The 57671-nt window shown below is 41.9% G+C and carries 54 protein-coding genes (1 of these 54 running past the window's edge); 43 read left to right on the top strand and 11 right to left on the bottom strand.

Annotated features, from left to right (window positions below; all coding sequences use genetic code 11):
• Together GGE08_RS13245 and GGE08_RS13240 are read right to left on the bottom strand one after the other, a co-directional pair.
• Nucleotides 1-442 carry the 5' portion of a RagB/SusD family nutrient uptake outer membrane protein gene (locus GGE08_RS13245; RefSeq protein WP_179385370.1) on the bottom strand. It extends 893 nt beyond the left edge of the window, so only the first 442 of its 1335 coding nucleotides appear in the window; it begins with the start codon at nt 440-442; its stop codon lies beyond the left edge, outside the window.
• A 12-nt stretch (nt 443-454) separates the two neighbouring features.
• On the bottom strand, nt 455-3403 hold the full coding sequence (locus GGE08_RS13240) for a SusC/RagA family TonB-linked outer membrane protein (protein WP_306456996.1): 2949 nt from the start codon (nt 3401-3403) through the stop codon (nt 455-457).
• A 238-nt stretch (nt 3404-3641) separates the two neighbouring features.
• On the opposite strand from GGE08_RS13240, the gene GGE08_RS13235 reads away from it, so the two are divergent.
• From GGE08_RS13235 to GGE08_RS13100, 27 genes are all read left to right on the top strand, one after another.
• Entirely contained in the window at nt 3642-4391 is a 750-nt protein-coding gene (locus tag GGE08_RS13235; RefSeq protein ID WP_179385369.1) for a DeoR/GlpR family DNA-binding transcription regulator, read from the top strand.
• A 598-nt stretch (nt 4392-4989) separates the two neighbouring features.
• Nucleotides 4990-6075: a helix-turn-helix domain-containing protein gene (locus GGE08_RS16130; RefSeq protein WP_257024035.1), complete on the top strand. Its 1086-nt coding sequence runs from the start codon at nt 4990-4992 to the stop codon at nt 6073-6075.
• Between the two features lie 397 nt (nt 6076-6472).
• Nucleotides 6473-6925: a PDZ domain-containing protein gene (locus GGE08_RS13220; RefSeq protein ID WP_179385366.1), complete on the top strand. Its 453-nt coding sequence runs from the start codon at nt 6473-6475 to the stop codon at nt 6923-6925.
• Nucleotides 6922-7842 (top strand): alpha/beta hydrolase family protein, encoded by a 921-nt coding sequence (locus tag GGE08_RS13215; RefSeq protein ID WP_179385365.1) that lies wholly within the window; start codon nt 6922-6924, stop codon nt 7840-7842. Before GGE08_RS13220 ends, GGE08_RS13215 begins: the two co-directional genes overlap by 4 nt.
• Before the next feature lie 97 nt (nt 7843-7939).
• Nucleotides 7940-8491, top strand: coding sequence for a hypothetical protein (locus tag GGE08_RS13210; protein ID WP_179385364.1), 552 nt, complete (start codon nt 7940-7942; stop codon nt 8489-8491).
• A 77-nt stretch (nt 8492-8568) separates the two neighbouring features.
• The gene (locus tag GGE08_RS13205; RefSeq protein WP_179385363.1) at nt 8569-10203 is read left to right on the top strand and encodes a hypothetical protein; all 1635 of its coding nucleotides are present in this window, start codon (nt 8569-8571) and stop codon (nt 10201-10203) included.
• 183 nt (nt 10204-10386) lie between these two features.
• The gene (locus GGE08_RS13200; protein WP_179385362.1) at nt 10387-11484 is read left to right on the top strand and encodes a DUF2911 domain-containing protein; all 1098 of its coding nucleotides are present in this window, start codon (nt 10387-10389) and stop codon (nt 11482-11484) included.
• A 193-nt stretch (nt 11485-11677) separates the two neighbouring features.
• Nucleotides 11678-12958 carry a DUF885 domain-containing protein gene (locus tag GGE08_RS13195; protein WP_179385361.1) on the top strand — a complete coding sequence of 427 codons (1281 nt, stop codon included), beginning with the start codon at nt 11678-11680 and terminating at the stop codon, nt 12956-12958.
• Between the two features lie 590 nt (nt 12959-13548).
• Entirely contained in the window at nt 13549-14088 is a 540-nt protein-coding gene (locus GGE08_RS13190) for an RNA polymerase sigma factor (RefSeq protein ID WP_257024034.1), read from the top strand.
• Nucleotides 14088-14642 (top strand): hypothetical protein, encoded by a 555-nt coding sequence (locus GGE08_RS13185; RefSeq protein WP_179385359.1) that lies wholly within the window; start codon nt 14088-14090, stop codon nt 14640-14642. The genes GGE08_RS13190 and GGE08_RS13185 overlap by 1 nt, the downstream gene beginning before the upstream one ends.
• The gene (locus GGE08_RS13180) at nt 14623-15708 is read left to right on the top strand and encodes a hypothetical protein (RefSeq protein WP_179385358.1); all 1086 of its coding nucleotides are present in this window, start codon (nt 14623-14625) and stop codon (nt 15706-15708) included. Before GGE08_RS13185 ends, GGE08_RS13180 begins: the two co-directional genes overlap by 20 nt.
• 102 nt (nt 15709-15810) lie before the next feature.
• A complete protein-coding gene (locus tag GGE08_RS13175; RefSeq protein WP_179385357.1) occupies nt 15811-16467 on the top strand; it encodes a hypothetical protein in 657 nt (218 codons plus the stop codon).
• A gap of 4 nt (nt 16468-16471) precedes the next feature.
• Complete coding sequence (locus GGE08_RS13170) at nt 16472-16690, top strand: hypothetical protein (protein WP_179385356.1); 219 nt, start codon at nt 16472-16474, stop codon at nt 16688-16690.
• Nucleotides 16691-16695: 5 nt separating this feature from the next.
• Nucleotides 16696-17424, top strand: a complete 729-nt coding sequence (locus GGE08_RS13165) for a head GIN domain-containing protein (protein WP_179385355.1) — start codon at nt 16696-16698, stop codon at nt 17422-17424.
• Between the two features lie 201 nt (nt 17425-17625).
• Nucleotides 17626-19164 (top strand): hypothetical protein, encoded by a 1539-nt coding sequence (locus GGE08_RS13160; protein ID WP_179385354.1) that lies wholly within the window; start codon nt 17626-17628, stop codon nt 19162-19164.
• 312 nt (nt 19165-19476) lie between these two features.
• Nucleotides 19477-20562, top strand: a complete 1086-nt coding sequence (locus GGE08_RS13155) for an AraC family transcriptional regulator (RefSeq protein WP_179385353.1) — start codon at nt 19477-19479, stop codon at nt 20560-20562.
• 518 nt (nt 20563-21080) lie between these two features.
• Nucleotides 21081-24203, top strand: a complete 3123-nt coding sequence (locus tag GGE08_RS13150) for a SusC/RagA family TonB-linked outer membrane protein (RefSeq protein WP_179385352.1) — start codon at nt 21081-21083, stop codon at nt 24201-24203.
• A 12-nt stretch (nt 24204-24215) separates the two neighbouring features.
• Nucleotides 24216-25880 carry a RagB/SusD family nutrient uptake outer membrane protein gene (locus GGE08_RS13145; RefSeq protein ID WP_179385351.1) on the top strand — a complete coding sequence of 555 codons (1665 nt, stop codon included), beginning with the start codon at nt 24216-24218 and terminating at the stop codon, nt 25878-25880.
• A gap of 468 nt (nt 25881-26348) precedes the next feature.
• Nucleotides 26349-26831, top strand: coding sequence for a hypothetical protein (locus GGE08_RS13140; protein WP_179385350.1), 483 nt, complete (start codon nt 26349-26351; stop codon nt 26829-26831).
• Nucleotides 26828-27523, top strand: a complete 696-nt coding sequence (locus tag GGE08_RS13135; protein ID WP_179385349.1) for a serine protease — start codon at nt 26828-26830, stop codon at nt 27521-27523. Before GGE08_RS13140 ends, GGE08_RS13135 begins: the two co-directional genes overlap by 4 nt.
• Nucleotides 27524-27680: 157 nt before the next feature.
• A complete protein-coding gene (locus GGE08_RS13130) occupies nt 27681-28343 on the top strand; it encodes a DUF2306 domain-containing protein (RefSeq protein ID WP_257024033.1) in 663 nt (220 codons plus the stop codon).
• Nucleotides 28344-28371: 28 nt separating this feature from the next.
• Complete coding sequence (locus tag GGE08_RS13125) at nt 28372-28899, top strand: DinB family protein (protein ID WP_179385347.1); 528 nt, start codon at nt 28372-28374, stop codon at nt 28897-28899.
• Nucleotides 28900-28930: 31 nt separating this feature from the next.
• Nucleotides 28931-30085 (top strand): hypothetical protein, encoded by a 1155-nt coding sequence (locus tag GGE08_RS13120; RefSeq protein ID WP_179385346.1) that lies wholly within the window; start codon nt 28931-28933, stop codon nt 30083-30085.
• A 168-nt stretch (nt 30086-30253) separates the two neighbouring features.
• Nucleotides 30254-31234, top strand: a complete 981-nt coding sequence (locus tag GGE08_RS13115; RefSeq protein WP_179385345.1) for a S41 family peptidase — start codon at nt 30254-30256, stop codon at nt 31232-31234.
• Between the two features lie 228 nt (nt 31235-31462).
• Complete coding sequence (locus tag GGE08_RS13110) at nt 31463-32590, top strand: helix-turn-helix domain-containing protein (RefSeq protein WP_179385344.1); 1128 nt, start codon at nt 31463-31465, stop codon at nt 32588-32590.
• 85 nt (nt 32591-32675) lie between these two features.
• Nucleotides 32676-33929, top strand: a complete 1254-nt coding sequence (locus GGE08_RS13105; RefSeq protein WP_179385343.1) for a hypothetical protein — start codon at nt 32676-32678, stop codon at nt 33927-33929.
• Nucleotides 33930-33933: 4 nt separating this feature from the next.
• Nucleotides 33934-35019, top strand: a complete 1086-nt coding sequence (locus tag GGE08_RS13100) for a serine hydrolase domain-containing protein (RefSeq protein ID WP_179385342.1) — start codon at nt 33934-33936, stop codon at nt 35017-35019.
• Nucleotides 35020-35078: 59 nt separating this feature from the next.
• On the opposite strand, the gene GGE08_RS13095 is transcribed toward GGE08_RS13100, so the two are convergent.
• Nucleotides 35079-35264, bottom strand: coding sequence for a hypothetical protein (locus tag GGE08_RS13095; protein WP_179385341.1), 186 nt, complete (start codon nt 35262-35264; stop codon nt 35079-35081).
• A 330-nt stretch (nt 35265-35594) separates the two neighbouring features.
• Here GGE08_RS13095 and GGE08_RS13090 point away from each other — a divergent pair, with 330 nt between their 5' ends.
• The gene (locus GGE08_RS13090) at nt 35595-36779 is read left to right on the top strand and encodes an aspartyl protease family protein (RefSeq protein WP_179385340.1); all 1185 of its coding nucleotides are present in this window, start codon (nt 35595-35597) and stop codon (nt 36777-36779) included.
• Nucleotides 36780-36978: 199 nt separating this feature from the next.
• Here the strand turns inward: GGE08_RS13090 and GGE08_RS13085 are convergent, their stop codons facing one another.
• The 4 genes from GGE08_RS13085 to GGE08_RS13070 form a co-directional block, all read right to left on the bottom strand.
• A complete protein-coding gene (locus GGE08_RS13085; RefSeq protein ID WP_179385339.1) occupies nt 36979-38676 on the bottom strand; it encodes a TPR end-of-group domain-containing protein in 1698 nt (565 codons plus the stop codon).
• A 229-nt stretch (nt 38677-38905) separates the two neighbouring features.
• Nucleotides 38906-40387, bottom strand: coding sequence for a hypothetical protein (locus GGE08_RS13080; protein ID WP_179385338.1), 1482 nt, complete (start codon nt 40385-40387; stop codon nt 38906-38908).
• Nucleotides 40388-40745: 358 nt separating this feature from the next.
• A complete protein-coding gene (locus tag GGE08_RS13075; protein ID WP_179385337.1) occupies nt 40746-41054 on the bottom strand; it encodes a hypothetical protein in 309 nt (102 codons plus the stop codon).
• An 81-nt stretch (nt 41055-41135) separates the two neighbouring features.
• The gene (locus GGE08_RS13070) at nt 41136-41384 is read right to left on the bottom strand and encodes a hypothetical protein (protein ID WP_179385336.1); all 249 of its coding nucleotides are present in this window, start codon (nt 41382-41384) and stop codon (nt 41136-41138) included.
• 125 nt (nt 41385-41509) lie between these two features.
• On the opposite strand from GGE08_RS13070, the gene GGE08_RS13065 reads away from it, so the two are divergent.
• From GGE08_RS13065 to GGE08_RS13025, 9 genes are all read left to right on the top strand, one after another.
• Nucleotides 41510-41857: a single-stranded DNA-binding protein gene (locus GGE08_RS13065; RefSeq protein WP_179385335.1), complete on the top strand. Its 348-nt coding sequence runs from the start codon at nt 41510-41512 to the stop codon at nt 41855-41857.
• A 67-nt stretch (nt 41858-41924) separates the two neighbouring features.
• Nucleotides 41925-42374 (top strand): JAB domain-containing protein, encoded by a 450-nt coding sequence (locus GGE08_RS13060; RefSeq protein WP_179385334.1) that lies wholly within the window; start codon nt 41925-41927, stop codon nt 42372-42374.
• A 394-nt stretch (nt 42375-42768) separates the two neighbouring features.
• Entirely contained in the window at nt 42769-42972 is a 204-nt protein-coding gene (locus GGE08_RS13055; protein WP_179385333.1) for a hypothetical protein, read from the top strand.
• Between the two features lie 24 nt (nt 42973-42996).
• Nucleotides 42997-43584 (top strand): BfmA/BtgA family mobilization protein, encoded by a 588-nt coding sequence (locus GGE08_RS13050; protein WP_179385332.1) that lies wholly within the window; start codon nt 42997-42999, stop codon nt 43582-43584.
• A 2-nt stretch (nt 43585-43586) separates the two neighbouring features.
• A complete protein-coding gene (gene mobB / locus GGE08_RS13045; protein WP_179385331.1) occupies nt 43587-44606 on the top strand; it encodes a MobB family relaxase in 1020 nt (339 codons plus the stop codon).
• Between the two features lie 11 nt (nt 44607-44617).
• Nucleotides 44618-46201, top strand: a complete 1584-nt coding sequence (locus GGE08_RS13040; protein ID WP_179385330.1) for a type IV secretory system conjugative DNA transfer family protein — start codon at nt 44618-44620, stop codon at nt 46199-46201.
• A gap of 361 nt (nt 46202-46562) precedes the next feature.
• A complete protein-coding gene (locus GGE08_RS13035) occupies nt 46563-46829 on the top strand; it encodes a hypothetical protein (protein WP_179385329.1) in 267 nt (88 codons plus the stop codon).
• Nucleotides 46830-46856: 27 nt separating this feature from the next.
• A complete protein-coding gene (locus GGE08_RS13030) occupies nt 46857-47027 on the top strand; it encodes a hypothetical protein (RefSeq protein ID WP_179385328.1) in 171 nt (56 codons plus the stop codon).
• Between the two features lie 34 nt (nt 47028-47061).
• Nucleotides 47062-47604, top strand: coding sequence for a DUF1643 domain-containing protein (locus tag GGE08_RS13025; protein ID WP_179385327.1), 543 nt, complete (start codon nt 47062-47064; stop codon nt 47602-47604).
• Nucleotides 47605-47696: 92 nt separating this feature from the next.
• On the opposite strand, the gene GGE08_RS13020 is transcribed toward GGE08_RS13025, so the two are convergent.
• Complete coding sequence (locus GGE08_RS13020) at nt 47697-48428, bottom strand: hypothetical protein (RefSeq protein WP_179385326.1); 732 nt, start codon at nt 48426-48428, stop codon at nt 47697-47699.
• A 382-nt stretch (nt 48429-48810) separates the two neighbouring features.
• Here GGE08_RS13020 and GGE08_RS13015 point away from each other — a divergent pair, with 382 nt between their 5' ends.
• The 6 genes from GGE08_RS13015 (at nt 48811) to GGE08_RS12990 (ending at nt 54003) form a co-directional block, all read left to right on the top strand.
• Nucleotides 48811-48987, top strand: a complete 177-nt coding sequence (locus tag GGE08_RS13015) for a hypothetical protein (protein WP_166250160.1) — start codon at nt 48811-48813, stop codon at nt 48985-48987.
• Nucleotides 48988-49058: 71 nt separating this feature from the next.
• A complete protein-coding gene (locus tag GGE08_RS13010; protein WP_179385325.1) occupies nt 49059-51002 on the top strand; it encodes a hypothetical protein in 1944 nt (647 codons plus the stop codon).
• Between the two features lie 14 nt (nt 51003-51016).
• Nucleotides 51017-51682: a response regulator transcription factor gene (locus tag GGE08_RS13005; protein ID WP_179385324.1), complete on the top strand. Its 666-nt coding sequence runs from the start codon at nt 51017-51019 to the stop codon at nt 51680-51682.
• A 97-nt stretch (nt 51683-51779) separates the two neighbouring features.
• Nucleotides 51780-52589, top strand: a complete 810-nt coding sequence (locus tag GGE08_RS13000) for a hypothetical protein (RefSeq protein WP_257024032.1) — start codon at nt 51780-51782, stop codon at nt 52587-52589.
• Nucleotides 52590-52736: 147 nt separating this feature from the next.
• Nucleotides 52737-53786: a type I restriction endonuclease gene (locus GGE08_RS12995; RefSeq protein WP_179385323.1), complete on the top strand. Its 1050-nt coding sequence runs from the start codon at nt 52737-52739 to the stop codon at nt 53784-53786.
• Nucleotides 53776-54003, top strand: coding sequence for a hypothetical protein (locus GGE08_RS12990; protein ID WP_179385322.1), 228 nt, complete (start codon nt 53776-53778; stop codon nt 54001-54003). The genes GGE08_RS12995 and GGE08_RS12990 overlap by 11 nt, the downstream gene beginning before the upstream one ends.
• A gap of 8 nt (nt 54004-54011) precedes the next feature.
• On the opposite strand, the gene GGE08_RS12985 is transcribed toward GGE08_RS12990, so the two are convergent.
• The 3 genes from GGE08_RS12985 to GGE08_RS12975 all read right to left on the bottom strand — a co-directional run bounded on the left by GGE08_RS12985 (nt 54012) and on the right by GGE08_RS12975 (nt 57221).
• Nucleotides 54012-54824 carry an endonuclease/exonuclease/phosphatase family protein gene (locus tag GGE08_RS12985; protein ID WP_179385321.1) on the bottom strand — a complete coding sequence of 271 codons (813 nt, stop codon included), beginning with the start codon at nt 54822-54824 and terminating at the stop codon, nt 54012-54014.
• Between the two features lie 256 nt (nt 54825-55080).
• Complete coding sequence (locus GGE08_RS12980) at nt 55081-55581, bottom strand: hypothetical protein (RefSeq protein WP_179385320.1); 501 nt, start codon at nt 55579-55581, stop codon at nt 55081-55083.
• Complete coding sequence (locus GGE08_RS12975) at nt 55578-57221, bottom strand: hypothetical protein (RefSeq protein WP_179385319.1); 1644 nt, start codon at nt 57219-57221, stop codon at nt 55578-55580. Before GGE08_RS12975 ends, GGE08_RS12980 begins: the two co-directional genes overlap by 4 nt.
• Nucleotides 57222-57671: the final 450 nt, after the last annotated feature.

Raw genomic sequence — 57671 nt, 5'->3', positions numbered from 1 at the left:
TGCCAATGGCCAAAGCCTTGAACAGTTTGGCATGCGCTATAAGGCCGCTCTGTGTTCCTGCCTCCAGTTCAATGGTTCCTGCATTGGCCTCGATATCCTCGGCTATCTTTATGATGCGCAGCATGGAAGACCATAAGCCCTGCACATTGGAATTGAAATTGGGCAAGCTTGTCCCGCCATCCTCAAGTTCGATCATATTCTGGAAGGTGGTCGTAATACCGCCTTCCCGCGTTGTTATCGCAGGGGTTTCCACGGCCCATCGTACCCCCGTGGTCGAGTACAACTGTTGTAGTCCGACGGATGCGGCGAGAATACCTTCACGGGATGAAAAGGTTTCATCTACCGTCGCGGCATTGGGATTGTCGAAATCGGTCTCACAAGAAGCCAATAGTACTATTGACATCAGTGTTAATACGGTGCTGTATATGTTATGTTTTTTCATCGTTGTGCTTTTTTAGAAGTTGACATTTATACCTATTTGATATGTGCGCGGGATAGGTACCCCGGCAAAATCAAATCCTCTAACTCCATTGCTCTGTCCGGCAGAGTTGATTTCAGGGTCCCAACCACTGTAGTCATCCCAAGAAATCAAGTTCCTGCCCACTAGACTGATCTTCAAATTATCGACCCCTTTGAACGGTTCCCTTAGATTATAGCTTAGGGCCAATTCCCGAAGCTTTACAAAGGAACCATCCTCGACAAATTCCTCGAAAATACCTGCCTGTGCACCTCCGAAACCTTTAGGTCGGTTACCCAATAATTCCTGGCCTACATTGAACCCGCCTCCAAAGATGACATTGTCCAACAATCTTCTGTTCCAGTTGAAGACATCGAATCCTTGAACGGCATCGAACTGGACCCTAAAGGAAAAGTCCTTATAGGTAAATTCATTGATCAGGGAACCGAACCATTCCGGGTTGGGATCACCGATCACTTTCGATGTGGAACCATCTTCCGTTACCCCCGTAAAGGGATATCCATTTTCATCCAAGGAAATACTTCCATCGGGATCGCGAGCATAGAACTGTCTGTAGAATACACCCAATGGTTCACCTTCGATGACAAAGTTGGTCGAGAAACTGCCCGCGAGCGCAAACTGCCCTCCACCGGCGACATTGGTAACCGTATTCTCATTCTTGGAGTAGGTGGCGGTAATGTCCCACGAAAAATCCTCTGATTTTATGGGCGAACCTTTTAAAAGGATTTCCAGACCCTTGTTTTCCAAGTTGCCCACATTTTCTATTCGGGAAGCGAAACCGGTCGATGGGGCAAGCTCCCTGGGCAATAATAGGTCCGTGACATCCTGCTTATAATAGGTCGCTTCGATACCCAGTCTATTGTTCAAGAACCCGGCGTCAAAACCAAACTCTATTTCCTCTTGCCGCTCCGGGGCTATATTCAAATCCCCCTGTTGGGTACTTGGAATCAAACTTGGGGAGCCGTTGATGGCAGCTGGATTGAGCAAGGTAAAGCGCTGAAATGCCGTAAGTGCGGTAAGGTTTCCCGCCTGTCCCCAGGAGGCCCTTACTTTAAATGTGCTAAAGGCATCCCCAAAGGTATCTTCCCAGAAGTCTTCCTCGGAAAGGATATAGGACAGACTCGCTTTGGCATAGAGCTGGTTACGCTCGTCCTCGCCAAAAGTAGAGGCACCATCCTGCCGTAACGCTCCGTTGATATAGAGTTTATCCTTATAGCCAAAAGATTGTTGGATAAAGGCACCCCAATACGATATCTGTGATCTGCCCTCTCCTTGGGCCAAGATGCTGCCGCTTTCCGCGGTTTCCACGATGGGCGGAAGTCCGTCGGCGCTGATGCCTATACGGTCAAACTCCTCATACTGCCATGAACCGCCCAAGGTAGTTGTTGATGTGATCGCTTCGTTGATATTGGTTTTATAGGACAGGTTCAGATCACTGTTATATTGAAAATTGTTGATGTCCGATCTTCTGGCAAATCCGTTCCCGTTCGGTGATGTATTGTTGATGGGGATAAATGCCGTAGCGGATTGATTGAAATAATCCAATCCCAAGGTATAGTTGGCGGAAAGCTTCTCGGTGATTTTGGCGTCCAATCCGATACTCGTGATGAAACGGTTGACCTTTTGTCCGAAATCAAAGCGGTTGACCGCCTCCAGTGGGTTGGTCCGTGGAACTAAATTGGAGGTCACGGGGTAAACACCGGATTCATTGGGAAAGGGGTTGATCGAGTTATCGCTGAACACAAAGCCCGTAATGGCCCCGTAAGCCGCATTGATACCGCCGTTGGGAATATCGCTACTTACACTTCGCACGTAATTCAGACCTGCATTTACGGTCAGCCAATCAAAGGCCTTCTGGGTCAAATTGGCCTTAAAGCCGATACGCCGAAAATCCGTGTTCTCTATGATTCCCTCGTTGTCCAAATGGGATGCGGAAAGAAAATAAGAGGTCTTCTCATTGCCCCCATTCATGGAAATATAGTTTTCAACACCGAATCCCGTGCCAAAAAATTCATCCTGATAGTTGTATCGGGTTGCGGGAACTGTCTCCAGGTTATTCCTATCGAACGGATCGACCCATGATAGCGGGACCGTGTTATAATCTATTTCTTTACGAAGTTCATTGACCCTTACATTCGTGGAAAAACTGAACCTTGGTTCCCCGGATCTTCCCTTTTTGGTAAATATTTGTACCACACCATTACTGGCCCTAGAGCCATAAACGGCTGCCGCAGCGGCACCTTTTATGATTTCGATACGCTCGATATCGTTTGGGTTCAAGTCGGCCAATCTGTTCTGTGCATTACCTCCTAGGTCGATCAACTGGTTACTTGAATTGCTAATAATGATTCCATCCACAATATACAAGGGGTCTGAACTTCCCAGAACTGTGCTGGGGCCCCGCAAGCGAATGCTTATCCCTCCAGCAGGATCACCGGAGTTTTGTTGGACCAAGGCACCGGTGACTTTTCCGGATATGGCCTGATCTACGGCAGTGGCACCATTATTCACCAAATCCTCCGACTTGACCGAAGAAATGGAATTCCCCAATGTTCGTTTGTTCACTCCTACCGTAGAACCGGTGACGACGACTTCGTCCAAGCTCAAAAGGTCTTCTTGAAGCATGACGTCCGTTACTATGTTCCCTTCCGAACCTATGGTAATCGGTACCGTTTTGGTGGTATACCCTAGATAGCTTACTTGTAATTGATAGCTTCCGCTGGCCACATTTCCATTGAACGAGTACTTACCGTCAAAGTCGGTTACTCCCCCTATGGTAGTATTCTTGATAAATACGGATGCACCTGGAATCGGTGCCCCATCGCTACTATCGCTAACCGTGCCGCTAAAGGTATAATCCGATGTTTGTGCAAATGCGAAAGCGCTTGCGAACAGCATCAGAAAACAGGTCAGTCTAGATAGCATCTTGTTGTGGTTTAAACTTCGTTTTTCCATTTTACACTGAGTTAATTAATTGATTTCGAGAATTAATGTCATTTTTTGAAAGTTGTACGTTTCCATAAAAGTAACCAAAAAACAATAACTTGCAATATTTTGCAGTTTTATTTTGCAATATCTCGAAATTATAAATTAATTTTCAGTTATATGGCAAAATCCTGCTACATTTAATGCGAATAGTACCAAACCAACCCATACCAACACCATGCTCAAGGAAGAAAGACACCAATTGATATTGAATGAAGTAGCTTTACATAACCGGGTCTTATTGGCCGATATCGCTGAGGTTCTCAATGTTTCGGTCGACACGGTCAGAAGGGACGTGATACAACTGGATACCGAAAAAAAGTTAAAAAAGGTGCACGGTGGAGCCGTTTCCCTGGCTTATGCCAATAATACCGGGGAACAGACCAAGGTTTACGCTATCGAAAAGAAAAGGATCATTGCAAAGAAAGCAGTGCAATTATTGCGCAATGGCAATATCATCATCATCCATGGGGGAACGACCTGTCTGGAATTTGCCAGGAACATTCCCGAAAAAATGAGCCTAACCTGTTTTACATTGAGCTTGCCCATTGCCATAGAATTATGCAAAAAGCCAAAGCTAGAGGTGATTTTCTTGGGGGGCACCATAGCGAAAGAGTCGCAAATTGCATCCGGTGGACAGGCCATCCACAATTTGTCCAAGATTAATGCCGATTACGGTTTTATCGGAACAGGATATGTCGATGCGAATTATGGGCTAACGGAATTTGATTGGGAAAGCGTCCAGGTCAAAAACGCGGTTATACAGGCTTCGAAAAGTACGGTGCTCCTTACCATATCGGAAAAGCTGAACTCCAAGAACCGATATAAAACTTGTGAGATGAGCGATATAACTACGATGATTACGGAATTGGAGCCCACCGCGGACATCTTGGAAGACTTTAGAAATACTGGTGTTGATGTAGTTTGATTAATGGTCTATTGTATGATGAAAGGCTGGAGCTTGGGATTATCGGTTTATATGATTCCATTTGTGCATGTTTCTCAACATTTACGGTATTTAGCTATATCCATGACTTGTTCAAAATAAATACTTTTAAGAATTGGATGTTAGAGGTGGATATGAATATCGTTATTAAGTCGCTATTGATTGTAATGGTCATACCGGGTTCCTTGATGTGTTGGAGATTGTATTCCCTTTTAAGAAAAAGAGATTGATAGCTATTTATATGCTTAGTGTGGTCCTTATAGCTGGTAATCAATTTTATCCTATGATGATTCCTTTGACATCTTTCATTTTTCAACATTTTTATTGGCCTTTTTCGGTGTCCCTTGATTTATTTTCATACAATCTCCCAATTTAAAACCAATAATTTTAAAAAAGGTGTTTACCAACATTTTTTGACCAGTATACTATTCTTGTGTTTTATCATATTTGGATTTTCAAATGTTAATTTCAATTGAAGAACTGCTCAATTTAGGACATTGCATCAAGTTTTAGGAAAAAATTATTAAACAGTTTATTGTAATTTTTCTAAAATAGCACCTCTTAAAGTACTTTTGTCCTCATGGAGATCATACAGCTTATTGCCGCTTTTAATTTTTTGATGGCCACCAGTTTTATATGGTACAACAGACGTAAGCTGGACCCTGCAATCTATGTGTTTTCCTTTTTTTTATTGGGAAAGGGCATCACTTCCCTTAGCAATGGGATGATTACAGGCGAGGTCTTTCCGGAAAATGTATATATATATGGTTCGGGCATACTTTTGAACTCATTTTTGTTTTTTTATGCTCCCTTCCTTTACTTCTTCTCCGTGCATATCGCGAAAGGCGAGGTTCCCTTTAAAAAGTATGGAATTCACTTCGTTCCTTTCATCCTGTTTTCATTGCTCAGTATCGCTGTCGTTTTCTACTTGTTTGTGGATCCTTCCAGTGATGCTTTTGAGAGAATGGTCTATTTCAGGAACACCTTTGAACGTTTGTATTTTCTTCAGGTAATCGGTTATACCTTTGCAGGACTATGGGTACTTAAACAGTACAAGGCTACTTCCAAAAAAAGTAGGGAGGTCTCCAAATGGGTAAAGGTCATATTGACCGTTTTTATGCTGGTGTGGTTGTTGTTTTTGGTAAGTTCGACAGCGCCTTCATACCCTGTGATCGCCAATTTCAGTCTTTTTTTGGGCATGCTTTTGTTGATTGTTTTGGCCAATATTACGCTCTTCATGCTATTTTCCAATCCTGAGTATTTTTATAATACTTTGGTTCCCAAAGTGGTTAAAAGTTATTCCAGCGATGCCGTTACCAGGAAAAAATACGATGATCTGTGCCGTATGGTGCAAAAAAGGGAACTGTACAAAATTCCTGATTTGAAAATAGGGGACTTGTCCGATGCCATTGGGGAATCCGCCCGGAACACCTCGACCATTATCAATACCTATTACGAGGGTAATTACTATGATTTTATAAATGCCTACCGCATCGAGGAGGCAAAGAATCTTTTGGAGAATACCGATGAGGATGTAACCATATTATCGATATTGTACGAAGCGGGATTCAATAGTAAATCCGTTTTTAATACGGTATTCAAGAATATAGTGGGTGAAACACCCTCGTCGTATCGAAAGACCCACCTAGCGGCCAAATATGGGTGAATCCCCTTCTTTTGTTTTACTTGGATCAATAGCTTAATCAAGGGTGACTTTTATGATTTTGTAAAGCATTCTAGAACAGGAGCAGCAAAATCATAGTGGAAAAACGGTGGAGACTGCATGACCACTTTAACGATTCGCTATGAATTGGGATTTAACAATACATCCGTTTTATGCAGCATTCCAAAATATGTTCGCAGGGATACCTGCTTCTTATCCCAAAAAATCATATCATAAAACTTCACCGCTAGCGTATCCTTTTCAACCCTCTCTTCATGGAGCCTCCTGTTAAAGTCTCTTAAAAGTCGGTACTGATTTTTGCATTTGCAGCTATTCGGACGACCCGGCACCCATAAAGCAGTACGTTTGGTTTCAAAATAAACCAATAAAAGCAAACTGTATGAGTCGTTTATCTTCCGTTTGGATTTTTCTGTTCATCTCAATTTTGGGATTGCACTCCATTCATGCCCAAGCACTAAAAAGAAAAGGACTTTTAGGGGTAATGATGCAAACCTTGAACGATAGTATTGCTGCCCAGCACAACCTTAAAGTCAGTTCGGGAGTCCATATTACAGCGGTAATGCCCAATTCCACTTTTTCAAATTTGGGTGTGGAACAGGGCAATGTGCTGACAAAACTAAACGGCAGGTCGATGAACGGTATCCAAGACGTTCTGGATGTTACCGGGCAGTTATACGAAGGCGACCTTGTAGAAGTGGAATATTGGTCAGATGGTAAGAAGCTAAGCAATTCTACCCGTCTTCTTGGAAGGTCGAAGGAGCGCTTTGAAAATGGTATTGTTTCCTATGATGAGGTGGTTTACGAAGGAAATACCTTAAGGAGTATTTTGTGACACCCAAACATACAACGAAGCCACCAGTGGTATATTTTCTTCAGGGCTATACCTGCGGCTCCGTAGAAACGGTATCCGACGACGGCCCAATGAAAAAGTTGCTGCTCGATTGGGTAAATGCAGGTTTTGCAGTGTATAGGGTTGAAAAACCAGGGGTAGGTGACAGTAAAAGCGAGCGGCCATGCTCAGAAATTGGTTTTGAAGAAGAACTGATGGCATTTAAACAGGGGTATGCTGATTTATTGAAAAATCAAACAGTGGACACGGATAATATTTTCATGTTCGGACACTCCATGGGAGGGGTGATAGCTCCACTGTTGGCTGAGGTAAAATCACCAAGGGGGATAATTACCTATGGAACCGTTGGAAAAAATTGGTACGATTATATGGTGGATCTCTATACCATTCAGCCCAAGCATTTTGGGGTTTCTGAAGCACAAATCAAAGAAAACAACAAGGTCAATCTAAAATTCAATGACGATTTGCTGGTCCACAAATTATCAGGAAAGGAAATGTCGGAGAAAAATGAATACGCATCACAATTCAACCTAGAGGACCTTAAAAGGAACCAATACATTGGACGTCATTTCAAATTTTGGCAAGGACTGGTAGATGTAAACATTAAAGAGGCATGGAGCAAGGTAAAAACCAATGTGCTGGCCATGCACGGCGAATTTGACATTCAGGCAATCGATGGGAAAGGTGCACAGCGAATTGTTGATTTGGTCAATAAGCATGGAGGTAAGGGCACCTTTGCGTTGATAGAAAACGCAGATCATGGCTTTGTTAGCTTTGATTCCATGCAACATAATGTCCAGACCCTTTCCAGCGGAAATATGCTATCGTATGCGAGTGAAAACTACAATCCCGAAATAGCTAGGGAAAGCATTGACTGGATGCAAAGCAATCTTAAATGATAGAAAATAAGACCTAAGTTTTTAATGGCTCTTTGCGCACTTTCTTTTCATGTACCGGTAAGTCACAGGAAATTGATTTAAATCTGATCAAAATACAATGGCAAGAAGATCTAGAGTTTTTGAAAAATGGGTGGAGAATGCGGTTCCATGTTATATAAATGAGAAAAAAGAAATTTTTATAAACCGTTACGATGGGTCAACGGCATCTATGGTTCCGTCAAATGGTATGGAAATGGTGTTGGAGATACATGGCTTACGGAATGTATTGGGCGATGAAGGGTGCGACCTGCACTTCTTTCAAACTGGGCTCAATATACAGGTCCTGCCCTTAAGAACATATTGGTTTGATGATGGTCTATATATTTTGAACGCTGCTTTGGAATACGAAGATCCCATCTCCGCAGAATGGGTCGAACAACTAAATGGCACTTTTAATGTGAAGGAAAGAAAACTAAATCTTGAAGGCGATAATGGTAAACTGTCATTAAAGATGTCCGGAAAGATGAAAAATCTCTTTGATATACAAGCGCAACTGAACTTCCATTCCAAAGGAGCGCTTTCAACCGATATTATAGGTGTATTTCTTCATTATTGTACCGATTCTTTAATGACCTTGGAGTGGAAGAAATATAGTTTGACTGTTGACTAATTGAATAATATTAGATAATGAAAATCTATCATCCACTAATTTTTCTGTTCATCCCTTTGTTATATACAACAGGGACTATGGCTGAAGAAGTTTCCACCAAGGAAAACGCTAGATATCATATTAAAAGAACCGCTATAGCAATTAAAATTGACGGTGTAGAAGGTGAAAAGGAAAGGAACAACACACCATTCATAGATAAACTTTACAATCATAACCCAACAGATATAGGTATTTCATTAAACCCATCGGAAATACGTCTGGCATTTGACAATCAAACCCCCTACATATTTGTTAAGAATGATAGTATGCAGGCCATAAGTTTTAATAATGATTTAAAATCATGGCAGTTTGTTTCCAAAATGAATGAAAAGAACAAAGCCCTTGCCGGAAAACTCATAGATGAAATTAAGGGAGAAGCCATCACAATGCCACCCATGGGGGATTGGTTGGTATTAGAAATGGAAAGGGACATCCCAAAAGGCATCATTACCTATTCATTGCTCGAAAGACCGTTAAAGAAAGTAGATAAAGTTCATTTTTTAGGATATCCCTATAACGTCACAGAACCTGTGACCATAAGAGGTTCATTTTTGGGTCTTGCCAAGGATGGCAATTTAAGTAGGGATGTTCCCAAAGGAAAGTACAGCGGATGTAGTGGCGGGCCAGTTTTAGATACAAAAGGCAAGGTGGTGGGGTTGGTTTCCATGGGAAATTTGAACGAAAAGGAGAACATTATGGTTTTTGAACCCGCCCCTTTGGAATATTTCAAAACCGTAATCAAACACTATTCAAAAGAATATGGTAAAACAGAGTTCTATACCAAGCTTACCGGAATTATCTCGCCAAATCTAGAATACTTGGGTAGAGGAAAAGTATCTCAGGAAAAGGCTGTAACATTGAAACTCTACAGGTTCACTTATAATGAAGAAGGGAATCTATTGAATATTCGATATTTCGATAAAAACCGCCCGGATAATAATAGTTACTATGGCACACATGAGGTTAGGTATGCCTATTTAGAAGACCAACTCATTAGGTCTTATTATGATGCAGAAGGTAAAAAAGCTACCACCTACAGACATTATTATTTTGGAAATGACATACACAAAGAAGTTTTTCAATTAGATAAGAATCAAAACAAAACCTCCTTGATTTTAAAGGATTCTTTAGACAACCAAACGGAAAGCGGCATGGGTTCTTATCTATTTAAATTTCAAAAAATTGACAACAAAACATTTATTCAACGGCAGTTCAAGAAGGATGGGACTCCGAATGTACTGACTAGATATTTCCCCTTTCACACCACTAAAATTTCTGTGGACCAAAAGGGTTTTTTACAATCAATTGTAAATGTGGACAATAATGGCGACCCAATTTTGAACATCAATGCGGGATATGCAGCCGTAACCTTTGATTTTGACGAATACGGAAACGAACTCGGATGGTCGTTCCATGATGTTCAAAATAATTTGGCAAACAGAAATAACTATTTGGATATGGATTATGACTTTGCCAAAGTGGTTTACGATTTTAACTGGAAAAACAAAAACCTTGGCCTGTATAATGGTTTTAAGGAATCCTATTTTGATGTGAACAATCAACCCACGGAAAACAATAAAGGGATTCATTCAATTCACTATGAATATGACCAAAATGGAATGTTCATAAAAATGGTCAACTATAATTTGGATGGCAAAAAGGTTGAATCATAATGGTTTATACAATACCTATAAATGCAGTGAAATTCCGTTTTAGACACCAAATGCAAAGTGATAGGATTGGTTTCCTTGGAATGTTTCAACCAAAAGGAAAACAAAATGGTTTTGAGCCTGCTTCGGCCAAACATTTTCAATCAATCATCAAATAAAATTTAAAGACAGCTAAAATAATTTATCATGAAAAGACTTTTTATTGCTTTAGTAGCAACCGTATTAACGCAAAACATAAGTGCGCAATTCCATACCTTGAATATGCCACAAGAAAGCCCTAGGGTACAAGAGATCCAAAGATTGGGCATCACCGAGATTACATTGGATTATGGAAGCCCTGCATTGCGAAATAGAAATGTTTGGAAGGATGTGATACCTCAAGGGGGAGAGCTCATTCCATGGCGGGCTGGTGCCAATATGGCCACCACCCTTACATTCTCTACGGACGTAACGATAGAGGGACAGCCTTTAAAAGCAGGAAAATATGGATTTCACATCATTCCAAAAAATGATTCCTATACCTTGCTATTTGCCCACAATCATGATCAATGGGGCAGTTATTATTTGGATATGGAGAAGGATATAAGCCTGCAGGTAACCGTAAATCCCGAAATATGTGCAATTTCCGAGCAGTTGGATTATGAATTTTTGGACAGGACCGAAAATTCGTTGATCATTGGGTTGGAGTGGGGCGAAAAACGCATTCCATTTAAGGTTGAAGTGGATTTAAATAAAACTGTTGTTGAAAGTTTACGAAGCGAATTACGTGGTATAAATACTTACCATTGGCAAGCTTGGAACGATGCTGCCAAGTGGTGCTTGAACCATAACACCAATCTGGATGAGGCTTTGGAATGGGTCGATAGATCGATCAATGGTGGATATGGCGGTTTTGCAGCCGATAAGAACTTGACCAACCTTTCAACCAAGATACAGTTGTTACAAAAATTAAACAAGGCCCAAGAAATGGAAAACACAATTTCTGAAGCCAAAAATCTGGATGTCACGGCTTATGAAGCCAACGGATTTAGTCAGTTCTTGCTTCAAAACGGATTCTATCAGGATGCCTTGGATTATTGTAATACAGCCTTAAATAAAAGCCCTGACACTTGGTTTCTTCAACTTAATAGAGGTATTGGCCATTACTTCTTAGAGGACAAAAAGGCTTCCTTAAAGGATATTGCCAAAGCAATTAGAGGTGCCCCAAAACAGTTCCATTCAAGATTGAAAGAAATAATGGGCGAAATTGAAAACGGTACCTACGAACTGCCTCAACGATCTTAATTCAAATTTATGAACTATTTGAAGCCCATAACCGGATAGCTGGTTCTTTGTACCTCGGTGATTTCTGTGGCCAGAATCCATCGGAAGTTTACAGGGAAACGTGCGACGCCAATGTAGAAACTATGGATTATCAATAGAATACAAGGTGTTGAGTGTAGATGGTTTTGACTATCAGATTTTTAATATGGATATAATGAAGACTGGTTTTTTATGGATTGTTTTGATACTTCCAATACTGACTTTCTCACAGAAGCAGGATTTTAGAACAATAGAGGAAGAATTTTTGAATGCTTTTGAAGCCATGGACATACCTGATTTGCAAATCAATTATGTGGATTTGCTCCAAGATATTTCCACGGGGAAGGAGCTAATAGAACAAGAAATGTTTTTTCGGGGGATGCTGGAAAAAATCAAAAATATTGATAGTTCCAAACTAACAGATCATCAATGGATCAATTATGAGATCATCAATTATGAAGCCCGTCTAAATCTCAAAAGAATCCGTTTGGAACAAAATTGGAAAGAAGTTGTTTTGGATGATACCAAAAGTATTTACACTATCCCCAACGGAAAACAATGGTATACCTATCTCTTAAAACGTTGGGTGGATGCGGAGGTGAAACCGAAAGAACTGTTCAGTTTTGGATTGGAAGAGATAGAAAAGGTGAAGTCCAATATGAAACGGTTACAGGTAGCTTCAGGATTGTCCGAGGAAAAATTTCAAAAATATTTAGGGGACAAGGCTTTTTATTTTGAAAAGCCGGAAGACATTCAAAAAGCCTTTGAAAAAATCAAGGAAAGGGTAGGTCTACGCTCAAAGGATCTTTTTCCATATGTCCAAGAAATACCAGAGGTCAATATCGCTAGAAGCAGCAACCAAAGTATGGTACAGGTTCCTGCTTATTACAGCAACAATACTTTTTTCTACAATGTTTTTGATGAACCGTTCAATAAAAGGCAATTGGGATGGTTTTATGTCCATGAGGCCGTACCGGGGCACCATTATCAACTGATGGTCAATGATCAAATTGAAAGAACCCCCATACAACAACTTTTTTGGTATCCTGGATATGTCGAAGGCTGGGGTGCATATGTGGAATATTTGGGTAATGAATTGGGAATTTTTGATACCATATATGACGAGTACGGAAAATGGGAATGGGACCTGATCAGGTCTGTTAGGGTTTGTCTTGATATTGCGTTAAACTACTATGGTTGGTCCGATGAAAAGGCACTTGCATTTTGGAAAGAACACATTAAAGACCAAGATGATATTGGTGTTCGGGAAATAAACAGAATGAAACGTTGGCCGGCACAGGTAATTACCTATAAGTACGGGGCAAGCATATTTTTGGGACTTCTCCAAGATGCAAAATTAAACGCTGACTTTGATTTTAAAACCTTTCACCATAAGGTATTGGAGCATGGGGACATACCCATCAGCATTGTCAAAAAAATGATGCAAAAAAGATAAAATTCTTGGTTAAAAACCGGTTATGACAAAGCCAAAGTTTTATCCGTTTTCACGATAATACCAATACGTTGGAAACCTTCTGACAGCTTCAAGGTTTTCTGTAGAATTCCCTTAGGTAGTACTGCCTATTTTTTTAAAACTTCATCAAATGTATCGTCTTTAATACGCTATTCAAGAATATGATAAGGTGAAACATCCTTGTTGTATCGAAACTCCCATTTAGCCTTCAGATATAGGTGATAGGCATCCTGATATGGGTCTTAAATAGGTTCAATTCGGCTACAACCACTCCATATCCAATTTGCGTTATCTTTTACTTTTGGGTTGGCCCGGGACCTTGGATGTTAACTTACGTTAAAGTGTGGTTCTGAATTTTGATTGTACATCAATTCGAACCCATTTGATCCAAATACCTTTTTTCTTCACTACGGGTTCAGGCAGGACCGCCAGGTAGCACGAAGCAGTTTGTGCTGTTGACAGAGATTTTTCTTCAACCAAAAAAAAGGGGTGCGATATGCAACCCTTTTGATTTTCACTTGTCACTGAGTGCGAATATGCCTGATATAGGTTATGAATTAATAGTACATGCATTGGAAACCAATATTCGTTTCAAACACAGAGAACTTATTGAGGGCAGCAAATCTGGAAATCGTGAAGCTCAATATAAATTATACCACCTGTATGTGGGAGCCATGTTCAATATCGGGATGCGCATGTTGTATTCCAGAGAGGACGCGGAAGATGTGGTACAGGAGAGTTTTGTGGATGCTTTTGGCAACCTTGGAAAATTTAAGTACGACAGTAGCTTCGGGTATTGGTTAAAGCGAATAGTCATCCATAATTGTATCAATCATTTAAAAAAACAAAAGGTGGAAACAACACCATTTGAGAATCATGAACTTCACTTACATAAAGTGGAAGACCCCCAGGAAGGGACCATGGATATACAAAAGATCAAAAAGGGAATGGAAATGCTTCCGAAGGGGTATAAGCAGATTATCGTCCTCTATCTTATCGAAGGGTACACCCATGATGAGATAGCTGGGTTTTTGTCGATATCTCCTTCCACATCAAAATCACAATATCACAGGGCCAAAAAAAAGCTTTTGGACCTACTAAAGGATTTGTAATGGATGAATTTGAAAAATACATAAGGGCGCATCGCCGATCCTTCGATGATCATCAACCGGATACAGAACGGTTATGGTCGAACATTGAAATGAAATTGAGAAACGTGGCTGTCAATAGGGTACCTTATTGGAGAAACCCTGGCTATCAAATAGCGGCCAGTTTTTTGTTATTGCTCGGAATTGGTGTTTTGTCTGTAGGTATGTTGAGTGATGGGCTCCTTGATGATAGGCCCAATGTGTCGACTTCCGTGAATCGGCAACTGTCCGACTTAAACCTGCACTATACGGCTACCATTAACCATTACAGGGAACGCCTTGAATATTATCCGGGCTTGTCCGCAACCGAAAAAGCCGACTTTTTGGAATTTCTGGACAAGTTGGATACGGAATACGAAGCTTTGGAGGCGGAGCTGTATAAGAACATCAATAATGAAAAGGTGTTACAGGCCATTGTCCAAAACCAGAAAATACGAATTGAACTCATTAATAACTTCTTACAACAAATGAAGAAGTCCACTAAAGTCAAGGAAAATTATGAAAGCTATAGTCTATAATCTCTGGGTGTGCAGCATGCTGTTGCTGGGCCATTTGGTCCATGGACAGAAAGTGTATTCCAAACAATGGGAAACATCATTTAGGATACCAAAATCACAACGGCTCTTTTTGGAAAATCAATACGGAAATATCCTTATTCAAGGATGGGAGCGGGATGAAACCGTCGTCAAGGTAAAGATGACGGTGGATAGTGGGAGAGGAGGTCAACCACAGACGCTGCTGGAGCAGGTAGAAATCCGGGAGGAACATCTCAAGGAAGGGGTACAAATAAGCACACGTATCGACGCGGTGAAAAAGGGGTTTTGGGATAAATTCATCAGCGATGGAAATAGGAATTCCATGGATATGGTTGATCTGACCATAGATTATGAGGTGTATGTTCCCCAAAATTTGGCATTGGACATCCGTAATAAATTTGGAGACCTGACAATCGATGGATGGAACGGGGAGTTGACCGCTGCCGTTGGCCATGGTGATATCTGGGTCAACAATTACTTGAAACAAGCTCGGTTCACTTTGGAATATGGTACGCTTCAGACCAAGGACCTTGGACAGTCTATTGTGAATATTACCAACGGTAAGATGGATATGGACCATGTGGAGAAGCTGGAATTACACAGTCAAGGCACAGAAGTTAATCTGGGTCACGTGTCCAGGTTGGTTTTTACATCGGACAAGGATAGGGTGGATGTCGGTACTGTAGGTTCGCTAAAGGCAAGTCTTATATTTTCGATAATGCAGATACGTAGCTTGTCTGGAGCTGTGGAGCTGTCCTTGAAATTGTCTGAGTTAAAAGTTCTGCAGGTCAATCATCCTGAATTACAAATATCCATTGACCAGGAGTCATCTGACATTCACCTGAATGTTTCCGGAACTTCATTTGCGTTCCATGCGATTTTGAAGGAAGGTCTTCTCCGAGTCCCCAAAACCTTTCAACATGTAGAGAGTCATGTTTTGGACCCAAAGAAAAGGATTCGCGAAATCCATGCGGATTATGGTGCTACCACAACCGGCAAGCTATCTATAAAAGGGAATAGAGGTATTGTCATTCTTTCGGAAGATTGATTCCATCAGTAGTATATGAACCATCAACCATAAGTAGCGAGAAAACGTAAAATCCGAAGTGCGTTTGACGCGCCACAACATTAGCCATTAAAAACGAACAATATGAAACATCAAAAAGCAATTTACTTTAACATCCTTGTGTTGTTGGGCCAAGGGCTTATCGCACAAAATGACAAAGACTACATTGAATTCAATGACCGCTATAATGTAGTACATGGAGTCTACTTGGGACTTACTACCCATTACGGGGAAATTGACAGTGAAAACTCCTATATGATGGGGTTGAAGGCTGCATACGTTGCCGATCAGAAACTGGAGATTGGACTGGTAGGTGTCGCATTTTATTCAGAGCAGGATGAGTTTGGGTTGGATACCAATGAATTTGATATCTATGGAGGTTACGGTGGTCTACATTTGGAGCCTATTCTGTTTAGGCATTCCAAATTTAGTTTATCCTTTCCGCTACTGTTGGGTGGAGGTACCGTGGGTTACGGGAAGGATGATTTTTCTGGAAGGGATAATCCCGACACAGGTGACAACGGAAATTGGCCGACCTTTTTTATCGCCGAACCAGGTATCAATGTACTTTTTAACTTTTCTAGATATCTCCAATTGGAAGTAGGCGGAAGATATCGCCTTACCAGCAGGTTTACCATGCTTCCCGGTAGTCCGGTTGATCTAAATGGGTTCTCTTTTGGCTTTGGCATAAAGGTAGGTGTGTTCAATCTGGGAAGGAACCGATATCAAAAACAGCTATAATCCTATGTCTATAAACAAAGATCGAAAAAAGCGTATGGGCAGGCCATTTCAGCAACCTATACTAACGGAACATGTGTATCAAGAAGATAGCATTGTCTATGTTAAGGAAGAACTGGTATTGCCAGGAGTCCAAAAAGTTCAGGAGCAGTGGTCCCCGATCAACTTTTACTGGAAATCCGATTATGAACTAAAAGAGAATTTGATGAATCACTTTAAAATTTAAACCAAATGAGAAAAAGAGTTATTTATGTATGGAGTTTAGCAGTGTTAGTCTTGGGAATGGGCTCATGTGATAATGAAACCCTGGAAGCTTCGGAACAAATTTCCGAAAGAACATATGCATATTCAGATTTTAGTGGGGTCAGTGTGACCAGTGCCTTTAAGGTCTTTATTACGTTTTCAACGTCAGAAGAAGAAAACGTTGTAATTCGATCCAATGAGAATTTACAGGATAAGATTGTTGTGGAACAGCAGGGGGGTGTTTTGAACTTTGACCTTGAAAAGAATACAGGTATTCGGGGAGATGTCGTTTTAAACGTCTATATCACCACCCCAAACCTCAATCTTTTAAATGTTTCCGGGGTCTCGGAAGTAGTTTTTGAAAACAAGCTCACGGCCCAATCGTTGGAAATGAACGTTTCTGATTCCGGCAATGTATTTGGTGAATTGGAGGTCGAATCTATGCGGCTAAACCTTCGTGGAACTTCGGACGTGAGTTTATTTGGAAGGGTGGATACACTTCAAGCAAAGCTGGATACCAGTAGCGATCTCAAGGATTATGATCTTCAAGTGGACAACTTAGAAATAGAACTTCAAGGATTAAGTGAAACGTATATTACGGTGAATGGTACTTTACATGTCGATGCATCAGGAACGAGCAGATTGAATTATAAGGGAGATCCAGCTGTTGTACAGCAAACGCTATCCGGTTTGGCCAAAGTGGTCCATGCCCATTGATGCATACAGGCATTAATGGCAATAGTGGACCTTGGGCCTACTTGTGGATTTTTGGTTTTTAAGGGTGTTAAACATCGTTAAAATGGGGTTCTGATTTGTGCAGATGCATACAATAGGACGATTTAACACCCTTGAATCTATAGTTTTACCCATAAATAACCCTAACAAGGGCAATGTGAAAATATGTTAGACCTAACTGTCATGAACAAAACAATTATACAATTCGTAACCATATGTTTTATAATCCCCATAAGTATATGTTGGGGTCAACAGACTATTCCAGTAGATAGAAAAGCTTGGTTGGAAGATTTGGAGTTTTTGGAGCATAGTATTTCCAAAATATTTCCGGATTTTGAATCCCACCAAGGCTCTGGGCTTTTTATACAGGAGCTTTCGGACCTACGGGCGGATGTACCAACCCTATCCCCAAAAGAAATCGTATTTCGCATTCAAAAGGCCATGGGAACCTTGGGAGATGAAGGGTGCAGCATTTTACCTTTTCAAGAGGTTTTGGAAACGACGATTTTACCAATATCCCTTTATTCTTTTGAAGATGGCTGGTATATCTGTGATGCCAAGGATAAAGCCCTCGTTGGTCAGCGTGTGTTAGGTATGGACGGTAGGTCGATGGGGGAGGTCTATGACATGATGAAGCCATACCTCAATGCTGACAATGTCCATTATCAGGAACGTTTGTTTGCGGTATATGGGATTGTCCCGGATATGCTGAGAAGTAGCGGTCTGGAAGGTGCTGATACAGCCGTGCGGCTACAAATAGCTGGAGATAGGGAGATTCTCCTGGAAGCAGGCCCATTGTCTGAATACACCAGTCTGGATAGAAAGCTGCCCAATGATGGTCATTTTCAGTTGAATCAGAAAGATCACGATAATGAAAATTATTGGCTGGAGTATATTCCCAATAGTGAAACCATGTATGTCCAATTGCAGCAGATTTCCAATAATCAAGAAGGGCCTTCGTTTAAAAAGTTTGTGGATCTTATGGCTGACGGGATTAGCACTGGAAAGGCAAAAAAGATCATATTGGATGTACGATATGGCGGTGGTGGAAACGGGTTCAAACTAAAGCCGCTTACCGGTTTTTTGCGCGACTCTGAGCAAATCAACCAGGATGGCAACTTGATGGTCCTTACAAGCAAAGCCACCAAAGGGACCTTATTGGAACTTGTCTCTTTACTGACTTTGAACACCCAAGCGGTCGTTATAGGGGAACCGACAGGGGAAGGACCAAATACTGTAGGGGATGTTCGCGTAGTGCAAATGCCCAATTCCAAGATCAAGGTTTCATTGACAAGTATTTTCTGGCCTACCAGTTGGGACATCGACAAGCGCTCCACATTGGAGCCTCATGTGGAAGTGACGTTTACTTTTGGGGACTACCTTAACGGTGAGGATCCTTGGTTAAATGCAGCAACCGCCTATGTGGGTTCCCGTCAATTGGCTGTTATGGATACCGCCCTTGCCGAACAACTTTCCGGTACTTATGATGTCCATGACAGAAAGGTGAAACTTAGCTGGGAAGATAATCAATTCACTATGCAAATGGGTCGAAGAATAAAGAGCTTTTTTGAATTCAAAGCTAAGCTGTTCCTAAAATCCGAAGGTGTTTTGGCATCAACCATAGAAGGGGTCAACCTACATTATAAAAGGTTGGATTCGGGTCAGGTAGCCCTTTTGTACCTAGATTGGAAGGGTACAAAATTGGACATGAAACGTAAGTAAAAGTCATCAATCATCAATCATAAAACAATCAGTTATGCACTTAATTATGGTCAAGAACCTTCGGTAATAAGTACAAAGTGGGCTTGTCGGATACATTGAGATGACATTAGCGTGTAATGGTGGGCCTAGGTTGGAGCGGTTTATCCAGTGCTTTGACAGCTATCCCGATGTCATACGACAATCGGGGGTAGCCGTTGCTAAAGGGGAAGGACAGTGGATTGTAGGTTTAAGACTTAATCCAGGGTGCTACATATTACATGTTTGTTGAATGCTTGGTGCAATATCAAGAAATTCTTATAACAACTTGTGGAAATGAACGCCTGGCAAATTTTTATCTATGTAATTTCAATTCAGCTTGGATTATTGGCTTTTGGCCTCTTCTTCCTTCGGAAGCATGGGATTCCCTATGCCAATAAAATTTTTGCAGTTTTCTTAATACTGTTGGGTTTTGGGCTGATTGCGTTTGTGCATTCTTCGAATACTGTTTTGTTCCCATATGAGTTGGTCTCCATCGCCCTTTATGGGCCCTTGTTTTATTTTTATATGAGACATCTCACTACAAGGCAGAAGGTAGAGCGTTCCGATTGGGTTCATTCGGTGCCGGTCCTTTTGGTTCTTGTGGTAGCTGTTGTGCAAGTCATAGGTCACTATAGCTCAGGGATGGAGCTTACTTATGGTCTTATTTTTATGGAGGTTCTATCTAAAGGTGTTAGGATCCCAATATTTCTGCTCCTGTTAGGTTATGCTTTTTTCGGACAATGGCGATGGTTACGAAACACGAATATTGGTACATCTCTTTTTCAGTGGGTCAAAAGGCTGAACCTGGGGTTTGTACTTTTTGTGAGCGCACAAATGATTGCCGAGCTATGGTTGTTCTTTGCAACGGAACAGCATATGGTAGTCCATCTATGCTTGCTTGTTGCCATATCTCCATTCCTTGTCATATGGGCTTACTTCAGTCTGGCCATATCAGGTGGAGTAAACAATGTTGTGTTGTGTTCACCGGCGAATGGAACTGAACCCAAAGCTTCAGGCTTGCCTACCAATTTTGCGCAGGAACTCCAAGTACAGCTCATTGCCTTAATGGAAAGCAATAAACCTTACCTAAATGCTGATCTCCAGCTAGATGATATTGCACAGATGATCAATATATCCAGACACCATGCTTCACAATTGATCAATGATTATTGCCATCAGAATTTTTATGAGTTCATCAACCGATATCGCGTGGAGGAGGCGAAAAAAATGTTATTGGATGCCGACAACGACCATGGTATTGAGGATGTTGCATTTCAATGCGGTTTTAATAATAGGATCTCCTTTTATCGTACATTCAAAAAATTTGAGGGGGTCTCCCCAACAGAATTTCGAAATGAGTTGTTGGTCGAAAAGAAATAGCCCGATATGCCCAGAAAGGATGTAAACCCATCCCGATATTTCACTTTATAGACTTTGTCCATGTATGGAATCGAAAACCAATACGTCGTTCTCAGTTCATGAAATTATGATTTCCTTATACAATAGTTACACCTTCCTTTTCTTGATATGTAGCCAGAAAGGTCTGCTTTCCCCAATTGTTGTTTTGAGTAGGGGTCATGGGCGTGATTTTTATTGCTGATTATCGTGCTAGTACCTTAGATACTGGGGTTTTCTCAACCATGTTACAATCTGTCAAATGTTGCGTTACATCTTATAAAGTTTTACCTAAGTCCTTTTTCAATGCCTTTTTTTTGATCCCACAATTGTATAAGGGTTGGGCAGGGAATATGCCTTCTTTCATTAGGGAACGAATTAAATCCATTGAACTCTGTTCTCATTTATTGAATGTTTTTTGAGCTAGTCACCAAATAAGGAACTCCCTGCACTCCCTTTCCAATTGGACTAATTCAAAACTAATGTTAACAAAAACAAGATTTATGAAATTCAGAATTCGATGCTATGTGGCCATCGCGGCATTCTTCCTATGTCTAGGGCTGCAAGCACAGGAAAAAACGGTGTCAGGTCAAGTGACCGATACCTCGAATCAGCCCCTGCCAGGGGTTTCCGTGGTCGTTGTAGGGACCACCACGGGTACACAGACCGATTTTGACGGTAACTATTCCATTGGGGTAAGTACGGGTGATGTACTGCGCTTTAGTTATTTAGGGCAGCGGACCGTCGAAAGAACGGTAGGGGCTTCCAACACAATCAATGTACAAATGGAAGAAGACGCCCAGGCGCTGGAAGAGGTCATTGTTACCGCTTATGGTACCAGTACCAAGGAAGCCTTTACGGGTTCCGCCAGTGTCGTTGGAGCGGAGGAGCTTTCCATTAGGAATGTGACCTCCCCGGTAGCGGCCATCGAAGGGCGTGCGACAGGGGTACAGTTCACATCGGCACAAGGTCCAGGGACTTCCCCGGGCATTGTTATCCGCGGTGTTGGGACACTGAACGGTGATACCGACCCCTTGTACATCGTGGACGGGGTACAGTACGAGGGTGAACTGAACACCATCAACCAGGAGGATATCGAGTCCTTCACCATCCTAAAGGACGCCGCTTCTACCTCCCTGTACGGTTCCCGTGCGGCGAACGGTGTGGTGATCATTACCACGAAGAGCGGTAGAAAAGGGGGAGTCCAAGTAAATGCTTCCATGCAGTACGGATTGGTGGACACGTCCATTCCCTTTTATCCGGAACTTTCCCCCGGCGATTATTACGAGACCATGTGGGAGGCTTTGAAGAATTCCAGTGCCGGAGGCGGAGATCCCGCTTTTGCATCGGCAAACATTTACAATGCTTTGGGATACAACCCGTTCAATGTGCCCAATGACCAGATTGTGGGTACGGACGGTCAATTGAACCCGAATGCCAATGTGATATACAATAGCCTTAATTGGTACGATGTACTTTCCCGGACAGGTGTGCGCCAAAACTATAACGTGAACGTTTCAGGTGGTGGCGACGATCACAAGGTATTCTTCTCCGCTTCTTACTTGGACGAGGAAAGTTATGTGGTCACTTCAGGTTTTGATCGTTTGACCACCCGTCTGAACGCGGAGTTCGACGTAAACGATAAATTGACCATCGGTGGTAGTGCCAACTTGGCAATTACCGAAGCAGTTGCGCCTCGATCTGCCGGCCAGAACAGTATTGCAAATCCTTTTGGTTTTGCCAAGAACATAGGTTCCATATATCCTGTTTACGTCAACGATCTTCAGGGTAATATCGTAAGGGACGCCAATGGCAATCGCGTGTTCGACAGTGGAGAAGGCTTTCCGGAATATAACATTGGATCCAGGCCTATCAGTCAGGGACGTCATGCCCTTCAGGAGCTTTTGCTCAATGATATGCGAAATAGGGACAATACCTATGGCTTCCGGTTCTTTGCCGAGCAAGAGATCCTTGATGGTCTGAGCCTGCGTTTGAACTATGGCAGGGATATCAATGAGGGCCTGGCAAAGGAGTATGAAAATGCATTGATCGGGGATGCCCAGCCTGATGGCCGATACAGGGAAGTGAGAAGCAGAAGGCAGGTGGAGAACTTTAACCAAATCCTTACCTATAACAAGAGCTTCGGTGACCACAACCTCGACATTACTGCAGGTCACGAAAGCTTTGACAGGACCTTCTCTTCAAACAACGGCATGTCTATTTTACAGGCAGCCAGTGGCATCTATGAGTTCGATAATTTTTCCAGTATTGTAGCACTTGGAGGGTCTTCAACGCGAAAAAGTATCGAGGGATACTTCTCCAGGGTCAACTACAATTACAAGAACAAATACTATATCAGTGGTTCCGTTCGTCGTGATGGTTCTTCCGTATTTGATGCAGATACCCGATGGGGTACCTTCTATTCCGTTGGTGGATCTTGGAGGATTGACCAAGAAAACTTTCTGCAGGATTCCGAAGTAATCAACCAATTGAAATTAAGGGCTTCCTATGGTGAGGTAGGTAACGATGATCTATTGGATTTCTTTCTTTCACAGCCAAGATTTTCGATTACGGCCAACGCGGGGGACCCTGCTATCATTTATACCGATATAGGCAACCCCAACTTACAGTGGGAGACCATCGAAAACTTTGATGTTGCTTTGGAGTTCACCTTGTTTAACAGCTTTTTGGACGGTTCCGTGGAATACTACAAAAGAAATTCCTCCGATCTTTTGTACAATCTGCCCATTGCTCCTAGTAATGGTCTGAACGAGGTTCCCGTGAACGTCGGGGATATGTACAACTCCGGTTGGGAAATGGCTTTGACCGCCAACCTGTTCGACAAGTCCGATTTTAGATGGAACGTGACCTTGCAGGCCTCGACCTTCAAGAACGAGATTACCAGCTTACCTTCTCCATTTGTGGAAGGTGAACAACGATGGGATGTGGGACGTTCAAGGTTTGATTTCTACTTATTGCGAACCGCAGGGGTTGATCCAGAAACTGGGGACCAGTTGTTCCTACAGTACGAATTGGACGAGAACGGAAACAGTGTTCCCGTGTTGGATGCCAATGGTGACATTGCCACGACCAGCGACTGGCAGGATACCGAGCGTGCCTATACAGGTGACAGCTCCATCCCTGACCTATTGGGATCTATTGCCAACAGCATCAGCTACAAAGGATTTTCCTTTGATTTCTTGATCAACTACGGTATCGGCGGTAGCGTGTTGGACAATGGATACGCTGCCATGATGCACAGCGGTAATTATGGTAGCTCCTTGCACCCTGACATTTTGAGGGCATGGAGACAACCTGGTGACATCACCGATGTTCCACGAATGGAAAACGGTAACCCTAACTTGGTGAGAAGACAATCCGAACGTTTCCTGACGGATGCCTCATTCTGGGCACTGCGCAACGTGAACTTGGGCTATACCTTTGACAGCAAGATCGCCAACCAACTTGGCCTTGACCAGTTAAGGATTTCTCTTACCGGTGAAAACCTATATACCAAGAGTGAGCGAAAAGGACTCAACCCACAGTTCAACCTAGCAGGTGATGGTAATAGCAATGACTTTAACCCTGCCCGTATCATCTCAATGGGGCTGAACGTAACTTTTTAAAAAATTCAAATGATGTTAAGAAAAATAAACCTAATGTTACTGGCTTTCCTAGGGATCGCCATAACTTCATGCGACGACGACTTTTTGGAAACAACGCCCACGGACGCCATTTCTGCCTCCGATGCATTGGCCAATGAGGATAACATGCAGCTGATATTGAACGGGCTGCACCGTGGACTGTATTCACAGTCACAGACCATATTCCCTGGGGGTGATGATTCAAGGGCTAACAATCACTACTGGGTGCCACTGGGCGATAACCTTTCCGGAGGTTTGATCCACTCCGCCAATGCCAATAACTTGGGTTGGAGAACGGAGATGCAGTGGAACTCACATACGGATCAGACCTCATTCACCTGCGAATTGTTGTGGTACCACAGGTACAACATCATCTTGGGGGCCAACCTATTGATCAACAGGGGAACCGACGGAACCTTGGTGGAGTCACCACAGTTGAACGAGATTTTGGGACAGGCCTACACCTATAGGGCCTACGCCTATCTTTCTTTGGTGCAGCACTATGCCAAGGGGTACTTGATCGGAAATCCTGCAAGCGACCCTGGTGTACCATTGTTGTTCTCTTCGGAGTCTCCCTTTACGAGTGAGCCAAGATCGACCGTTCAGGAGATCTATGACCAGATCGAGGCTGACCTAGCTGCTGCCATCGATCGTTTTGAGGAAGGTACGGGAAGACCAAGCGGTGGACCTGAGACCAAGTCCCAATTGAACATCGATGTGGCCTACGGTCTTTTGGCCCGTACCGCACTTTCAAAAGGTGACTGGCAAACAGCCGCCGATGCTGCCGTGATGGCCCGCCAGAACTATCCTTTGATGGGGGAGGACGATTGGAAGTCCGGTTTCAACTCCAACAATCTTTCTGAGGTCATTTGGGGTAGCAATGTGATTACAGCAGAGACCACTTATTTTAGATCATATTTTTACTTGACCACAAATACCTTCAACGGTAGCCAGATCAGGAACAACCCAAAGATTGCCGATAGAAGATTGGTGGATGCCATTCCTGCTACGGATTACAGAAGGGATGTCTTCCTTTCAGATGCGCCGAACACCAACAGTTCCGCGGCCAACAACCAAGGAGGTCTTGACCCCAATACCGGTCTACCAAGGGACCCAAATTATGCGAATGATCTAGAGGGCTATTTTGCAAAAAGAGCTGAGATCAATGCAACTTACGGTATCAATAATGCCTTTAACCAGCATCCGTATATGCACTTTAAGTTGAAAAATGCCAATCCCGGTTCGACCGATCCTGATGATATAATCTACATGCGTGCTTCCGAGATGTATTTGATCGAGGCGGAGGCCAAGGCGATGTTGAACGATATCCCAGGTGCCCAAGAGGCTTTGAGACCATTGGGGGAAGAGCGCGATAGTGCTTACGATGTGACTATCTACAACACCCAAGAGTCCATGATGGAGCATATCAAGTTCCAAAGACGATTGGAATTGTGGGGCGAAGGTTTCGGCTACACCGATAAAATCAGATGGGACGAGGGAATCGACCATGCTGCCGACGGTGGTTCCGGAGCATCTGCCGTACTTTACCAAGAGGCGTACCAAGTGGAGCGTCCATCGGTGAACGATGATTGGATTTTTAAGATCCCACAAGCGGAGTTGGATGCCAACCCAAACTTGTCACCTGCGGACCAGAATTGATAAGTGTCCCCCGCTGTGATTTTGGTTTCTATATATAATTGATGAAGGAACCGATTCAAGTGTTTTCATGTATAAATAACCCTTCAATTTTTAGGATTGAAGGGTTATTTTTTTCTGATTGCTAATCTGTAAATACTCCCCGACTACATCCAATCAATCCGATTTACTATAGGTCAAAAATAAAAGCCTGTATTTCTTTGTGGTATAAATAATTCCCAGGCACGGCGATGTCATTTAACAATCATCGTACATGGATCATTTATACTTCGGCCACGATGTTAAATATCGTTAAATCAGGTTCGGATTTCTGCAATTGTAGAAATCAGGACGAATTGGAAGTCTTTTCACAATAGGTTTGTTTGGAACAAATGGCAGTTAATTGCCACAATCATAAAAGTGTATGCAAATTTTTAATCAGTGCCAGCGAACAGCTTTTGGATATATCAGTGTTTAGTCTGGTTCAACTTTATGGGTTCCCTACAGTGGGTCCATGCTACTGAACCAGATATGCTTGTATCCTATCCATATTCCATCGCAAAAGGACAATCCTCCATTAAAGGAAATGGGATTGTCGATAAGGGAGCGTGGGAAAGTTATCCACTAATCGACTTGTTCTATAATCATAATCACGGTACTATGGGTTCGGTGGCCTATAGCTCAAAAATCAAAATAACCTTTACTATAGCCATAGACCCTATCAACATGAAGCGGAGCGGTATTGTGATTGGTGCTAACGCAGGGAAAACGAGAGTTGATGGGGGTCTTTGGATAGGTAGAGCAAAATCAATCCATCCGGACACTTGGGGTATCCAATGGAAATCGAGCATGAAGCCTTATGATACCCATGAGGTTTTTGAGCTTTTGGATCCCAATTGTCGATTTCGCTCTAATGGGCGTAATGGGGGACAAGACATCCCTTTTATGCGAGATCATCAAAACCAATATTTATGAAAAGAACAATCGTAGCTTTTTTATTGTGCCTACTAGTTTCCAAGTGGGCTATGGCCCAGCAGGATTCAGTGCTTGTGTGTGATGTCCGATTTAAGTCCGCCAAGTTTGACAACGGTCATGCAGGAAGTGGGTTTTTACTAAAGTATAAAAATCAAATATATGCGTGTACTGCAAAACACGTGTTGTTCTTCGCCAAGACCGATGCCATGAAAACCATAAGTTTTGGAGATGATTTGGAGTCATGGTCCTTTGTGTCAAAATCCAATCCGAAAATAAAGATTTCTGCTGGGAAGCTTATTAACGAAGATAGTGCAGAGCCCTTGGCCATGCCGCCCAATGGAGATTGGTTGGTCTTTGATACCCATACAGAAGTTCCAAGCGGAATCCATCTTTTTGAGATAAGGTCCAACGTATTAAAAGTAGGGGAACGTCTTTATTTTATGGGATATCCCTATGGAAGCAACCATCCGGTGAGAGTCGAAGGAGCTTTTAAGGGATATACGGAAGCCGGAAATTTAAGTCTGGATGTGCCAAAGGGGACCTACAATGGCTGCAGTGGAGGACCCGTTTTTGATAATCAGGGCCAATTGGTCGGCTTGGTATCCTTGGGATATATTGACCAAAAAACGGACACCATGGTGTTCGAGCCAGCTTCTACTGAATATTTTAAGAAAATCATAGGCAATAAATAGTTCATTTAAAATTGATAATCCATGAAAAGTACACAGTACCATTATCTCATGAAAAGGGTTTATGTAACCATATGTTTCATGGTGAATAACGAGAACTTTTTTACCCAAATGAAATCTGAGCATACCGAGGATGGCAGTATGTCAGGAAAGATATATTTTGATCAAAACTATAAGGAGATTAACATTGGGTCTTAGAGCTATCATACGAAAGGGATTATGGGTCATATTTGGCTTTTTATGTATCGTGGTGAGCCTATATCCTATCAAGTATTTGTTTGGGGCCAAAAATGTCGGTTTGCTGGCGACGAAATCGCCGGAATTATTGTTGGACGGCCTTTGGAACACTGGGTTTTACGGCCATATCGTTTTTGGTGGAATCGCATTACTTGTGGGATGGACACAGTTTAGCAAACGGCTGCGCAAAAAAAGAGTCAAGCTTCACAGAAATGTGGGAAAGGTGTATAGTGTTTCAGCTGTGATCAGTGCACTTTGTGGTATTGGGATTGCTTTTTCGGCCACCGGGGGTATCGCCGCACAAATGGGATTCATTTCACTGGGAATTATTTGGTTCGTAAGCACTTTTCTTGCTTATCGATACATTAAGAAAGGAGCTGTGATTAAGCACCAGATTTTCATGCATTACAGTTATGCAGCCTGCTTTGCAGCGGTTACTTTGCGCGTGTGGTTACCTATATTATTGGTGTTCATGGATGACTTTATAGTCGCTTATCGGATGGTTGCTTGGTTGTGTTGGGTGCCAAATCTTTTGTTTGCGTGGTATAGGACTTCTTTGATAGCAAAAAATAAGCAAACACAATAATAGTATTTAAATTAAAATGAATAATCATATGAAAAATATAGTACTAATCGCAGTGCTTTTTACAACCTTTTCCGGCCCCTGCTATGCCCAGGAGAACTTTGATTTTACTCGAAACCAATTGGAAGTTTGGAAGCTGGCAAAGGAACGAAAACTTGATGTAGCCCGACAGATGCCAGAGGAAAGATATAACTATAAACCAGTTAAAGACGTTAAAAGTTTTGGCCAGCAAATGACACATATGTCCAATAGCCTATTATCCATGTATACAAGATTTATCTTGGAGGAAAATTATGGGGGAAGGGAAAAGGATGCTGCCCCTATGACTAAAGCGGAAATTATCACGGAGTTGGAAGGCGCATTTCAAACTATTATCGAAGGTATGGCAAATCTATCGGATGCTGATGTAAAAACCACGGGTAAAAAACATGGGGCCTTTCCACTTTCCAAATGGCAATCTTTACTTTTTATGAGGGACCATATTACCAATCATAGGGCAAAAGCAGTTTTGTACCTACGTTTGAATCATATTGCGCCACCTTCCTATGGCTTTAATTAAAAAATGACAATTATTAAATTAAACTGAGTATATGGTTCGTGTTTCACACCTTTTGATGGCGTTGGCACTGATTTCCTCAATGAGCATATCAGCTCAAGAATCATCAACTGTCCATCATGAAACCTTTTTTGCCAATTTGCCCTTCTGGGAATCTCCTTATCTCTCCTTTAAAGGGGCCTGCCCGATAACCGCGGAGGAGGCAAGCAAACGAATCCATCTTAAATTGGATTATGACAAAAGGAACAGGGTAATTGCCGCCCATATTAAAATAGGGGACCACTATAAAGAGTTTGAAGGCTTTTTCGGGAATCTTTATATCAATGCTCCTTTGACAAAAGTTTCATATCATGACAATCTTGAAAGGCACAGTTTTTATGATCGGTTTGGAAATCGGACCACTGTTCAAGGGGATATTTATCAAAAGGTCTATGAAAAAGATGAGCAGGGTAGAAACATCTTATTGTCCTTCTTGGATACCAAAGGGGCGCATACCACGGACATGTTTGGCGTGCAAGAATATCGTTGGTCACACCAGCAAGATGGAGGCATTATAGAAGAACGCCTGGACAGTGAAGGAGAAATCGTCCCTTTGCGAGGTGATTTTCTGCTTGGAAGAACTAAAATGTATTTTAATGATCAGGGTTATTTTGGGACACTGCAGCAAGTGGATGAAAAAGGAGACGTCATCAACACTCCCAGCGGAGTGGCTCAATATGTTTACTATTATGATGACCAAGGCAGGTTTCAGCGATGGGAGGTCTATGATGCCAATGGCCAGCGAACAACGGGACCGTCCCATACCTCGGGCGAACGGAACACCTATTACCCCTGTGGCCTGGAAAATATTATATTCTTTGATGTGGATGGCCGACCCGCTACCCATTGGTCTGGAGCCCAGATATGGCATTTTGAGGTAGATCGATTCGGAAATAGGGTACTGTTGGAGTTTCGGGACGGAGATGGGAAGCCAATGAATGCAAACAATAACTATGCTAGGCGTACATGGGAGTGGTCTGAAGATGGGCGATATTTGTTATCGGAGACTTATTTTGATAAGGATGGAAATCCCGCGGAACATAAAGGTACGGGGGTTCATAAAATCAACTATGTTAGGGACGAACAAGGGAGGGTTGTCCAATTCAAAAAATTCAACAAAAGCAATACATTAATGGTTGGGGAAAAGTAGTGTTTGCCCAAACTATTGAAACAAGTAATAATAAACTAAATAAGCGGCGAAATGGCCATATGCTTTCATTCATCAAATCAAATAATCAAAATCAACATGAAAAAAATCAGTATTATATTTTTGCTAGTCATCGTATCTGCTTGTAAAAAGAAACCTTCAACTCAAAAAATGGAGGAAATCAATGTTGAATTAATGACCGTTGCAGATAGTATATCCAGTTTGATGTCAACATATCACTATAATCCTGAACAACTTGGTTCCAATGCATATATTGCGTTGGAAGGTAAGGCCAAGGAACTTGCCTTGACCTCAAAAACAAAGGAAGAGTTTATCGAGGGGTACAATCAGCTTTGGACGGAAGGGCCTTTTTCCCATGTTAGGTTGGCAATAATGCAACAACCAGCAGAGGAAATGGCCAATTATATCGATTCCTTAAGAGTCGGTGGAAACGGTGTCAACTTGGAATGGATGAACAATACGGCAATACTTACCGTGAACACCATGATGGGCGTGGACACACAAGAACAGGTGTTCGACGCGTATCGGCAGATTGCCCAAAAAAGGACGGATACCTTGATTATAGACCTTCGGAACAATGAAGGGGGTACATTTGCTGGAATTCCATTGATGGGACATTTGACCTCCGATACCATTGATATTGGAATGTTTGTTTCCCAAAAATGGTGGAATAACCATACCGAAGAACCCACTGTTAAAGATGTTAAGGACTTACCGTCTTGGGAGGGTTGGTCCATTAGGTCGTTCTGGAAAGACGTCCAGGACAAGCCACTGACCCGAGTACAAATCAAACCAATGTCTCCTCAGTTCCAAGGCCCTGTTTATGTTTTGATAAGCAACAGAACGGCCAGTGCTGCTGAATTTACAGTGGATGCCCTGGCACATTTGGAAAATGTCACCATAATAGGTCAGACCACTGCTGGAGAAATGCTCTCTCAGAAAATGTTTGACTTGCCACAAGGTCTTCAATTGTCTCTCCCCATTGCCGATTATTACGCTACGCGTATGGGTAGGATTGAAGGGAAAGGTGTTGATCCGGATATAGCAATTGAAGCCGAAAAAGCAAAGGAACTTTCGTTAGCTCTTATAAAAGGAGAAAGGCTGGATGATGCGAGGAATCAAATGCAATAAAAAAGGCATGTTTGCCCGGGCATCGAATCTAATGATAGATTTGTTTCGATTGCATTGGAAAAATTGAATCCGAAACATGTATCGAGGATAACAACTATATTTAACGAAATGAAACAATGTTGATTGGTCTGTTGCTAATTTCAAACACTCCCCGTAGTAAGAATCAGTTGAAGAAATGACCGTTTATTCTTTTATATCTTTGGTGGAGACTGGGTCAATTACGCTTTTATGGACTTGATTTCCATCTTTGGTTCTGGTTTTGGATTGTTGGCCATTTTTTTGGCTCTGTTTTTCCTTTTTCAAAAAAGATTCCAAAATGATGGCTACCTATACCTTTACGGGTGCCTTATCGTTTTGGGACTTGAATTGTTGTATAAAGTTTTGATTCTAAGTGGAACGATGTTGGATGTGCCTTGGATTTATCTTCCTGGGCGCCTCCACAACCTGTTGGTATACCCTTTGTTATTGCTCTTCTTTAGCTCGATTACATATCCCAATCCAAGATACAAGCATTGGTATCTTCTTCTTTTATATGGTTTTGGGTTATATGCCCTTTATGTGTTCATCTACGCGGTGACCATTCCATCCCAGGAAAAAATACAAATGCTCGAGCTGTTCTATCAGGATAAGAGACCGGGACCCTACAATTATTGGAGAAACCCCATAAGTTTACTCAAATCCACCTTGATTCCTTTGGCTTTTCTGAGTGTGATTGGAATCCAATTTTATAGGTTCCAAAAAGGTACTTCGGATAGGCCATCCCTTCGGTTGTTGAACCTCTTATCCCTAATTATTATCGTCTATTTCCTGTTCAATCAGTTTTCCAACCCTACCTATAGCATCGTTCATAACCTATCTGGTTATTCCATGGTCGAATGGCCAGTGGATATTGGCTTTTTATCTTTCTTGATATTGCTTATCTCCATTTTGGCCCTGATGGTCAATACGGGAAGCACCTTATTTCCATCGGCCAAATATTCTGGGAGCGCTTTGCCCGTGTCTGCCTATGGGGCCATTGTTGATAAGGCTAAACGGAAAATTGAGGATGAGCTGCTATATAAAAAGCAAAGTCTTGGTTTAACGGAACTATCCGCATTGATCGGTACCAATCCAAAATACCTATCACAGTCCATCAATGCCAAACTCGATTGTAGTTTTGTGGATTTTGTAAATGGCTACCGGGTAGAGGAGGCAAAACGATTGATGTTGGATACTGCCAACAGGTCTTTCACCCTGGAAGCCATAGGTAACTTGGCAGGTTTCACATCCAAATCAGGTTTTTTTAGAGCTTTTAAAAAGGCGACGGGAATGACCCCAAACCAGTTCTTGACCTCACAAACCGGTAGCAATTCTTGAATTGGCTCTTGTTTTGGGGTCTCAAAGTGAAATAGCTATTGTTTTGTTACGAATTTCGTGTGCTCAATCATAAAATTGAAGTGACATGAAAAGATTTTTTTTAATGAGCATAATGGGCCTACTGTTGTCTTGTACGACCAAGGGAATGACAAAAAAGGCCCCGTTTGCAACGACCGTTTATTATTATTCCACAATCGCATTTGTAGAAACCCCCTTGACCTATATTAAAGGGAGTATTCCGTTAACAGAAGAAGAGGCACTCCAACGCAACCATTACCGCTTTACATATGATGTATTGCATCGATTGGTTTCGGTAGCTTTTTACAATGGCCAAAATCCAAGAAACCCAAACCATACGGCGAACCTATTCACCTCGGCACACCGTATGGAATTCACCTATGGGTCGGACAAAGAAAGCATTACCTTTTATGGAACCGCTGGCCAACAAATCAAAGTGCTGGGTGACTGTAGGGAGTTTGTCTATTCCTTGGATGATAAGGGGTATCGGAAATCCTTGGCGTTTATCGATGATAAAGACCAACAAGTGGAAAATGATTGGGGGATTGCTACCTATCAGTGGACCTATCTGGGAGATGGCAGTATTATCGAGGACCGGTTTAATACCAAAGGGGAATCTGTGGCCATTCGCCCGGGCTTTGAATTTTATAGGTTAAGGCTGTACTTCAACCCTTTGGGCCATATAGCCCTTATGCAAAATATTGATGATGATGGGAATCTTGTGGAAAACAGCTCAGGAGCTTCCCAAGACCGAATCACAACCAATGCGGAGGGGAATTTTGTGCAATGGGAAGTGTTGGATAACAATTCTGCCTTGGAAAAGGGGAATGGGCCCAATGTGGCCATTGGAATCCAAGAATTTAATGAATATGGTTATGAGGTCGCCTTGGAGCATCGGGATGAGCATCATAAGCTCATTTATAATGACTATGGAATCTGTCAAAGTAAGACGGATTTTGATCAATTCGGCAATATCATCGAGCGACGGTTTTATGATGAGAAAGGCAACGCTTCCCGCCATTCCAGTGCAGGTTATCATATGTTGAAGATCCAATGGGATGCTTCGGGCAATCAAAGGGATGCCTTATCCTATTATGATATGGATGGTACCCCGATCGAACATCGTACAAGGGGTTACCATAAAGTTAGGTATAGCTATAATGGAGATGATCTTCTTGAGCAGATCAGTTATCTGGACAGCCATGGGAATCTGGTCAATCGAAAGGACAACGGTGCTGCCTATATCAAATATACCTATGATGATAAGGGGCAGGGATCGGGAGTTGTATGGTATGATATGGATGGAAATAAAATACGCTAGTAAGATGAAACAAGTTCAAGGAGTTTTGGTTTGGTTTGCTGTTGTCTTATTCTGCGGTCCCGTCATGGGACAGGATACCCTTAAAAGACAACTGGATGATATGTTGGAAGGATATCATGCGAAGAACCAGTTTAGTGGGACCGTATTGGTCGCCAAGCAAGGAATAGTACTGTATGAGAAAGCCTTTGGAATGGCCGACCGGGAAAAAGGGGTTCCAAATACAGTGAATACCAAGTTTTTGATCGGGTCGGCAACAAAGTCCTTTACCGCCATTGCCGTAATGCAGGCGTGGGAGGATGGATTGTTGGAACTGCATGAACCGCTTTCCACTTATATACCTGAACTGAACCAGGAGCTTGGGCAATTGACGTTGCATTTGTTGATGAAAAATGCGTCGGGATTGCCTGTCCACCTCAATCGGATTACGAAACTGGAACATCGGGATATTTCAAGCCAAGAACTTATTTCGTTATACAATTCTGTTCCGCTTTCCTTTGAACCGGGGACACGTTATGAATATTCCAATCTCAATTACCAATTGGCGGCTCTTGTCTTGGAACGGGTCGCCCAAATGCCGTACAAGGACTATTTGGAAAAGCATATTTTTAAACCGCTGAAAATGAAGTATACAGGGGTAGAACGAACCGCATCTAAAGCAGTGGACAAGGCCTTGGGCTATGATCTGGAGTCGGGTAAGTTTGTTAGGGCCGATGAAAATTATATAGCCTATGCCAAAGGGGGTGGTGATATCTATTCCAATGTCGGGGATATATCCAAGTGGGATCTCGCGTTATATTCAAATATCTTGGTAAACGCGAGGAGCAAACAACTCTTATTCGACGGTTCTCCATCCGCCTTTGGTGGCTATGGATATGGTTTTAAGGTCAAGTCATATCATCGCAATACGGAAAGGGATGGCCTAGGTAAGCTTGTCAGGCATGGAGGTTCCATGTACGGATATATCTGTAACATCCATCGGTATTTGAATGATGAGGTCTTGATCGTGGTCTTGGGGAACATCAGACCCTATCCTACGATGGAAATTACAATCGCCATTGAAGAAGTACTTCAGTCTGAGGGACTTTTTTAGATAGCACCTTTGACCAAGGGGACACCGATTATTTAAGTGAGCTTCAACGATAATTCATCCTAACCTGCATTGGAATCATGGGTATTATATCTCTTATCGAGGTGGGTAATGGGTTCGGTCCTTTTTGGTCTGGGTATCCCGTTTTCGTCCTGCTTTGAATGGTTTCTTTTGCCCCCAATATCATGGAGTTTGGTGACGATGGGCAATGGGAGTGGCCCATGCTTCCTTGGATTGATGTTACACATGTTAAAATTGGATGTTACGTATTATAAGTATATACCAATGCTCTGAAAGAAAGTACTTGCTTTGTGCCAAAGCATTATAAGGGATGGGTAGCGACATACATCTTCTTTCAGTTCGGAACATACAGTTTATCCATTAATTTTTGTTCTCATTGATTGATTTTTTGAATTAGCCCTCTGATGATATGATCAAGCCCACCCTTTTTTGGTTATCTACGAAATATTGCCCATACCGTCAGATGATGTTTACCCATAAAAAGGAATCATGATTTTGCTTGCCAATGAAAACGAACCGATGATTTGTGGTATAAGTTGTGTATTTTGAAGCAATTTATGGGAAGAGCAATTGTTTTACTGTTGTTCCTGGTATTCCATAATTCGTATACAAGGGCGCAGAATATACGATTGGACCGGGGAAAGGTTAGCCCGAAAAGCTATTTGGAGGAAATCAAATTTGATGTTTCCAAAGGAAAGATATTGGTGCCCGTAAGCATCGCCGGTACCACCTACACCTTCATTCTTGACACCGGGGCACCCAATATGATCTCCAAAGATTTGGTTGATTTATTGGAGCCAAAAGTAGCAGGGTCGATAGGCGTCAGGGATGCAACCGGTAATAAGAAGTTCCTTGAAGTGGTCTCATTGGAAAGTTTGAAGATAGGAAACGTTGAATTCCTTCAGACCCCATCACTGGTCTTCGATTTTAATCATGATCCCGTATTTAAGTGTTATGGAATTGATGGGATCATAGGAAGTAATATGCTCCGTAAATCGGTCATCCAACTGGATGGTAAAAGAAAAATACTGAGACTGGCCAATAAAGCAAATATATTGTCATTGTCCCAGGCTACTTCCGCTCCAATGGAGTTATTGGGTATTCAAAACAGTCCCTATATCTGGATTGGCCTCAAAGGGACGGATAAGGCTCGTGAAAGGGTGCTGGTGGATACGGGAATGGATAAACTGTATGCCATCTCCAAGACCAACTACACGATTCTAAAGGATAAGAAATTATTTCAGGAGGTGGGTAAGGGCATAGGAGCGGGTTCGGTTGGTCTTTTTGGCAAGGGACCGAGAGCGGAGCATTATCGGTTGGTCTTGCCCAAGTTTCAATTGGGGAACCTTAGCTTGACCGATTACATCACCACTACCACCAATGACACTGATTCTAAAATTGGTGCGGAACTGCTCAACTATGGCACGATGACACTGGATTACAGAAAGAAAAAGTTTTATTTCCAGGTTGATTCCCATATCAAAAATAGTTCCAACCCTGGTTTTGGTTTTACAGCAACTGTCGATGGTGATAAACCCGTCATTGGATTTGTTTGGGATGAGCCACTAAAGGATAAAATCCATTATGGGGATGAAATTTTGGAAGTAAATGGAGTGTCGCAAGAACTTTGTGAATTTCTTGCGGGTAAAGGGGATAGGGAGCGTTTGGATACCCTCATACTAAAAATCAAGCCCCGAAATGGTGACGACCCTTTTGACATCAGTTTGAAAAAGCGATTATGAATGCATCGTCTCTTTTTTTCTGATATCAAAACAAGGATCCGATAACGTATAGTCCAATTTGGGGTTTATTCCATAATCTTGGATATATGGCACTTTGAATTAAGAATTATTATTGTTTCTTGGCCCTGTTTGATCTGCAGTAGTGATTCACCTGATAGTGCTCATGGATTACATACTACACTCAACTAAGATTTACTGATCAAGGTTGGATCTGATTGTTTTTGTTGATGATTTCTATTACGTTATCAAGACAGGGGTCAATACCTTGTTTCCATTCCTTTGAACTGGGTTGGATAAATAGTTCTGGTGCAATCCAATTACGTTCATCATAGGGAACCGGACTTTGCCAAAATGATTTAGAGGCGTAGGCTTTCAATTCGGAATGCGGAAGACTTATTTCATTGTCATCACCGACATGGCTTGGTCTTCCTCCACTGGGTTCTCCAATGAATATGTTTTCGGTGTATTGGTCCAATTGAGTTGACAATAATATCGCCGCAGAAAAGGTCATATTTCCAATTACAGTGAACAATTTACCGTGTTTATTGATTTTTTCAGATTTAATTATATTGGTCAAAAAATCTTTGTTCAACCTTCCGCTGCCTCCTAGATTGAATCGTAAATCCAGTATTAACGCTTTCACCTCATTGGTTTCTATAAACCTTATAAGGTTTTCGCCAAATTCCTTTAAGGATTGCTCTTTTTCATTTCCTATTTCATTGATTTGGCAATACACGATTTGGGGGTCGGATACATAAGTGAACCAATATTTTTTTTCAAGCCTGGATAAAAACAAAGGTGGGTTTAAAGTATTATCCATGGATACCCAGCCTTCCATGGTTTTTCTGTTAAGGAAAGTGTCAGGTGAAAAAAGTTGATGTTTCACCGGTAATGTTCTTTCCTCACCGTTCTCGTCACGGTAACCGATAATGGATGTGTTCGAATCCGCAGCCAATCCAAATGTCATCAAAACTTCGTGTAATGTGGCATACAACAAACTTGATCGCCTTTTCATTATTTTGTTCTCCGCAATGGCCACCGTGGATGCTTCCTCCAATATCTTTTCAATGGATATGCCATTGATTGAAATAACTTTTTTTCCGACCAAGGCCCTATATTTTGGCAATGTTTGTTTAATAAAAATCCCATCCCGGAAATCGTAAAGTTCTATAGGAATCTGATGGAATTGATGTTTTCCGGAAGAGGGTGGCATGACATAAGAATGTCCGACACCAATTTGATGCATAAGCCCCATCAAGGCCACAATGATTTCATAGTCCTTCAGTTCCGCTATTTGGGAGGTCAAGTTTTTGAAGTCTTCATCCCATTTTTTTTGAGGGTAAAAGTCAGGCAACCTGTAGTGGGTAAGCTCAACTTGACTTTTAAGAAACTGTATATCCTCATGCCATTGTGCTATCCGGGAAGTTGTTTTTGAGGTGTCCGGTGGGATTAGTTTTTTAAAGGAGTCCAGACCTCTTAGTCGATCTAAATCTGTATCGTTGAGCAGTCGTTCCTGCCTATTGCTTAGTCCATGGCGAATCGCTTGCCTTAAGTGGATGAGTGCCCGGGCCGAGTCTCCCAATAAGGAATAATTGATACCAATGGTATAGTACGACTCTGCTAAATGGCTTCCACATGCAATGGCATTTTTCAACGATTCAATCGATTTCCTATAATCATGTTGTTGCTTTTGAATCAAGCCCAATCTGTGCCAATACTCCCCATTAAAAGGATTGCCAGCGGTAATCTCGGTATAGAGGTCAAAGGCCCTTTCCCAATTATGCTCATCATAAACTTGATTTGCTTGGGATAAGAGTTCAAATGACTGGGCGTTGGTATCCAGATGGCAACAAATCAGTATGACAGTGATGGTAAGCCAATGGAGATGATTTTGCATTTTCGAACAGTGTATTTTAGTGGTTCCTTGCGCGCACTGCAATAGCGGGCCTAGGATGATATTTGTGGTTTTTTTGAATTTTTTTTCCGTTCCCGTTGAGGTAGAATACATGATTGCCATGGGGTCAAAGATTGCTTGCCAATCCTAAGGGTAAATGCTGACCTTGATGATTGTTACGGTCTTCAAACGCCTCCCTAATGGTAATGGACGCTAAAATGAGCGTACTGGATTACTTTCCTAAAAAGCCATAGAAAATATGCTTTTCCAGTGTATTTACGCTATTTCTCTTTTTTATGAGCAGCTTCCCGTTTTCAATTGAAGCATCTAGCCCAGCGAGTTGTAAGTAGGTCTCTATCGGAAACTTTGATGGGCCATGTATGTAAGAATCAAAAAACGAAGATTGGTCCACTCCATTTAAATGGGATAATCGCATACATATCTCATCCAAGTCATATTGTTCTTCCGAACCTCCATATTCTTGGTACAACGTTCTCATCAACATATCCAAATTTTTGGTGTTATTTGTGGCATTCCTAATCATGATATCCTGGGCCATGCCCACAAACATGCCACCACCATACACCAAGCCCCAATGGTCGTGTTTGGCCTCGCCGTCTGACATGGCTAAAGTGCCTACCCCTTTGTCATCGGCATATCGCTGGTAAAAGAACTCGGAAAGTACATTTAAATAACTGTCATCATCCAACACGCCGATGTGATATAACGCCTTCACGGTATAATAATTGGTGACCCCTTCCTTGAACCATTCCAAATTATCGGAGTTTGGTGAGAAGGACTTACCGTTCCAAAGATGGAAGAATTCGTGGGCAAATATAAATCTGGATATCAGTTTTGAAAAATCATCTCCATCCTTCTGCACCAAGACACTAATATGGTTTCCCAAAGCTTCACCATCAGTGGCATCCGAGGTGTTGACCACTACTACCGATCGTAAGGTTTTTTTTAAGATCGGGGGATTAGGGTTGCCCCCAATAAGATTGACGTAGTAATTCAAGACACCATTGGCAAGTTCTCTGTATTCCTCCTCTTGCTCTATGGTTTCCTTGGTACCCAAGGCAAAAATCAATTCCAGACCCTCTCTTTTGATATTGATTTCTTTGTGTGTGCCCAAAAACATTACGGATTGCAAAAGGTCGTTGAAACCATCCACTTCAAGCATGGATGAATCTTTTACACTGGATTCCCATGGTGTTGTGGCTTTCCAGTTTTTGGGTAAATCAAAGCCTACCGAAATATCTTCCCTTTGCGTCCCATTGACCATAAATAATGTTCTCCCCGTATAAAACACACCATAATCCGTGGGATATGCCACGCCATCAATTCCTCCACTCCACTTGTGATCTGTATGGGTGAGATGAACATTATAGGCCACTGTGATTGGGGAGGTTTGGTCCGCATCAATTTTCCATTTTGGACCCTCTAACTGTTCAATCGCAATTTTATTCTTTTGACTATCGTAGGCTCTGATGTCATGTAGAAAATGGCCCCAGCTATTGTCGAATGCGCGTGCACTGCCATCCATATATAAAATACTGTCCTGTGGTGTGAATTTCATGGTTACCTGCGCTATACTGGGCTCGTTCTCGGTAACTGTAATCAAATAGGTAATCTGGTTTTGTTTAATATCAAGTTCATTTGCTCTCAAACTGATACTTGAAAGGACTAAAGGAAATAGAAATAGACTAGACATTTTTAATAGTTTAAATAACATACTTCGTTTTTTTTGATGATGATGATGAATAAATAGTTGTACATACATTCGACACAAGGTAAAACAACTTGCAGCGGATGCACTGGTTTCTGATTACAATCAGTGGATTATGTACCGTAATTTTCGAAGAAAAGTAATTTTCACCAGATTTTGGTTAATAGTTATAAAGTGTAACATTCCAATAAGGATGAGGTATGCGGTTTTAATGCCTCAAAAGGGAGTGTTCCCAAACAGATGTTGGGAAGTCTGTACTTCCATTATCCATACAACATGGTGACAGAAAAGAGTATCCTAGGTGATAGAAGGAGCTTTTAAGCAGGTGGTCAAGACATATACGTCACTGGTATTTAAATAGTAGAAATGCCTGTAGTTGATAAGTAGGCGATGCGCTATCCTTGTTTGAACGATGGGGCAATATTTTTTGAAATTTTTCTATCAAATGCATGGACAGATTTAAATTTAGCTGGCTCTTTTGATTTCTATACCCGCATGCGTTCATAACAAGATACAAGGCTTGGGTTGCAGTAATTATTATATTCATGGAATAAGGAAGCCGTCCATCCAGATTTTTGTGGCGTCCTTCCGTGGCAAAGCCTTCTTGAGGATTTGCCTGTAAGGTCGCAAAATCCGTCTGTCCGTCGGTCAAATTTTAAGGGTCCCGTAATAAAAGAAGCCCTAGTTGTTTTTCGGTGCATCGAAAAACAGGGCAGTGCCCGGTGCCTTCCAATCAGGACACCAAGGACTTCACTCGCTCAACTTCCCGTACGCTCCCTTGCCCTTGGGTCAGAAGGAATGCCCAAGAGCCCTTATCGAACCTGTCAAGGCCAGGCCCTGTTTTGTCCGTAAATAGGGTATCCACTTCCTTGAAAACCCTGCCTGCCTTTGGCACGGCCAAAGGTTTTGCTACGTCGCGGAGCCTCCCGATTTCCTGTCCAAAAGCCTTGACAGAACCCCCTTCTTTTATAATGCTGCGCATGTAAGAAGCAAACAAACGCCCCTTAAAATTTGGGAGACAATGACCAAAAAACAAAGGGGAAATTTTAACCCTGTTTGCTGATCTGTCCAATTAAGGAAGACGGCAGGCCTTTAAAACTTTTTATCATGAGTACATTGAGAAACAAAGTGCAGCTGATCGGAAACGTGGGACAAGATCCCGTGATCACCAATCTAGAGAGTGGCAAGCGTGTGGCACGCCTGACCCTGGCCACCAACGAGCACTACAAGAACAACCAAGGGGAACGCATCACCAATACCGAATGGCATACCGTCATCGGATGGGGGAAGCTGGCCGACATCATCGAGGGCTTCGTGACCAAGGGCAAGGAAATCGCCATCGAGGGGAAACTGACCTCCCGTTCCTACGAGGACAAGGAAGGGAACAAACGCTATGTCACCGAAGTGGTGGCCAGCGAGATCCTATTGTTGGGCGGAAACACCAACGAGGAGTAAAGGCAAGGGGTGCCCAAGTCAAAAGCTTGGGTGCCCCTTCCCTTTTTTGACCCATAATACTACAAGTATGGAACATAAAGTCAACGAAATACAGATCAGCTATCGGGAGAAGCTCAGTACCCTGAAAGCCCTGTCCCTGACCAATTCCAAGGAGGTGGCGGAACTGCTCTTCAAGAACTGGGATGCCGATACCATAGGATTGCACGAGACCTTCAAGATCTTATTGCTCAATCGCTCCAACAAGGTCAAGGGCATCTATCCGCTCTCCCATGGGGGCATCACGGGTACCTTGGTGGATGTCCGTATCCTTTTTGCCATTGTGCTCAAGACCCTATCGGTCGGGATTATCCTTGCCCATAACCACCCCTCCGGACAGCTCAAGGCCAGCGAGCCCGACAAACAATTGACCCAAAAGATCAAAGCGGCGGCACAATTGTTCGATGTCCATGTGATCGACCATATCATCTTGGCCCCCGATGGACGCTACTACAGTTTTGCGGACAACGGCATCCTATAAATTTTGGAACGATGACTGAAAAAAATAGGATGTACGAAGCCGAAAATGGCGAAACGAACGACCACGACCCAAGGGACTATCCCGATGGGTTTGACCCTGAGCTATATGAACTTTAGCAAAACAGTACAAACCGTGTGCATACGTGCCTTATTCCATAAGGTACGGACAACAATTCGACCCAATCATTATGATTGGGTTTTGCTGTGTTCCAAAAGCCCAATTGCGTAACTTTAAGACCATAACAGTCCATGGTACAATCGTACGGCATGACCATGGTAACTGTCCACCTGGACAGGTTTGACTTTCCCAAAGTCCGTACCCATCGATTTGACTTTTTAGGAACCACCGCAATGGGTCCATAGACCTTGTACCGCAACTTTTTTTGCCATTGCAGATGAAAGTTTCGGAAGGGCACGGAACCCCGTTGTGCGAAAACTTTTGGTCCCTGCGGGACGAAAAGGAGGAGCAAGAGGATAGCGTGCTGGCGCAGCGCTACCAATCACAGTTGCCCCGCAGGCCCCATATACAGGGGCTTTGGGAAAATGATAACAATCCGGTCCGTTCCGTTTTTGTTGAAAAAATCGGCTGGGACCAGTAAAACCAAGGAATTTTTGTTGAAAAAATGGACAAAGGATACGAAAAGGAAGCATTTGCAGGTCTACGGATAAAGGTCTCCGTGACCCAAAAGTTCAGGGCGTTCGCCAAACGACAGGGGAAGTCCCAATCCATGACCCTGCTGGCCATGGTGGAGTTCTTTGACCATAACGGTATCTCTCCTGACGAACGGATGCACGAAACCGTGGCCAGCCTCAAATACCTGATCAAAAGACGCTTCAATGCCATGGTCGCCATCATGCGCAGTATCGAGAAAGAACAGACCCTGCCCACGGTCAGTATGATCCAGGCCCTCTTCGAACAGGAACTGGACCCTGAATCCGGGGAAGAATGGGAAGGGGACTTTACGTTTTTTGAACAGCAGCTCACCGAGAAATTACAGCCTACCGAACCGGAATTGCACGATACCGAAATCACCGTGCCCAAGATTGTTTACGAACGGCTGCAGGAACAGCTGGACGAACTGAAAGCGGATTTTGGCCATGTACTGGACCAGGTGACCGTGGCCAAAAATCCTTTCGGCAAGGAATTCCTCAAACTGGACCTCAAGCCAGGGGCCATAGAAAAATATAGAACAAAACTTCAAAATCTATAAGCATGTACATCGCCATCACACGCCAACATTTGGGAAACCAATATCAGGGCAGTGCCCGGGATTTTGTCAATTACCTCGAAAAGGAAAACGAAGGGAAGTCCTTGGAGGAGCAAGAGCGCTTTTTTAACCAGACGGAACACGATATCGATGCGGAGCGGGTCATTGCAGAGATTGATGCCAATACCGCCAAACTGTCCAAACGGGACCCCAAGTTCTATTCCATTATGGTCAGTCCTTCCCAAGCGGAACTCCGACATATCGGCAACGACCCCGAAAAGCTCAGACAGTATACGCGTGAACTCATGAAAACCTATGCCGCCGCTTTTTATCGGGACCGGGAAGTGACCGTTAGGGATATCCTTTATTTTGCCAAACTGGAACGGGAACGCACTTATTCCGAAAAGGACAGACAAGTCAAGGAGAACCAGCCCTATGCCAGTAAGATCTTGGAACTGCAACATCAGGTCAGGGCCGTACAACAAGGACGGGTGCAAGGGGAGATAGCTAAACTTCAGCAGCGGATACAGGTCCTGGAACACGAAGCCCCCCACCAACAAAACGGTAAGCGTATCGTTCCGGGCATGGCCAAGGAGGGGCACCAGAGCCATATCCATATCATTGTCAGCCGTACCGATATCACCAATACCCATAGCCTGTCACCGGGTTCCAAATTCCGTACCTCGGAAACCATCCTTAATGGGGAGAAGGTCAAACAGGGCTTTGATAGGGACCGATTCTACCGTGGAGCGGAGAAGACCTTTGACCGGCAGTTCGGGTACAAACGTAACTTTGTGGAGACCTACAACGCCCGCAACCTCTTGGACAAAGACCCCAAACGGTTTTTTTCGGCCCTGTTGGGCCTACCGGCAAACGAAAGGCAGGCTGCCCGCCAATTGTTGTTCAAGGCAGGGGTCAAAGTGCCCAGCATCCCCACCAACAAGGCCCAATTGGCCTACAAGGCCATGATGCAGCTCAAAAAGTGCATCGGGAAGGCATTGGAATCGGGTTCCATCGGTATTTAAAATAGCGCAGTATGGAAATCAGTTGGATCATAGTTATGGTGGTTTGGATCATGGGCGTGGGACTTTCCGTGGCGGTCCACCGGTATCTTAAGCAAGGCTATATATGGGGTTTGGGAGTATTGCTGTTGGTTATGGTAGTGGTGGGATGGGGCAGGGGATGGACGCTCTTTTTGGAGCAGGCCTTGGTGTTTTGGCTTCCCTTGTTTTTTATGCATACCGTACTCTATGCTTGGGTGGATTACCATATGGACAAACTCAAACCATCCAAGGTGTTTGAGGTCAAACTGAAGGTCAAGGGAAGGGCCTTGGTACTGGGGAATATCCGTCGCGGGATATCGGTGATGGCTTCTGCAGGTAGCGGAAAGACCGAGAGCGTGATCTATGGTCTATTGCAGCATTTCCAAAAGGAGAATTTCTCGGGGATCATCCATGATTACAAGGATTTTGAGATCACGGAAATGGCCTATCCGCTCTGGCAGGATGAACAGATTCCCTTTCGGATCGTGTCCTTTGGGCCCATCCATCATCGTGTCAATCCCATCGCGCCGCACTACCTGCCCGATGAGGAAAGTGTACATGAAGTATCCCGGGTGCTTCTGGAAAACCTGATGGAACACAGGGACTCCGACGAGAACAGTACTTCCCGTTTTTTTAAGGATGCTGCAGAAGGTTTGATCAGTGGGCTCATCTGGCGGTTGAAAACGGACTATCCGGCCTATTGTACCTTGCCCCATCTCATGGCACTGTACCAACAGCTGGGCACCAAAAGCCTGATCAAGTTCCTGCGGGGAAACATTACTTCCAGAGCCATGGCCGATGCCTTTATCAGCGGGGTGGGTTCCGAACGACAGACGGCAGGGGTGCTCAGTACGCTGGCCAATGCCATTAAAAAGATCAGTACCCGAAAGATATTTATGGTCCTGTCCGCCGATGAGGTCCCCTTGGATATCAATCATGAAAAGCACCCTTGTGTCATCGCCTTGGTCAACAATCCGCAAAAGGATGCTTCCCTTTCGCCCGTGATCGCTACCATCATCCATACCATCTCCAAACAGATGAGCCAGCGACATCGAAAGCCCTCCTTTATGCTCTTGGAGGAGGCTTCCACCTTACGTCTATTGAACATGCACCGCATTCCGGCTACCCTGAGGAGCTATGATATTGTGAGTGTATATGTGCTTCAGGACAAGGTCCAGAACGATATGATGTATGGGGAAAAGGCGAGCAAGGCCATCCTTTCCAATTTATCGTACCAGTTTTTTGGGAAGGTAAACGACCCCGATACCGCTAGATATTACGAGCGTTTCTTTAAGCTGGTCAAGATACCTACCCGAAGTGTAAGCAAGAGCTCGGGCCTGAATCTGGAGCGACGGATTACGGAAGGGGAGAAGGAAGTGTCCAAACGCAGGGCGGAGGTGTTCTTTCGGTTAAAACAGGGGGAGTTCGTAGTATTTGCGGACGGGAAGGATAGAAAGGTACGATTTCCGAGGCCCGATATCCCGAAAGGGTTACCAAAAGCTAGGGAATACTCCGAGAAGGATTTGGAGCAGCACTACTTGAAGGTGCATCGGGAGGTGAGTACCTTGTTCAAATAAACAGACTTTAAAAGATTACAGGTATTGGAAAATTAATGTTCACTCAGATGATTTAAGATAAAATCCGCTCGTTCCAAAACGGGGCGATAGGTGATTTCGTTAATCAAGTATCTGAAAGATAGATGGGACGTAGATTTTTGTTGTGTAACATGAATTGTGAATTTGGTTTACGCGATTCCATAAAGAGAGGAATCATAAGAATGGTATTTTTATAAACTACAACGCAATGAAATTGGAAATCGGTCCAAATTAATCTCGAAAATGATATATAGGATATCTAAAGCCAAAGCCAATGAAACAACACATCACGAAGTATAGGGAATCAATCGAACAAGTAAAAGGGACAATTAAAAACGATTTGATGGATTATTTCAAATCAATGGATCTTTACAAGAAATCCAATGATTTTCAGGTATTGCAAATTCGTGATGAGACCGATTTGGACAAATTATGGTACAACTCAGGGTTTTATTTGATTTTGACCGACCATCAGGTCAATGGTATTGACAGTTGTTCTTTAAATTATACGAATTATAAAGTGATATATCGAGGACATTCATATTTTACAAAAAAAAGAGTTATCAGCCATTTGGCCAATGATACCTATAACAGTTCGCACTCTGGATAGGGTGTGCACTATGGAGTATGCCTAAAAATGGATAACTCAGGTAGAAATGGAATCAACATCAACCAAGAACCTTATAACTCTTGGGGCTGGATGGTTATCGTATTCAAAATGAAGGACAGTGACAAGTTGATTCGAGAACAAGCCGAAGTCGCTTTTGACGAGGTTTTCGGGCGACCGTGTAGATCAATGGAAAGGTAACAATGATAGGATTGAACTGAAAAAGAAATAACGTATGGAACATGTAAAACCCATAGAATGGATCTACATGAACAATGGGAGCAATGAATTAAGGTACGCCTTGGGCGAAAAAGGAAATCGAATGGTTGGCTGCATCGGGATAAATCCAAGTACAGCCAGACCGGACGACCTGGACAATACTTTGGGTTCGGTTAAGCGTATTGCCGAGTTTAACGGGTATGATGGTTGGGTGATGTTCAACATTTGTCCACAAAGGGCCACGGACATCAGCGAAATTGATTATGAGGTCAATCCTCATGCAATCAAAGAAAATCTATCCATAGTGAAACGCACCCTAATAGAATACAATATCGATACAGTATGGCTGGCCTTTGGTAATTTGATCGAATATAGACCCTATCTGAAGATGTGCTTTTTAGAAATGTTTGCTGCTCTAAAGGGCCTGGATGTCAATTGGAAGATGATTCAGGAGCCAACGCAAAAGGGACATCCCAGACATCCACTCTATAAGCCTGTGAAAAGTACATTTGTAGATTTTGATATACAGCGATATGTATCGGAGGTCCTTAAAGGATAACCGTAACCATTAATGGGGATGCATGCGTTACAGTAAAGGCATCCAAATGAAACCCCATTGTTCTTAATCCTTAGTAATACTATTGAATTCTCTTATTCTTTCAGGTATGAATCTTCCCGATTGGTATGCAATGGTATACGGGTCATGATGATATGTTCCGTAATAGCCTTTAAGGTCTTACCAGTAATGGGATGTAATCCGGGGGCGGAATAGTATTCAGTCTCATCGTTACTTTTGGTGTAATACCAAATAAGTGGTTGTCCGGTCTGTTCAGAAAAAAATTGGGTTGCCATATCCACTTCTACTTTTTTGAAATTTTTCAGTTTTATGGGATCCATGGGGACGATTGGGGTTCCATATGTTGATAATGGGCCTGTATCGCAGGATACTGGGACATATATAGTGTCAGCCCACGTCATACAGCTGTTGTCCGCACTGTTATCTTTCCTGCTTTGCCATAACACGGTAAAGGTTACAAGGGCAATCAAGCATCCTGCGAATACCCAAAGCCGGCTATTCCCTTTTTTATGGACATCAATCGTTTCCTCGGGAGTCGTTCCTTGGGATGTTGTTGCCTTTACATACTCCGTAAAATCTTTAAATCCCAAATAGGTGCACAACAAATTGATACTGTCAGGCTGTAATTTGTAATCAGTGTTGACTTGCGTAACATACTTGTCATATGCCCTTTCCAAGGTCTTGGAGCTCAAATCCGTTTTTGATGCTATATGGGTGGCCAAGGCAAATCTTGAGTGCGAAACGGTTTCACTTTCGGCCTTCTTAAAGACTTTCCTTACCAGAAATTCGATCCTTTTGTCTTCCATTTGGGTTAAAAATACAAAATTCCTAGTGACGAATCCTTGAGGGGTTCCCTCGTGAGCCCTTGTTATCACTGGTGTCTAATACTTGTCGAATACAAGTCCGATCCGTGTCTGCAATCCAAAGGAACACTTCAATTTAATTTGTTGCAGAAAATGGATTCTGCTATGTATTGCTAACATAGCCGTTCTAGAAAATTCATTTTTATGGGATGCTGTAATGTGACCTGTATAGGGTTCATTGGAAAGTAACCTAAAGGGTCACATGCAGTTTCCACTTTCCAACACTAGCAAAGGAGTACTCCAAACTCACAGGTGGCTGAAAAGCACCAACGCGCCGGAAAATCCGGTCAGCCCCCTCTTTGTTCAACTTTAAAATTTCATAAAAATGAAAAAAGTGTTTTTGGCCTTAATGGCCGTTGTTTTGAATATGTTTATGTTCTCATGTTCCACTACCGATACGGCTGAGATTGAGAGCGAATACGACATGGTCGCTACCGAAGGAGACGACCAAGACCCGACGCCACCACCACCTCCGCCACCACCGGGAGGAGGCGATCAGTAAGAATAATTTTACTAATTTGAGCCATGTCTGGAAATCAGGCATGGCTTTTTTAATAAACTAACCTCTTATACTTGGAACGGTATATATTGCTGATCATAGCGACGATTTTTGTTTCTTGTGGCCCACCCAATAAGAACGGAGCCAATGATTTATCTGATTCTTACGACAGTATTCATAGGTACTATAACCTTGCCTTACAAAAGGATATTCCACTGCATCAAAAAAAGGAGAGCATAAATAGGGCTCTTTATTTGGCAAGGAATCTAAAGGAGGATTCTATTTATGGAATGTTGATGTATCAAAAGAGTTCCTTGTTATTTCAGGCAGGGTCTTACGATAGTCTAGTGTTGCATCATGACAGCTTCATTACAGTGCAATCCCGATTTGGTAGGCCTAGATTATCAGGATCCCATTACTACCTGATGGGGTACTATTATGACCAGGTTCAATCTGATTATCGTAAGGCATTTGAAAATTACAGTGCTGCCAAAAGCCAATTCGAGTTGGCAAAGGACAGCAGCTGGACAGGGAAGTGCCTATTGTTTATGGGGGTAATCCAGAAGAACCAAAATGATTTTTTTGGGAGCAAGGAAACCGTGACCGAGGCTCTTCAATTTTTTAAAGAATCTCGTGACAGTACTGACATTGTCCAATGTTACGGGCTCTTGGCCACCAATCACAGGAAGTTATTGAACTTTGAGGATGCAGTATCTTACTATACCAAGGCGATTAACAGTAGTAGCTCCATGTATGATAAGATAGCATTTGAGAATAATCTAGCTGCCGCTTATATTGATGATGGAAGATATGAAGAGGCAATAGTTCTTCTAAATAGAATCAAGGGTCATCTAGGATTGGATTCATCAGCAGTGGTTTATGCAAGGATATTGGATAATTTGTCCTATGCCCAATGGCTCCTAGAAAAAAAGGATGTTGAGGCTTCATTTTTGAAAGCCCTTCAAATCAGAAAGGAAAAAAAGGATTGGCGTGGGCAATTGGCTAGCTATACCCATCTGGGTGAATTTCACATGGAAGATAGGTCCGACAGGTCCAAAGCTTATTTTGATTCGGTCATTCAGGTGTCCCAAAAAATCAAGGTGCCAAGGGCGGAGACCGATGCATTAAAGTTCCTAATGCAGCTAAACCCCGAAAATGTGGAGCTCCGAAACCGATATATTTTTTTGATGGACAGTCTGGATGCTAAAGAAACCATGGTCAAGACCCAATTCGCAAAATACAAATATGATGATAGACTAAAACAGGAATCCATATTGCGCTTGGAAAAGGAAAAGGCGGAACAAGCCTTGTTGGCCACAAAAGAGCGAAATCAAAAAACCATATCCTACTTAGGTTCCCTGGTATTGTTATTGGGATTAGGTTTTGCCATCTATTTTTTTAGACAACGTACCAGACGTTTAAAGGAACAGAATGAGTGGACACGGTTGGAGGCGACACTGGAGACGGAAGCAGAGATGTCACGAAGGTTACATGACGATTTTGGTGCAGGGCTCAACCAAACCATGTTAATGTTAAATACAGATGTGGATAAGACAGCTGTCTTGGATAAATTGGATGGGCTTTACCATCAAAGCCGAAACTTTTCAAGGGAGGTAAATGAAGTGGCCACTGGAGAATTATTTAAAGAAGCGTTTTTGGAAATGCTCCGTTTTAGGACCCCGAGTGAAGCGAACCTATTCATGACAGGTATCAAGGAAGTCCCATGGAATGAAATGGCCCCTTTGTCACAAAAAGTGCTCTTTAAGGTAGTACAGGAACTGATGATCAATATGGGTAGGCATAGTAAAGCCAGCATGGTCACCATTGTTTTTAAATCCACAGGAAAATCAGTAATAATCAATTACTCGGATAATGGGGTGGGGGCATCTCCAAAGGAACTCAATGCCAAAAATGGACTTCGGAATACGGAAAAGCGTATTCAGGCCATTGGAGGAAGCATTACTTTTGATTCCTATAAGGGTCAGGGCTTTAAGGCTTACATCATGATTCCATTATAATTCAAAGCATCGCAATGTTTAAAAAAGTATTGATAGCAGAAGATTTTCAGGATACCAATCAAGGGATATCGGAAATGTTGCGTGAGAAATTGCAAATTCCATTCATCCAGGACGAACTTTATTGTGATAAGGCCTTTAATCGCTTAAAACTTGCCTTGGGCCAAAATGAACCCTATGGATTACTGATTACAGATCTGTCTTTTAAAGGAGATCATGTGGAACGCAAACTCACCTCTGGATTAGAACTGATTAAAGCAGCCAGAGCGGTACAACCGGACATAAAGGTCATCGTGAACTCCATGGAAGACAATCCGTCCAAGATCAATTCACTTTTTAAGGAAAAGAAAATCAATGCCTATGTCTGTAAGGGACGGCATGGTCTTACGGAATTGGTAAAGGCGGTCCAGGAAGTGTACCACAACCGAACCTATGTTTCTCCAGAAATTGATCTGAATGTTTCCAATAATGTATTTGAACTGGAAGAGTTCGACTTGATGATCTTACAGTGTTTGGCTGAAGGGTTAACGAAAAAAGAGATTTCGGAAAAGTTCAAAAAGGAGCATATCACCCCCAACAGTGAAAGTACCATTGACAAGAGGGTCAGTAAAATGTTCGATGAATTTGGGGCCAAGAACACCAATCATTTGATTGCCAAAATGATTCGGGAGGAAAAAATCTGATTTATAAGTTGTTAGTGAACCTTTGAATTTCCCTTGCAGATATCTGTAAGGGATTTTTTTGTTTTGAAAATAAATTTGAAACATCAATATCATCAAAATGGAACACTCATTTGCCAACTACACAGCTAGTAAAACTCTACGTAACTCCAATAATAAGAGTACCATTGGCTTTAGGTCAGCCCGAAATTTCAAAATGACGGTCATTGTATCGATTTTTATTTGCCTGATCGTTCCAAAACAGCTCAAAGCCCAGAATGATGGGGCAGCTATAGCCGGTGCCGTGGGAGCATTGGCATTGGTTGGGGCTGGTGTGGCAGCGGTTGAACAAATGAAGGAGAGAGCAGAGCTCACTGCAACGCAATGGGTTTTGTCCAACCATCCGGAAATGTCCAGTTTTTCGTTAAAGACAGTTGACTTTGATGGAAAAAAAGTAAAGGACATGTCATCCGCATCCGTAATCACTTTCAAGATTCAAGAATTTGAACCAGAAGACAATCCTGTTCTGAACGGTAAAAAATATGTACTTCTTGGGTTCACCAGTCATGGATGGATTAATGAATATGGCATTGATTTCAATAAGGTTAAGTGGTTTATGATCAATAAATCAGAATGGACAAAAATGATGGTGGCTTACGTAAAAGTGGCCTCTGGAGTAACCTCCGACTTGGAGAGTGACATTATGAATGGAAAGATTGTCAATAGAGGAGTCAGGGTTAAAGGAAAAAATATGATTCCATTTTATAAAATGGAAGGAGACATGTATGTGGTAACGGATTACTCCAACGAAATGAAATTTGTTTATAATGAAAGGTCCTTAGGTATTTTCTTGAAAGATACCCGTGACCTTGTACAAATAAAAAGAGGTAGCCTAATAGAACTCCATGATTTCTTTTATGAGGAGAATTGATATAATATCACACACTGACCACTGCAATAGAAGTGTAGGATAGTTCAGCTTACTGCACGTGAATTGCACAACTTGACAATCCCTTACGGAAATCTGTAAGGGATTTTTTTTTAATAGGGGTAGGTTTGGTTAAAAATATGTCCAAAGATGGAACTACAGAATCAACTCAAGGTCTTGGCCGAAAAGGTTATCAAACTCAAAGAGAAAATAGATACCGAGGAATCCACCAAGCACGCATTCGTACTGCCATTTATAAACGTTTTGGGTTATGATACCTTCAATCCAACCGAGGTCGTACCGGAGTTTACCGCGGACTTGGGATTGAAAAAAGGTGAAAAGGTGGATTATGCGATTTTTCAGAATGGTGTTCCCATCATTATCATTGAGTGTAAAAACTGGAAAGAAAAGTTGAATGCCCATAATTCCCAATTGTTCCGGTATTTCCATACGACCAAAACCAGATTTGCCCTGCTGACCAATGGTATCGAGTATCAATTTTTTACCGATTTGGAATCAACCAATAAAATGGACGAAAAACCTTTTTTGGAATTCGATATCACTCAGTTAAAGGAGAATGTAGTCAACGAGATTGCAAAATTCCATAAGACGAACTTTAACGTCGATGAAATTGTGGACAATGCGAGCTCCCTGAAATATACCAAGGAAATAAAAAAACTTATTGGGGAAGAACTGCAAGCGCCAAGCTATGATTTTGTCAGGCTCTTCGCATCACGGATCTATACTGGCCGGCTTACTGAAAAGGTAATGGGGGAATTTACCGATTTGGTAAGCAAGGCCTTTACCCAAACCATTAGCGAGAAGGTGAACGATCGCTTGAATTCAGCGCTTCATAAGGAAGCGCAAAAACAACAAGAAGAGGACAAGGAGCCCGAAAAACTAAGCAAGGTCAAAACCACCGAGGAAGAAATGGACGCATATCGTATTGTGGTGGCCATTTTGCGCAGAAAACTCCCAGTCGATCGTATCGTGCATAGGGATACCCAATCCTATTTTGGTATCTTGTTGGACGATAACAACCGAAAACCCCTCTGTCGTTTACATCTCAATGGGGGCAATAAATACTTAGGGACCTTTGATCAGCACAAGGAGGAGACCCGACATCCGATTGAGACGGTGGACGATATTTACCAGTTCGAGGACCTATTGTTGAAAGCAGTTGATTACTATGAGGATTAGAATTTTTTTGCTCCCGGTACTTTTTATTGTGCTTTGTGCCTACGGTATGCCTTCCAATAATGATACCATGGTCTATGTATGCATGGGAAACGGAAGCAAAAAATATCACTATCGCAAAGACTGCAGGGGCCTTTCCAACTGTTCTACCAAGATATATGAGGTCACTTTGACCAAGGCCAAGGATTTGGGCCGTACGCTCTGTGGTTGGGAGGATTGAACCTTATTTTAGTTTATCTTAAATCTTAATAGTACTGGTAAATGATCCGATAATTTACGGGCATCTTCCAATTCATCGCAGAATTTCACAAAATCAATAGTTTTTCCTTCCGTCTTGTAAATATCCTGGGAATAAAAAATATTGTCGATAGGGTGATTGAGGTAATCAGTTCCGTCGCATTTTCTTTTTAAAGTGGTCTTTGCATTGGATATGGCTGCTTTAAAACCATTATCTTTTAAGAAATCAAAAACAGGTATCTTTTCATCGACATTAAAATCACCAGCAATGATCAATGGAGTTTCTAGTGAATCAATGATGAAATTAGAAAGTGCGATGATTTCACTTTCGGGGTCTTTATTATAGGGCCTGGAATGAAAATTGATCAGGGTGAATTTATTTCCTTCAACATATAAATCAAGTAAAAATGGCTCTCGGTCTACTAACGAATCTAGTTCTGAGACAAGCCAACCTCGATTTTTTATTTTTATGTTGTTGGTTTTCCAGACAATAGCATAGCGCTCTGTAATATATTTAGGGCTGTTTGTAGGGTCACTTATGACATAGTCCCATTTCGCCCCTTTTCGGTTTAATATATCGGCAAGCTTGGCCACCGCTTGGGCTCCTCCATAACCTGCAACTACTTCTTGAATGGCCAAAATATCAGCATCCCTTACGATTTCAGCGATTTCATTGAGTTCTTCACTATTTTTGGTCCTTCCAAAATCTTTGATGTTCCAAGATAAAAGTTTAATTTCTTTATGCTGCCCCAGAACGACACAGTGGAAGACTATAAGTATAAGGAACGCTAGCTTTTTTAGCATGAGGTGATTTATTTAATTGGAAAACATGTATAGGGAGGACATAGTGGCATATCCATTGTATTATTCCGCTGTCGATTGGTCTTAATAGGCTCTTTATGGGTATGACCAAGAATATGTCCATGATTTAATTCGATTAAAAACAAGGTGCAAATCAGTTGAGTGGCATTGAACATCATTGTATTAAGGTGTTTTCAATATTTTCGATAACGAAAAAAGAATTGAGCGGTTGGTATTATTTTTATAACTAGTCCTACATCTATCTGTAAAGTGGCATTTCAGGATAAGGTATAAATTCATCCAATAATGGTGTTAATCCTGTTTTGACTGCAAATACAAAGGCTAACATTATACCTGAAAATAATATGACCGAATTTAAGTTGTCATTGGCAACTTCTACAAAAATGCTTTCACCTTTGTTAAATAAACTGAAAAGTAGGCTTGACAACCAAAAAAGTACTACAAAAACAAGCAATGTTATTCCAAAAAAAGCACAGTAAAACGATATTTCTTTTAACACTAAACTATTACCAGCTAATTGGCTTGGAAGAATTTTTATAAGTGTTTGAAAAGTATGAATTAATTCACTTTGCAATAGGCCTAGTCCCAAAAACAAAATACCTTTAAAATATGAAATACTTATTGGATTTTCATTTGCTGAGAGCTTGGTTTTTAGTTTGGATTTTATAAAACTATTCAACAAAAATAGAGATGCTGCTGTACTTAAGATTATTGCTAGAAAAGTTAAAAAATTGGTCATATTGATAGTTTTTTATTCGATTTTAATGAAACATTCCAAAACCTCATATCTGATATTTCACGAGAGATAATGCCAGGCGGAATGCCTTTGTTTGTGGTTTCCCAAACGAAATATTTTATACCATTTATGGATTTTGAAATCCCGTTGTATGGTAAATTAATTCCAATTATTGAATGTTTGTAAAGTTCACTTGATAACATAACAACATCGTAGTTGTAGTGATTAAAAATTGTGAAAAGTAAAAGTGTTCGAGTATCGCAATCTCCTTTTAAGGTAGATACAAATTCTACCGGCGTAAGCAAGCCATATTTTGTAAATCCTTGGCAATCGCCTTTACTCGCTAAATATTCTTCAATAAAAGTATCGTTATAGTTATCGGCATTACAATCATCGCTTAGAATAAGCGTATAGGGAATATCTTGAATCATTGAAACAATGACCTCTGCAAATGCAATTTTATTCAGCTTTTTTTCAAATTTTAAACTGTCTAATGTTGAATAAACTAAATCAAGTTGATTTAAGTCGTAATCATAAATTGTTGAAACAATTCTATTGTATTGAGAAGTGGTGTTTAGGGGAATTGAAAGATTATTTCTTAATTGATAGGCATCTTTATAATCTGAAAATCGCATTTTCAGGTCTGCTTCATATAGATTGTTTGCATAATCCTCCCAAATTCTATGGTGCGTAATTATACTATCACCTAAAATAGGATTATCTTCTATTACTGTGACTTCATCAGCATCATCTACAACATTTGTTTTCTTTATGTTTGGATATTTTAGCGTATTGGTTATTGATGATACAATTCCAAATACCACCAATACTAAAAGTACAATACCAGCAAATCTAAAAATCCATTTGGACACGCTAATAATAACACTGCTCAATAAGGAAAACAAATAAATTGCACCCAAAATAATAGCGATAGGTAAAATTACTTTCCAACCAAAAATTAGAAGCGGAATAATAAAAATAGCTCCAATTAATGTTTGAAGCAGCAACCCTAATATCTCCCAAAACGAAAAACTAGAATTTTTTGTACCTGATTGCTTTACCCAAGAACCCCAATAAGTAGATTTGTCGGAATAATAATATTCCCAACGCTTATAATCACCATCAACTTCTGAGTTTCCAGTTTGCTTTTTAGTTTTAATCCTGTCAGAAGTCAAACTTAATTTCTTGGGTGTTTCTTCCTCAATTTCCACTTTGATATATTCGGTATCATAGTGTCTTAAATAACCAGAAATATCACCGGTAATGTCACCAAAAATTTTATTTCCCTCATACACCTGATTTGAAAGCGTATAATCACTTAATTTTTTGTCGTTCAAATTGACATTATAAGCTTTAGTGCCCCCTTTTTCATCAATTATTTCAAGAGGTAGATTGTCTGGTAGTTTGGTAAGGAAATTATCAATTTCTTGGAATTCTTCTGGTTCTCCAGTTTCCCAATGCCTTATGTTATTCTCATTTTTTATGGTAGTGATTTCTCCAGAGATTACTTCAAGGTCATAAAAATTTTCATGTTTAACATCTGACTTTCTTGGGTCGAAATAGCCAATAAATTTACCTCGGAACTTACCTTGGATGTAAGTCCGTCTTTCAACATGATTCTCTATGGTTTCATATTTAGGCATATAAGCTATCCAATAAATCGTCCTCTTTGAGTAAATCCCTTTTATTTACTTTTCTTTTTGTGTTGAATGGTGCATCAGAAAAATGCTCATCGTAATGCAGATCCATGCCGTATTTGTTGTTAAATATTTCGTTATACTTTTCTTTAAATAACTCATATTCATATTTAACGAGATGTGATTCTACGTAATGTTTAGTCTTGTAGAAAATACTGTCTTTATGGATAAAGATTTTAAGATATGTTGGAATAATAAATAGTATTAAAACAAATAATGTTATAAACCAACTTAGAGGATATTTTTTGTTTAAAATAATGATACCTTGAATGTAGTAATTTGATTTTTTCACCAACTGCTTTGTAGCCTTCCCTTTTTTAGGACATCGCTAAATTCATAAAATTATCATTAATGTCGTCTGTTTCGGGGAAGAATTCTTCCCCGAAACGGTTCTTG

The organism is Allomuricauda sp. ARW1Y1 (assembly GCF_013407935.1).
In the GTDB taxonomy this organism is placed as follows: domain Bacteria; phylum Bacteroidota; class Bacteroidia; order Flavobacteriales; family Flavobacteriaceae; genus Flagellimonas.
The sequence above is the reverse complement of the archived record's forward strand: the minus strand, read 5'-3'. Positions and strand labels throughout refer to the sequence as shown.

What these genes read in the sequence shown, in the direction of transcription:
- GGE08_RS13170 (WP_179385356.1), top strand. Translation starts at nt 16,472, where the DNA reads ATGTCTATAAACAAAGATCGAAAAAAGCGTATGGGCAGGCCATTTCAG.
- GGE08_RS13220 (WP_179385366.1), top strand. Translation starts at nt 6,473, where the DNA reads ATGAGTCGTTTATCTTCCGTTTGGATTTTTCTGTTCATCTCAATTTTG.
- GGE08_RS12985 (WP_179385321.1), bottom strand. Translation starts at nt 54,824, where the DNA reads ATGCTAAAAAAGCTAGCGTTCCTTATACTTATAGTCTTCCACTGTGTC.
- GGE08_RS13115 (WP_179385345.1), top strand. Translation starts at nt 30,254, where the DNA reads ATGGAGGAAATCAATGTTGAATTAATGACCGTTGCAGATAGTATATCC.
- GGE08_RS13165 (WP_179385355.1), top strand. Translation starts at nt 16,696, where the DNA reads ATGAGAAAAAGAGTTATTTATGTATGGAGTTTAGCAGTGTTAGTCTTG.
- GGE08_RS13020 (WP_179385326.1), bottom strand. Translation starts at nt 48,428, where the DNA reads ATGGAAGACAAAAGGATCGAATTTCTGGTAAGGAAAGTCTTTAAGAAG.
- GGE08_RS13090 (WP_179385340.1), top strand. Translation starts at nt 35,595, where the DNA reads ATGGGAAGAGCAATTGTTTTACTGTTGTTCCTGGTATTCCATAATTCG.
- GGE08_RS13025 (WP_179385327.1), top strand. Translation starts at nt 47,062, where the DNA reads ATGGAACATGTAAAACCCATAGAATGGATCTACATGAACAATGGGAGC.
- GGE08_RS13015 (WP_166250160.1), top strand. Translation starts at nt 48,811, where the DNA reads ATGAAAAAAGTGTTTTTGGCCTTAATGGCCGTTGTTTTGAATATGTTT.
- GGE08_RS12975 (WP_179385319.1), bottom strand. Translation starts at nt 57,221, where the DNA reads ATGCCTAAATATGAAACCATAGAGAATCATGTTGAAAGACGGACTTAC.
- GGE08_RS13135 (WP_179385349.1), top strand. Translation starts at nt 26,828, where the DNA reads ATGAAAAGAACAATCGTAGCTTTTTTATTGTGCCTACTAGTTTCCAAG.
- GGE08_RS13065 (WP_179385335.1), top strand. Translation starts at nt 41,510, where the DNA reads ATGAGTACATTGAGAAACAAAGTGCAGCTGATCGGAAACGTGGGACAA.
- GGE08_RS13155 (WP_179385353.1), top strand. Translation starts at nt 19,477, where the DNA reads ATGAACGCCTGGCAAATTTTTATCTATGTAATTTCAATTCAGCTTGGA.
- GGE08_RS13030 (WP_179385328.1), top strand. Translation starts at nt 46,857, where the DNA reads ATGGATAACTCAGGTAGAAATGGAATCAACATCAACCAAGAACCTTAT.
- GGE08_RS13055 (WP_179385333.1), top strand. Translation starts at nt 42,769, where the DNA reads ATGAAAGTTTCGGAAGGGCACGGAACCCCGTTGTGCGAAAACTTTTGG.
- GGE08_RS13095 (WP_179385341.1), bottom strand. Translation starts at nt 35,264, where the DNA reads ATGTGTAACATCAATCCAAGGAAGCATGGGCCACTCCCATTGCCCATC.
- GGE08_RS13125 (WP_179385347.1), top strand. Translation starts at nt 28,372, where the DNA reads ATGAAAAATATAGTACTAATCGCAGTGCTTTTTACAACCTTTTCCGGC.
- GGE08_RS13175 (WP_179385357.1), top strand. Translation starts at nt 15,811, where the DNA reads ATGAAACATCAAAAAGCAATTTACTTTAACATCCTTGTGTTGTTGGGC.
- GGE08_RS13060 (WP_179385334.1), top strand. Translation starts at nt 41,925, where the DNA reads ATGGAACATAAAGTCAACGAAATACAGATCAGCTATCGGGAGAAGCTC.
- GGE08_RS13205 (WP_179385363.1), top strand. Translation starts at nt 8,569, where the DNA reads ATGGCTGAAGAAGTTTCCACCAAGGAAAACGCTAGATATCATATTAAA.
- GGE08_RS13145 (WP_179385351.1), top strand. Translation starts at nt 24,216, where the DNA reads ATGTTAAGAAAAATAAACCTAATGTTACTGGCTTTCCTAGGGATCGCC.
- GGE08_RS13040 (WP_179385330.1), top strand. Translation starts at nt 44,618, where the DNA reads ATGGAAATCAGTTGGATCATAGTTATGGTGGTTTGGATCATGGGCGTG.
- GGE08_RS13100 (WP_179385342.1), top strand. Translation starts at nt 33,934, where the DNA reads ATGAAACAAGTTCAAGGAGTTTTGGTTTGGTTTGCTGTTGTCTTATTC.
- GGE08_RS13080 (WP_179385338.1), bottom strand. Translation starts at nt 40,387, where the DNA reads ATGTCTAGTCTATTTCTATTTCCTTTAGTCCTTTCAAGTATCAGTTTG.
- GGE08_RS13235 (WP_179385369.1), top strand. Translation starts at nt 3,642, where the DNA reads ATGCTCAAGGAAGAAAGACACCAATTGATATTGAATGAAGTAGCTTTA.
- GGE08_RS12995 (WP_179385323.1), top strand. Translation starts at nt 52,737, where the DNA reads ATGGAACTACAGAATCAACTCAAGGTCTTGGCCGAAAAGGTTATCAAA.
- GGE08_RS13000 (WP_257024032.1), top strand. Translation starts at nt 51,780, where the DNA reads ATGGAACACTCATTTGCCAACTACACAGCTAGTAAAACTCTACGTAAC.
- GGE08_RS13210 (WP_179385364.1), top strand. Translation starts at nt 7,940, where the DNA reads ATGGCAAGAAGATCTAGAGTTTTTGAAAAATGGGTGGAGAATGCGGTT.
- GGE08_RS13185 (WP_179385359.1), top strand. Translation starts at nt 14,088, where the DNA reads ATGGATGAATTTGAAAAATACATAAGGGCGCATCGCCGATCCTTCGAT.
- GGE08_RS12980 (WP_179385320.1), bottom strand. Translation starts at nt 55,581, where the DNA reads ATGACCAATTTTTTAACTTTTCTAGCAATAATCTTAAGTACAGCAGCA.
- GGE08_RS13160 (WP_179385354.1), top strand. Translation starts at nt 17,626, where the DNA reads ATGAACAAAACAATTATACAATTCGTAACCATATGTTTTATAATCCCC.
- GGE08_RS16130 (WP_257024035.1), top strand. Translation starts at nt 4,990, where the DNA reads ATGGAGATCATACAGCTTATTGCCGCTTTTAATTTTTTGATGGCCACC.
- GGE08_RS13035 (WP_179385329.1), top strand. Translation starts at nt 46,563, where the DNA reads ATGGATTATTTCAAATCAATGGATCTTTACAAGAAATCCAATGATTTT.
- GGE08_RS13005 (WP_179385324.1), top strand. Translation starts at nt 51,017, where the DNA reads ATGTTTAAAAAAGTATTGATAGCAGAAGATTTTCAGGATACCAATCAA.
- mobB (WP_179385331.1), top strand. Translation starts at nt 43,587, where the DNA reads ATGTACATCGCCATCACACGCCAACATTTGGGAAACCAATATCAGGGC.
- GGE08_RS13120 (WP_179385346.1), top strand. Translation starts at nt 28,931, where the DNA reads ATGGTTCGTGTTTCACACCTTTTGATGGCGTTGGCACTGATTTCCTCA.
- GGE08_RS13180 (WP_179385358.1), top strand. Translation starts at nt 14,623, where the DNA reads ATGAAAGCTATAGTCTATAATCTCTGGGTGTGCAGCATGCTGTTGCTG.
- GGE08_RS12990 (WP_179385322.1), top strand. Translation starts at nt 53,776, where the DNA reads ATGAGGATTAGAATTTTTTTGCTCCCGGTACTTTTTATTGTGCTTTGT.
- GGE08_RS13240 (WP_306456996.1), bottom strand. Translation starts at nt 3,403, where the DNA reads ATGCTATCTAGACTGACCTGTTTTCTGATGCTGTTCGCAAGCGCTTTC.
- GGE08_RS13070 (WP_179385336.1), bottom strand. Translation starts at nt 41,384, where the DNA reads ATGCGCAGCATTATAAAAGAAGGGGGTTCTGTCAAGGCTTTTGGACAG.
- GGE08_RS13050 (WP_179385332.1), top strand. Translation starts at nt 42,997, where the DNA reads ATGGACAAAGGATACGAAAAGGAAGCATTTGCAGGTCTACGGATAAAG.
- GGE08_RS13140 (WP_179385350.1), top strand. Translation starts at nt 26,349, where the DNA reads ATGGGTTCCCTACAGTGGGTCCATGCTACTGAACCAGATATGCTTGTA.
- GGE08_RS13150 (WP_179385352.1), top strand. Translation starts at nt 21,081, where the DNA reads ATGAAATTCAGAATTCGATGCTATGTGGCCATCGCGGCATTCTTCCTA.
- GGE08_RS13105 (WP_179385343.1), top strand. Translation starts at nt 32,676, where the DNA reads ATGAAAAGATTTTTTTTAATGAGCATAATGGGCCTACTGTTGTCTTGT.
- GGE08_RS13085 (WP_179385339.1), bottom strand. Translation starts at nt 38,676, where the DNA reads ATGCAAAATCATCTCCATTGGCTTACCATCACTGTCATACTGATTTGT.
- GGE08_RS13110 (WP_179385344.1), top strand. Translation starts at nt 31,463, where the DNA reads ATGGACTTGATTTCCATCTTTGGTTCTGGTTTTGGATTGTTGGCCATT.
- GGE08_RS13200 (WP_179385362.1), top strand. Translation starts at nt 10,387, where the DNA reads ATGAAAAGACTTTTTATTGCTTTAGTAGCAACCGTATTAACGCAAAAC.
- GGE08_RS13195 (WP_179385361.1), top strand. Translation starts at nt 11,678, where the DNA reads ATGAAGACTGGTTTTTTATGGATTGTTTTGATACTTCCAATACTGACT.